Below are 56,312 nucleotides of genomic sequence, written 5' to 3' on the forward strand. Positions count from 1 at the left end.
GGGCAGACCACACCCGCATCCGCCTGCGTCATCAGGTAGAGCCGGGCCAGATGCCCTGCCCGCCCCTCGCCGTCCCAGGCGGCCGACGCGACGCGCCCTTCCAGCCCTAGGCGCATCAGGTCGTGATAGGCCGGATGGAACTCCACCTCGTCGATGCGGTGGCCATAGCGGTCGTGGCTGCGAAGCTTCGGCGGGTTCTCGTTCGCCAGCCGCGCCCGGTCCGCCACCTCCGCCCGCCCGGCCGCGCGTCCCAGATCGACCGGCGGCGCCGTGCCCGCGCGGTCCAGGGCATCGCGTAAAGCGGCATCGCCCGCGCAGAGGTCCAGGTCGGGCAAGGGCGGCGGCTGGTTCGTCACCTCGTGGTTCATGGGGGCAAGTCTGCGCCCCGCATCGCCGTCCGGCAAGCGTTCCGCCGCGTCGCCTGTCAGCGGCCGCGGAACAGCCCGCCCAGGATACCGCGCACCAGCGTGTTGCCCGTCCGCGTGCCCAGCGACCGCGCGAAGGACTTGGCAAAAGCCTCGCCCATGGTATCGCTCCGCCGCGACCGCGCGGGCTGATCGCCCCCGGTGCGGGTGCCGGTGTATCGCCGCCCGGCGGTGTATTCGCGTGAAGGCTCCTTCGCCTCCACCGCTGCCTCCTTCGCCCGTTCGGCCAGGATCTCGAACGCGCTCTCGCGGTCCACGGCCGTGTCGTAGCGCCCCATGACGGGCGAGGCTGCGATGACTTCGGACCGCTCCGCCGCCGTGATCGGCCCCAGCTGCGACGCGGGCGGCCGGATCAGCGTGCGCTCCGCCATGCCGGGGATGCCCTTCCGCTCAAGCAGCGACGTCACCGCCTCGCCCACCCCGACCTCCCGGATCGCGTCCTCGATATCGAGGCGCGGGTTCTCGCGGTAGTTCTGCGCCGCCTGCCGCAGCGCCTTCTGGTCCTTGGCGGTAAAGGCGCGCAGCGCATGCTGGATGCGGTTGCCCAACTGGCTCAGGATGTCCTCTGGAATATCCTCCGGGTTCTGGGTCACGAAATAGACCCCCACGCCCTTGGACCGGATCAGCCGGGCCACCTGCTCCACCTTGTCGACCAGGACCTTCGGCGCGTCGTCGAACAGCAGATGCGCCTCGTCGAAGAAGAAGACGAGCTTCGGCTTTTCGGGGTCGCCCACCTCGGGCAACTGCTCGAAAAGCTCCGACAGAAGCCACAGCAGGAACGTCGCATAGAGGCGCGGCGAGGCCATCAGGCGGTCGGCGGCCAGGATGTTCACCACCCCCCGCCCGTCCGGCGCCGTCAGCATCAGGTCCGGCAGCGCCAGCGCCGGCTCTCCGAACAGAAGCGCGCCGCCCTGATTCTCCAGCGTGAGCAGCGACCGCTGGATCGCGCCGACCGAGGCCGTGGCCACGTTGCCGTAGCGCGCCGAGAGGTCGCCACGGTTCTCGGACACCCAGACCAGCAGCGCCTGCAGGTCCTTCAGGTCGAGCAGCGCCAGCCCCTCCTCGTCGGCCACGCGGAAGGCGATGTTCAGCACGCCTTCCTGCACGTCCGTCAGGTCCATCAGCCGCGCCAGCAGAAGCGGCCCCATCTCGGACACCGTGGTGCGGACGGGATGGCCCGCCTCGCCCCACAGGTCCCAAAAGATGACAGGCGCGGCCGCATAGATCAGGTCCAGCCCGATGGTCTCCGCCCTCGCGACGAAGGCTTCGTGCAGTTTCGCCGTCTCGGACCCGGGCCGCGCCATGCCCGACAGGTCGCCCTTGACGTCCGACAGGAAGACCGGAACCCCGGCGTCCGAAAACCCCTGCGCCAATATCTGCAACGTGACCGTCTTGCCCGTGCCGGTGGCCCCCGCGATCAGCCCGTGCCGGTTCGCATGGTCCAGCCGCAAGCTTTGCGGCGTCGCGTGCCCCTCGCCGCCGCCGCCCACGAAGATCGTTCCGGCACCGTCATCCATGGCATCCCCCGTTCACCTGTTCTTAACATCCGCCTGCCATAACAGCGGGGAACCGGGTCGCATACTCTCTGCGGGTCAGGTTTGCCTTCCTGTCGACCTGGCCGCGCGGGTTTCCCTCCCCGCGCGGCCTTCTTCGTCGCCCCCCGCCGGGCCACGACAGCGGATATCCGCAACGGCGGAAGTTGAAAAAACGCAAACCGGCGGAAACAAGCCGGTTGACGGGTTATCCCCCACTGCATAAGGTTCGCCTCATCAAGTCGGCCAGTCCGACGGGGAGAGAAAAAAGTCACGGAAAAAGGGCCTTTCATCAGGCCCTTTTTCATTGCCCGGCCCCCGGCACGACCCGCATCGGGCGACGGCTTCTTCCCCCTGCACCTTCCCATCGTCACGTGATAAACCCCGCCCCGACAGATCATCTGAGGAGAGATACCTTGATCACAGCACCGACCCTCCGCGCTTCCGCGATCGCGCTCGCGATGGTTCTGGCCGCCCCCGCATGGGCGCAGGATGCGGGGACGAATACGCCGGCCGAGACCCCCGCCGAAACGCCGGCGGAGCCTGCGGCCGATGCTCCGGCGCCCGCCGAGGGGACCGAGACCGGGACAGAGACGGACACCGCCGAGGAACCCGGATCGCCCGGTGACGGCCTGATGCAGGGTGAATCGGTCGGTCAGGCCCTAGGCGGCGGCCCCGAGATCTACATGCGCGAGGAGCACGGCGACTGGGAAGTCCGCTGCCTCAAGGCGCCCGAGGGGCAGACCGACCCTTGCCAGCTCTATCAGCGCCTGTCCGACCAGCAGGGCAACCCGACGGCCGACGTCAACTTCTTCGACCTGCCCGACGGCAACGAGATCGTGGCCGGCGCGACCGTCCTGACCCCCCTTCAGACGCTGCTGACCGCGCAGGTCACGATGCAGATCGATTCCGGCGAACCCCGCCGCTATCCCTTCAGCTTCTGCGACCAGTCGGGCTGCTACGCCCGCATGGGCTTCACTGCCGCCGATGTCGCCGCGCTCAAGCGGGGCGCCAAGGCCACGCTGACGCTGGTGCCGGCCCTCGCCCCCGACCAGAAGGCGGAGCTTGCCATGTCGCTCTCGGGGTTCACCGCCGGCCTTTCGGCGGTCGAGGTCAAGGCACCCGAGTGACCTCGTCATCCTGACCGACCGGGGCGCCTTCGGGCGCCCCTTTTCGTTCGCGGTCCGCGTCTTTGTGCTCACGGCACCCTTGCAACTGGCCAATCGCCCGCTCTTGCGGTTTTCTGGCGGCCGGACCCACAGGGCGGAGCGCGGCCGATGATCACCCTGGATTTCACCACCGAAATCACGCCGGAACGGCGGGACGCCTTCACCCGTGCCGCCGCGCGATGGGACGCCGTCATCGAGACCCGCTTCGACCCGCAGGACGTCGAGGGCCAGCTTCTGACCGGCCCGCGCATCACGGTCGCCATCGCACCCATCGACGGAGCGCAGGGCATCCTGGGCCAGGCGGGGCCGACCCTCCTGCGCCCGGGGTCGGAACTTCCGGTGGCGGGCGTGATGCAGTTCGACACCGCCGACGTCGAAGTGCTGGAAGCCGGCGCCCGGTTCGAGGATGTCGTCCTGCACGAGATGGCGCATGTGCTGGGCTTCGGCACCCTCTGGCAACGGGCGGGCCTCATCGCAGGATCTGGCACCAACGACCCCCGCTTCACCGGCGCCGCCGCCGCGCGGGAGTTCGCGGTCCTCGATCCCGCCGCCGGGCCCGGTGTGCCCATCGCCAACACCGGCGGCCCCGGCACACGCGAAGGCCACTGGCGGGAGCTGATCTTCGGGGACGAGCTTCTGACCGGGTTCCTGTCGGGCACGTCCCGCCCGCTCAGCCGCATGTCCGTCGCCTCGTTCGAGGATCTGGGCTACCGCGTCGACTACTCCCGCGCCGATCCCTTTTCGCTGCCCACCTTCCGCGAACTGGCCCTCATGGGCATCACCGAGGCCGTCCGCATCTGCGACCTCTGCCGCATGGGCCGCACCGAACCCGTCGTGCTGGGCGACTGACGCTCAGACCGCGCGCAGGGCCAGCACCGCGTTCATGCCCCCGAAGGCAAAGGCGTTCGAAAGGCACGCCGTCACGCGCGCCTGCCGCGCCTTGTTCGGCACGACGTCGAGCGGGCATTCGGGGTCGGGCGCGACGAAGTTCGCGGTGGGCGCCACCACGCCGTCGCGCAGGGCCATGATGCAGGCCAGCAGTTCGATGGCCCCGGTCGCGCCGATGCAATGGCCGTGCATCGACTTCGTGGACGACACCATCAGGCCGTCGGTCCGCGCCCCGAACACGCGGCCGATGGCGGCGCTCTCGATGCGGTCGTTCGCCGCCGTCGCCGTGCCGTGCGCGTTGACATAGGCCACGTCGCCCGCGTCCAGCCCGGCGTCCGCCAGTGCCCGGGCCATTGCCCGTTCGGCCCCCCGCTGCGACGGCATCACGATGTCGAAGGCATCCGACGTCATGGCGACGCCCGCGATCTCGGCCAGGATCTCCGCCCCCCGCGCGCGGGCGTGGTCGCGCTCTTCCAGCACGAAAACCCCCGCGCCCTCTCCCTGCACCATCCCCGACCGCGTGGCGCAGAACGGGCGGCAGGTGTCGTTCGACATGACGCGCAGCCCCTCCCATGCCTTGACGCCGCCGAAGCACAGCATCGCCTCCGCCCCGCCGGTCAGCATCACGGGGGCCATGCCGGTGCGGATCATCTGAACCGCCTGCGCGATGGCATGGTTCGACGACGCGCAGGCGCTCGACACGGTGAAGGACGGCCCCATCAGGTTGTGCGCCATGGCGATCTGCGCGGCAGCGGCGCTGTTCATCAGGCGCGGCACGACGAAGGGATGCACGCGGTTCTTTCCGTGGGCATAGACCTCGCGGTAGCTGTCGTCCTGCGTGATGAGCCCGCCGCCCGACGTCCCCAGGATCACGCCGGAGCGGTCGGCCAGCGCGCCGTCGAACGTCAGTCCCGCCTGCGCAACGGCCTGACCCGCGGCCATCAGCGCGAACTGCGCATAGCGGTCCAGCATCGCGATCCGCTGCCGGTCGAAATGGGCAGCCGGGTCGTGGCCCCGCACCTGCGCGCCGATGCGGATGGTCAGGCGGTCCGCGTCCGGCAGGTCGAGCGGTCCGATCCCCGAGCGCCCTTCCCGCATCGCCTCCATCGTCGCTGCCACGTCCGTACCCAGAGCGTTGACCGTGCCCGCCCCGGTGATGACGACCCGCCGCATCAGCCCTTCTGCTCTGCCACCAGCCGCTCGACCGCGGCGACGATGGCGCCGACCGACGAGATGTCGAAACCGGATTTCGTCGGCTCGTTGGCGTTGAACGGCACGCGGATGTCGAATTCCTCCTCGATGGCGAAGATCGCCTCGACAAGCCCCATGGAATCGACGCCCAGATCCGCCGGCGTCTGGTCTTCGGTCACGTCCGAGGGGTCCACCATGGCCTGTTCGGCCACGATGGCGCGGACGCGGGCGCGGATGTCAGTCGTCATCCCGCTTGCCTCCCGTCATCCCGGCCACCGCCCGGCGCAGCTCCGACAACTGCTCCAGCGCGCGCGGCAGGCGGCGCAGGGCGCGGTACATGGCCATGTTGGTTTCCATCTTCACCGCGGGGCTGCCCATGATGACCTCTCCGTCGCGCACGCGGCTGTAGATTTCGGTCCCGCCCCCGGCGACCACGTCGTTGCCGATGGTGATGTTGTCGCTGACCCCGACCTTGCCCGCCAGCACGACACGGTCCCCGATGGTGCTGCCCCCGGCCAGCCCGACCTGACCGCAAAGCAGGCAATCTTCGCCCACGCGGTTGTTGTGGCCGATCATGACCAGGTTGTCGATCTTGGTGCCCCGCCCGATCACCGTGTCGGCCACGGTCCCACGGTCGATGGTCGAATTGGCCCCGACCTCCACATCGTCGCCGATCCTGACGGAGCCGAGCGAATGGATGCGCGTCCATTTCTGCTGCGTGATCTCGCCCTGATCGCCCAGCGTGCGGCGCGCCTTCTCCACCCCCGACTCCTCGGGCGTGACGAAGCTGAAGCCGTCGCCGCCGATCACGACGCCGGGTTGTGCGATGAACCGGTCCCCGATCCGCACCCGCGCGCCGATCCGCACGCCCTGCATCAGCAGCGCATCGTCGCCGATCACCGCCTCCTCGGCCACCGTCACATGCCCCGCGATCCGCGCGCGCGCGCCGATGCGCGCTCCGGCCGCGATCACGACAAAGGGGCCGATGGCAGCCCCCTCCCCGATCTGCGCACCATCTTCAACGATTGCAGTGGGATGCAGGCCGACGTTCATGCGCGGCCCCGGGTCCAGCGCCGCCGTGATGCCTGCCATCGCCAGCCGGGCCCGCGGCACCAGAATCGCCCCCTCCAACCCCATCGCACGCCAGTCCGCCCCTTCCCATAGAACCGCGACGCGGGCCTGCCCAGCATGCAGCGCCTCGGCATAGGCGGGCGACATCGCCAGCGCCAGATCGCCCGGACCGGCGGCGGCGGGTTCGGCCACGCGGGCAAAGCGGATCGTGCCGTCGCCCTCCACCGGACGGCCAAGGGTCTGGGCGATCTGCGAAAGGGTGTACATCATCCGGGCCTCCGGGCGTCGGTCCTGCGCCCCGATGCCGATCTAGCTGCGCGTCGCGGCCAGTTCCACCCCGGCGGCGCGCAGTGCGTCGATGACCCGGGCGTCCCGTCCGTAGGGATCGCCACGATAGTTCGCCCGCCCCGTGGGCGTCACCCAGGCCGACCAATAGACGAGATGCACCCCCACGGGCGTGTCGAGGTTCACCCGCCGCTCCTGCCCCGTGTTCAGGATGCGCGTGAAATCCGCCTCCGGCGTCGCGGTCTGGGGCGTGAGCAGATGATAGGCCAGGTCGAGCGGGCGTTCGACGCGGACGCATCCGTGGCTGAAGGCGCGCACATCCCTCTCGAACAGGCTGCGCGAGGGCGTGTCGTGAAGGTAGATGTTCCAGCGGTTCGGGAACATGAACTTCACCCGGCCGAGCGCGTTCTGCGGGCCGGGTGCCTGCTTCAGGCTGAACGGAAAGGTCGACGCGGTATAGCGGCTGAAGTCGATCGCGTCGTGGTTCACCCGGCCGCTGCGCGAATGAACCTGGAGATGCCGCGCGCCGCCCCGCCGCAGCGCGGGCAGGTATTCCTTGACCGCGATCGACCGGGGCACGTTCCACGTCGGATTGATGACCATGTGGGTCATCATGTGGCTGAATTCGGGCGTGCGTCGGTCGGGCGTGTCGGCCCCCACGACCACCACCGTGTCGAATGTCACCTTTCCGTCGTCTACGACATAGGCGTGCTGTTCGGCCAGGTTCACCAGGACATGCCGCGGCTCCAGCGGCTTGTTCATCCAGCGCTGCCGCTCCAGCCCGACGACGACCTGCGCCAGCCGGTCCTCGACCGGGACGTTGATCGCGGCGAGCGTCGCCGGCCCGGCCTCGCCATCCGGCGACAGGCCGTGGTCGATCTGGAACGCGCGGACCGCCGATTCGAGGTCGGCGTCATAGGTCGCGGCCACCGACCGGCGCAGGTATCCCATGCGGATCAACCGGTTGCGAAGCTCGACGACCCCGGCTCCTTCCGCCCCCGGCTTGAGTGCGGGCGACGACACGGGCGCGCCCCAGCCGCCCGCGGCCGCCAACTCTTCCAACCGCAGCTTCTCGCGCAGCAGGCGCGTATAGGCAGGCGACGACGGCGCCAGCGCCTGGACCGCGTCGAAGGGATCGCCCTCTGCAAAGGCGGTGATCTGCGCCAGCCGCTCGGGCCGCGGCACCTCCAGCACGATGGTGCGGTCGACGTCCCGCGGGTTCAGGACGCCGAAGCCGATATCCTGCGCGAAGCTCAGGAACCGCCGCGTCATCGCCACCTCCAGCGCGCCCAGGCCGGCAGGGTCGCGGACCGCGGCGAACTCCGCGCGAATCGTGGCCGCGTCGTAACGCCCGGCCGGCAAGCCGTGCTCCCGCGCCCGGTCGAGCGCACCCAGAAACGCCGCGCGACGGTCGGCAGCCCCTTCGCCCATCCAGATCGGCGCGAAGGCGCGCGCGCGATAGAAGGCGGCGATATCCTCATCCGCCGACGCGGCCTGCGCGACCGCCTGCTGCAACGGCGTGACCAGTGGGGCCGACATCGCCGGCGCCCCCCAGGACATCAGCGCCGCAAGGGCAAGGGATGACAGGCGCGGAAACATCTGGCGGAAACCTCGTGAAAAATCGTCCGGCGCGACGGTAACCGACGGTTAGCGACTGTCCATTAACAATTTGCAAAGAAATGGCTCGTAGGCAGGACGGCAACAGGAGGACGTCGATTTCATTCCGCTACGGAAACCGGCGAAATTCTGCCCATGTGGACGACCCGCGGAACAGAAGTCGAGAAATCGCCAAACTTATGGCAAACGGAAAAGGTCACATGGGGATGAGACACCTGAGGCCGCAAAGACGGTCCAAAGACAGTGAACGGGACAACTTCGTGACTCAACACATCTCTGCAGGCACGTCGCTCACGCGGCGGGGACTTCTTGGTGCATTCGCGGCGACCGCCGTGGCAGCCGCCCCCACATATTCGAACGCGGCGGGCTTTCTGCGCGGAGGCGGCGATGTCCGCCGCATCAAGATGCACAATGCGCGCACCGGCGAATCGATGGACACGATCTACTGGATCGAAGGTCAGTACATCGGCGACGCCCTGAACGAGATCAATTTCTTCTTCCGGGACTGGCGGCGCAACGAACTCAAGCAGATCGACAACCGGACCGTGGACATCATAGCCGCGACGCACCGATTGGTCGAGACGCGGGAACCCTTCCTGCTCCTCTCCGGCTACCGCTCGCCCGCGACCAACGCGATGCTGCGGTCGCGTGGCGGTGGCGTGGCGCGCAACTCGCTCCACCTCCAGGGTCAGGCCGCCGATATCCGGCTGTCGTCCCGCTCGGTCAGCCAGGTGGCGCGTGCGGCGGCATCCTGCTCCGCCGGCGGCGTGGGTCGCTATTCCGGGTCCGGCTTCACCCATGTCGATTGCGGCAACGTCCGCAGTTGGGGCGGCTGACGCTCTTTCGACTGCCTTTCGATGCTGCGATGGCCGCCCCGTTGTCCGGGCGGCCTTTCGCGCGTCAAGACGTCCTTTCGTCTCAGGCCGCCAGTTCCGTGGATTTGCGCGGAAACACGAAGCACCGTTCCCGCCGGATCGACAGCCACATCACCGTTCCCGGATGCGGCAGGAAGACGGCCGGCACCGTCGCCGTCACCAGCGACACGCCATCGTCCATAAGGAACTCGACCAAGCTTTCCTTGCCCATGAACCGTGCCCGCTGAACCGTGCCGCGCGCGGGCGTGCCCTCCAGGGGTGTCGGGGCCGGCCCCTTTCCCCCGCGGTCGAAGTCGATGCGCACATGCTGCGGCCGAAAGACGATATCCACCTCGGTCCCGTCGGGCAGGCCGGGGGCAAGGAACTGCCCGAAGGGCGTCTGCGTCAGCGCGCCGCGCACCGTCCCCGTCAGGGTGTTGATGTCACTGAAGAAAGCCGCGGCCGCGCGATCGACTGGCGCATTATAGATGTTGTAGGGCGCGGCCTTCTGAACGATTCGGCCCGCCCGCATCAGCGCGATCTCGTCCGCCATCCGCATCGCCTCGTCGGGCTCATGCGTCACCAGAAGGACGGCCGTGCCCTCCTCCTTCAGCACGCTCAGGGTCGCGTCACGGATCTCGTCGCGCAGCCGGTTGTCGAGGCCCGAAAAGGGCTCATCCATCAGCATGATGCCCGGCCGGGGCGCCAGGGCGCGGGCGAGGGCCACGCGCTGCTGCTCGCCCCCCGACAGCTCGTGCGGATGCTTGGCGCCGTAGCCGACCAGATCGACCCGCTTCAACAACTCCTCCACCCGCGCCGTCGAGACCCCGTCGCGCGGCAGGCCGAAGCCGATGTTCTGCGCCACGGTGAGGTGGGGAAACAGGGCGAAATCCTGGAACATGAGGCCGACGCCCCGGCGCTCCGGCGGCAGGTGGCGCGCATCGTCCGAGACCACCCGCCCGTTGAGCGAAACGCTGCCCGCGTCCTGCCGGTCGACGCCGGCAATGATCCGCAGCGTCGTGGACTTGCCGCAGCCGGACGGTCCCAGAAGACAGGTCACCTGCCCCGCCGGTACCGACAGCGAGATGCCGTCGACGACCGGCCGTCCGCCAAGGTGTCGCACCAATCCGTCGGTCTGCAGGCGTGGCGTCATCGAGTACCCGAGCGTTATCGTCGGGTTGGCCTATCAGCCACGCAGGACAGGGTAAAGGCGATCAGAGAACCTCGCCGGTCCGCTTCTCCTGCCGCGCATAGAGGTAGAGAAGGAAGCTGAGCAGCAGGACCAGCGCCATCGCAAGCCAGACCGTTCCCCCGCCCCCCGCAATGGCGATCAGCGTCGGCTGCGCCGCGAATATCCCCCAGCCCAGGATCACCACGAGCGTGATGAAGGCGAAGGCCAGCATCCACACCGATGCGCGCACGTGGGCGAGCAGGCAGAGCGCGCCCACCAGCGCAAGCACCACATGCGCTCCCCAGACCGCCTGAACCCAGGTCGGAAGCGAGGCCAGCCAGTCGAGCTGTTCCAGCGAGTACATGTCGAGCCACGCGAGCCGCAGGCGATAGGAGATCAGGACGTATTCGACGAGAGCAAGCACCCCGTAAGCAAGCGAAATCAGACCCATGACGTAGAAATGCAAGCGCCGCATGTGCCCTCCGCGCGTTGTTCAGATCGCGGCTTAGCACGAAACCCCGCCGCCACAAACGGTAACGGGGCGCGGCTGGATGTCCGCGCCCCGTCTTTCACCTGGCCAACCCGGGATCAGCGGGCCAGCAATTCCGCTTCCTGCCGCCGCAGCATCCGGCGCGCGGCAGTATAGGCCTGGCGACCGGCCGCGTCGCGCAGGTCGGGGAAGATGGCGAATATCTCCTCTCGCTGGGCCTGCCCCAGACCCTTCAGCGAGTGGTCGCCCGGCTGAAAGCTTTCGGTCCAGGCACCGTCGGACAGAATCACCTCGTGATTGTCGAACATCACGTGAACATAGGTGACGTCCGCCGCCTCCGCCCGCTCGATGCCGGGGCGGCCGACCAGGTGCTTGGCGGCCACCAGCACCTCGCGCTCGTCGAAATAGAGCATGGTCTCGTCGTTGGCGATCAGGACGCGGTGCTGCGGCGACACCACCATGTCCCGCTCCGGCAGGCCGCGACCCAGCGCGCCCCGGCGGATCGTCACGGGCCGCAGGGCCGGGTTCTCCTCCAGCTCCGCCGCGGTCATGTCGCGCGATCCGGCCCAGCGGATCGCCTGGATGCCGTTGTCGCGCGTGATGACCCGGTCGCCCACGGCCAGCGTCTCGACCGCGATCTCGCCCCGGGGCGTGGCGATCAGGGTGCCCGGCGTGAAGCAGGGAATCACCGTCTCGATATCCTCGAAGGTCGCGGTCTCGTCGGTGTCGCGGAAATGGATGATGCCGTCTTCGCGGTCGTCGGAGGTGTATTCGATGAAGGACACGTCCGATCCGGACAGGTCCAGAACGTCGTTGTCGTCGCCGCCCGATCCGCCGTCGATCCGGTCGCCCGGGTTCGCGCCCAGGATCACGTCGGCACCGTCGCCCCCGTCGATCAGGTCGGTGCCGTCACCGCCCGTCAGCGTATCCTCGCCCGCGCCGCCCAGCAGGGTATCGTCGCCGGCGCCGCCCAGCAGGGCGTCGTCGCCCTCCCCGCCGTCGATCAGGTCGTCGCCGTTGCCGCCTTCGACCGAATCGTCGCCCGCGCCGGCGTCCACCTTGTCGTCGCCCTCGCCCGCCAGGACGGTGTCGTTGCCGTCGCCCGCGAGGATGATGTCGTCGTCGCCTTCCTCGCCCGGCAGCAGCGCGTCATCGTTGTCGACGAAATCGCCGTTCGGATCGCCGTCGTAATCCGCATCGATCAGGTCGTCGCCCGGCGTGCCCTCGACGATGCCGTCCCGGTCGTCGGTCACGGCGCCGATGACGTTCTCGACGTTGATGAACTTCGCGATGTCGCCGGTGCGCTCGCCGTCGTCGTTCAGGAAGAAGACCGTGCCGTTCTCGGCATTGTCCTCGTCGAACTCCACCTCCGCGTTCGCACCCGTCAGGTCAAGCGTATCGAAATCCTCGCCGCCCTCGCCGCCGTCGATCAGGTCGCCCGCGGTGATGTTGAGGAAGGTATCCTTGTCGTCGCGACCGTAGAGCCAGTCCGCCCCCGCGCCGCCGTCGATCACGTCCTTCCCGTCCCCGCCGCTGAGGTAATCGCGACCGTCACCCCCCTCCAGCGTGTCGTCGCCGTCGCCGCCGAGGAGGAGATCGCTCCCCGTGCCGCCCGACAGAAGGTCGTCGCCGTCGCCACCGATCAGCTTGTCGTGGCCTTCGCCGCCCCTCAGGGTGTCGTCCCCCGATCCGCCGTTCAGATAATCGTTTCCGCTGCCGCCGTCGGCCCGGTCGTCGCCGTCGCCCCCAAGGATCACGTCGGAGCCCGCGTCGCCCAGCAGGAAATCGTTGCCGGAGCCGCCGTCGATCCAGTCGTTGCCGTTTCCACCCGAAATGCTGTCGTCGCCCTCTGCCCCGAACAGCCTGTCGTGCCCGTCCTCGCCGAAGACGATGTCGTTGCCCTTGCCGGCATAGACCCTGTCGTTGCCCGCGCCCGCCGCGACGACGTCATCGTCGCCCCGCGTGCCCAGGACGCCCTTCGCGTCGTTCCCGTCGATCCGGTCGCCCTGCGCGTCGACATAGCCGAGGCCGATGTGGTCATCGCCCGACGTTCCGTTGACCACGCCGTCCCCCTGGACCGACGCGGGGATGAAGCTGAGGTTGTCGACCGCGCCCGACCCGGACAGATGCACCTCCATCCGCGCGACGCCCTGGGTGTCGATATCCACCGTCTTCTGACCGTTGTCCGAGGTCTTGACCCGGATGTTGTCGATCAGCTTTCCGTCCTCGCCGTAGAGCTTGATCGTCGCGCCCTTCTCGACGTCGAGAAGGGTCAGCGAGTTGACCGTCGCCGGCTTGTCGAACGCGAACTTCAGGATGCCGCCCTTCGCGCTGTCGTCGGGGTCGCACGAATCGCCGTCCTCCGACAGGATCAGGACCTTGCCCAGGTTCGACGTCTTCAGGTCCCAGTCGCCGCCGGTGGGCCGCGCGGTGTCGAAGATCATGGGGGGGTTCTGGCTCGACCCGCTCGAAATGGTGACCCCCTGCGCGGAATACTGACCCTTCACGATCGAGCCGGTTCCGAGGTTGTTGAAGTCGATCAAGGTACGGTTCGTCATGACTGGTTGCTCCTGAAGCCACTCGGCAAATCGGCATCGGTGAATGGAAGAAGGATCGAGGCTGTCGCCGAATAGGCGCCCGAATGGCGCATGTCACTGCAATTCGTCGTCACGCGGTGTCTCCGCTCTATCCTGTTATGGTCTATCCGCCGCAGGTGACGTCATCCGGCGGGCGAATGCACGTTCGGAATGTTGACCCGGCGGAACCTTGCCGGACAATGCCCGATCGTGCGGCCGATCCATGGCCTTGGTACGTCATCCGTTCCCGGACGGGTTTCTCGGCTCCACTACTCCATCGACCCCTGACTGCAAGGTATATTATAGCGAATTCCGGTCGGACCTGCCCTGATGCTGACGCGATCGGGAAGGCCCGCGCGCAATTGCGGTCCGGTATACCGGACAAAGGTTTCCAAAAGTGAAACGTAACCGAAAGTTTACCAATACCAGGACTTCCATCCGATCCGCTTTTCATATCGGCATGCGGCGTCGATCATCGCCCACCTCGACGATCTTCCCGGCCGGAAAGGCAAATCGGATTGTTGCATTCAAGGAACCAGGCGAAGGGAAAGCCGGACTTCATCTAAAATGCTCAGTCTCGCATCGGGAAACTGGTTACCGGACTCGCCTATGGGAAGGCCGCCGGAAAGGACACTGCACCGGCGATGGCGCCGAATCGCGCGGCATCATTCCGAACTGACGGAGCTGCCCCCTGGTACCCGTGGCCGGACTCGAACCGGCAAGCCTTGCGGCGGCGGATTTTGAATCCGCTGCGTCTACCGATTCCGCCACACGGGCCCGAAGGTCGGGCGGCGAAGCCCTAGCTCCGCGCCGCGCCTGCGTCAACGCCGGAACGATCAGAGACTCGGGGCCGAAAACGTGTCGCAGGCAGCGATCCGCCCTTCCTCGAACCCGGTGGCAAACCAACGGGCGCGTTGGCGCGACGTGCCGTGGGTGAAGGTGTGCGGCATCGGCACCCGCCCCGCGCTGCGTTGCAGGGTATCGTCGCCAATGCGCCGGGCGGCGTCGATGGCCTCGTCGACGTCGCCGGGGTCGAGGGTGCCGAAGCGGTCCTGTGCGGCGCGCGCCCAGATCCCCGCCAGGCAATCGGCCTGCAATTCGACGCGCACCGAGACGGCGTTCGACTGCTCCGGCGTGGCCTGCGCGCGGATGCGGTTGGCCTGGCCCAGGATGCCCAGCTCGTCCTGCACGTGGTGCGCGACCTCATGCGCGACGACATAGGCGGCGGCAAAGTCGCCCTGCGCGCCCAACTGCTGCTCCATCGTGGTGAAGAAGGCCGTGTCGAGGTATATCTTGCCGTCCGCCGGGCAATAGAACGGCCCCGTCGCGCCCGAGGCGCCGCCACAGGGACTGCCGGTCACGCCGGAATAAAGGACCAGCACCGGCGGGCGATATTCGGCGTCCACCTGCTCTCGGAACAGGTCGGCCCAGACCTCCTCCGTATCGGCCAGCACGACCGAGACGAACTGCGCCTCGCGCTGCTCGGCCTCCGTCACCGGGCGGGAGGGGCCGGAGGTGTATCCGCCGCCGCCGCCGGTCAGAAAGGGCGACACGTCCACGCCGAAGAACCAGCCGATCAGCAGGACGGCGATGATGCCCATGCCGCCGATCCCGCCGGCCATGCCCGCGCCCCCGCGCCTGCCGCGCCGGTCCTCGATGTTGCGGCTGCCGCGTCGTCCCTGCCAGCGCATCCCGTCCCCCCATTCCGTCCAATCGCGCTTGACCCTGCGCCGGTTCCGTGGGACCGGCAAGCCCATGATCCGCGGCCTCTATAACTGGACGTTGTCTCTGGCCGCCCATCCGCGCGCGCTCTGGGCGCTGGCAGCCGTCAGCTTCGTCGAAAGCTCGGTCTTTCCCATCCCGCCCGACGTCATGCTGATCCCCATGATCCTCGCCACCCCGCACCGCGCCTGGCTGATCGCGACGGTCTGCACGGTGGCAAGCGTAGCGGGCGCGCTTCTGGGCTATGCCATCGGCGCCTATGCCTTTGCCGCTCTGGGCGAGCCGATCCTGGAGGCTCTGGGCAAGGCCGACCGCATCCCTGCCTTTCAGGCCTATTTTACGGAATGGGGATCCTGGGCCGTGCTGATCGCGGGGCTGACGCCGTTCCCGTTCAAGGTCATGACCATCCTTTCGGGCGCCGCGGGCCTGTCGCTGCCGGTCTTCGTGGTGTCGAGCATCGTGGCTCGGGGCCTGCGGTTCTTTTTCGTGGCGGCGTTGCTGCGACGCTTCGGCGACCCGATCCGCGACTTCATCGAGCGGCGCCTTGGCTTTCTGTCCATCGCCTTCGTGGCGACGCTTCTGGGCGGCTTCCTTCTGCTGAGGTACCTGTGACGCACCGCTCCCGTCTCATCGCCCTCGCCACGCTGGGCAGCGTCGCGCTGCTCGGGGGGGCCTACCTGTTCCAGCTGCGGGGCTTCGCGCCCTGCCCCATGTGCCTGTGGCAACGATGGCCGCATGCGTTCGGCATCGTCCTGGGCGTCGTGGCCCTTGCAGGCGTCCGGCCCCGGCTCGCGGCAGCGCTGGCGGGGGTGTCGCTGCTCGTCACCTCGGGGATCGGGTTCTTCCACGCGGGGGTCGAGCAGAAATGGTGGCCCGGCCCGTCGACCTGCTCCGGCGGCGGCACGCTGGGCGGGCTATCGGGCGCGGATCTTCTGTCGACCGACGTCGCGGATACGGTCGTGATGTGCGACGACATCGTCTGGCAGTTCGGCCTGACCATGGCGGGCTGGAACGGGGTGCTGTCGCTGGCGCTGGCGGTGCTGTGGTTCCATGCAGCCACGCGGCGGAGTTGACGGCAGTCAACTTTTCCGTTCATTTTCCGTTAGTTAAACTGACCAGACGGTTAATCCCCGCCCGATCCGCCCGAGGGCGTTGAGCCCAGATGCGGGGGATGATAGACCCTTGAACAACCAGATATAGCCCCGCGAAGGGGCGGAGATTCACATGAACGACGATCCGCAAACCCCTGAAAACGAAGAAGACGAGCCGGGCCGCACGGTCATGTTCCACGACGGCCCGCAGATCAGCATCACCGACGAGATGCGGACCTCGTTCCTCGACTACGCCATGTCGGTCATCATCAGCCGCGCGATCCCCGACCTGCGCGACGGGCTGAAGCCGGTGCACCGCCGCATCCTCTATGCGATGCACGAGACGGGGAACACCTACGACAAATCCTATCGCAAGTCCGCACGGCCCGTGGGCGATGTCATGGGCAAATACCACCCGCACGGCGACTCGGCCATCTACGAGGCGCTGGTGCGGATGGCGCAGGATTTCTCGATGTCGCTGCCGCTCCTCGACGGGCAGGGCAACTTCGGGTCGATGGACGGCGACAACGCCGCGGCCATGCGGTACACCGAAGTGCGGATGGACAAGCCCGCCGCCTTCCTGCTGGCCGACATCGAAAAGGACACGGTCGATTTCCAGCCGAACTACGACGGCAAGGATCTGGAGCCCACGGTCCTGCCTGCGCGGTTCCCGAACATGCTGGTCAACGGCGCGGGCGGCATCGCGGTGGGCATGGCGACGAACATCCCGCCCCACAACCTGGGCGAAGTGGTGGACGCCTGCCTTGCGCTGATCGACAATCCGGACCTGTCGGTCGAGGAGCTGATCGAATACATCCCCGGCCCCGACTTCCCCACCGGCGCGACGATCCTGGGCCGCAGCGGCATCCGTAAGGCATATCTCGAAGGACGCGGCAGCGTCCTGATGCGCGCCAAGACGCGGGTGGAGGAGATCCGCAAGGATCGTTGGGCAATCGTCGTGGACGAGATCCCGTATCAGGTGAACAAGGCGGTGATGATCGAGAAGATCGCCGATGCCGCCAAGGAAAAGCGGATCGAGGGCATCGCCCACGTGCAGGACGAATCCGACCGTCACGGCGTGCGGGTGGTGGTCGAGCTGAAGCGCGACGCGACGGCCGAGGTCGTGCTGAACCAGTTGTTCCGCTTTACCCCGATGCAGACCAGTTTTGCCTGCAACATGCTGGCGCTGAATGGCGGGCGGCCGGAGCAACTGACGCTGCGCGACTTCCTGACCGCCTTTCTGTCCTTCCGCGAGGAGGTGATCGCCCGTCGCACGGCGTTCGAGCTTCGCAAGGCGCGCGAACGCAGCCACATCCTCTGCGGCCTGGCCGTCGCGGTCAGCAACGTGGACGAGGTGGTCCGGACCATCCGCGCCAGCGCCGACGCCGCCGAGGCGCGCGAGAAGCTGATGACCCGCCGCTGGCCCGCCGAGGAGATCGCGCCCTTCATCCGCCTGATCGACGATCCGTCGCATACGATGAATGACGACGGCACCTACAACCTGTCGGAAACGCAGGCCCGCGCCATCCTCGAGCTGCGCCTGCAACGCCTGACGCAACTGGGCGTCAAGGAAGTGACGGACGAGCTCGAGGAGCTGGCGGGCAAGATCAAGGAATACCTGGAGATCCTGGGGTCGCGCGCGCGCATCCTGGGCATCATCTCGGACGAGCTGCGCGACGTGCGCCAGCAGTTCGCCGTGCCCCGCCGGACCGAGATCACCGACTGGTCCGGCGACATGGACGACGAGGACCTGATCGAGCGCGAGGAGATGGTCGTGACCATCACCGAATCCGGCTATGCCAAGCGCACGCCCCTGGCCGAGTTCCGCGCGCAGAAGCGCGGCGGCAAGGGCACCGCCGGCATGGCCACCAAGGAGGAGGACGTCGTCACCACCCTGTTCGTGGCCAACACGCATACGCCGCTCCTGTTCTTCACGACCGACGGGATGGTCTACAAGCTCAAGACCTGGCGGCTGCCGCAGGGGGGACGCACGGCGCGGGGCAAGGCACTGGTCAACCTGCTGCCGATCCAGACGGGCACCGGCATCGCCGCCATCCTGCCCGTGGACCGCGATGAGGAGGACTGGGGCGACCTGCAGATCGTCTTCGCCACCGACCACGGCACGGTGCGGCGCAACCGCCTGTCGGACTTCGCCAACGTGATGCGGAACGGCAAGATCGCCATGAAGTTCGAGGGCGAGACCGAGGGTTGGACCCTCATCAACGCGCGGATCGCGTCGAACGACGACGACGTCATGCTGGTCACGCGCTCGGGTCGGGCGATCCGGTTCCCGGCTACCGACGTGCGCGTCTTCAACAGCCGTGCGTCCACGGGCGTGCGGGGCATCCGGCTGGGCGCGGACGATGCGGTGGTCTCCATGGCCGTCATCCGCCACTTCGACGCGACGGCGGACGAGCGGACGGCTTACCTCAAGATGCGGCGCGCGGTGGCGGGGCTGGCAGACGACGCCGAACTGCCCGACGATGAGGAGGCGAACGCCCACGCCACCATCGACCCGGAGCGCTATGCCGAGATGTCGGCGCATGAGGACCTGATCCTGACCATCACCGAAGGCGGGGCGGGCAAGCTGTCGTCGTCGCACGACTACCCGGTGCGGGGTCGCGGCGGCATGGGCGTCGGCGCGCAGGACAGGGTCGCGCGCGGCGGCCCCATCGTCGCCGCCTTCCCGGTGGAGCCGGACGACCAGATCATGCTGGCCACCAGCACCGGCCAGTCGATCCGCTGCCCGGTGGAGGGCATCAGCTTCCGTTCGCGCAGCGCGGGCGGGGTCAAGGTGTTCAACACCCGGGGGGGCGAGAAGGTCGTGTCGGTGGCCCGCGTCGCGGACCGGTCCGAGGATGTGGACGACCTGCCGACCGCGTCGGACATGACGCCGGACTGAGGACGGGTTTGCAATCCTGCAGCGGCGACTTACTCTTGGGCTGATGACCCGGCATCGGGCCATCGAATTGCCGGGGGGAACGGTATGAGGCTCGATAACTGGGACGACCTGAAGTTCGTCCTTGCCATGACGCGGCACGGCACGATGTCGGCCGCGGCACGGTTCCTGAACACCAACGTCGCCACGGTGTCCCGTCGGATCGACCGGTTGAGCCACGATCTCGGTATCCCCCTCTTCGAGAAGCGCGGACAGGGGTTCGTTGCCACCGCCGCCGCCGAACGGCTGGCCGCGATCGCGGAGGACCTGGACCAGAGGCTGCGGGCCGAGGTGTCGGCCATCCGGACCGACCGGACCGATGCCGCCGTGACGATCGAGGTCTCGGCCCCGCCTGCCTTCCACCGGCAGTTCGTGTTGGCGCGCACCGCGGACCTGGCCAAGCGGCTGCCGCAGGTTAGGCTGACGCTGACGGACAAGGTCTTTGCCCAAGGTCTGGGCGAGGCCGACATTCAGGTGCGGATCGGCCGGCCGGAGGGTGGGCGGCTCAAGGCGCGCAAGCTCTGCGATTATTCGATGCGGGTCTATCATCGCAAAGGTCACAAGCTGGATGGCGACTGGATCGGGCTGTCGCACCGCTATCCCGACGCGGACCTTTTGCGGAGCATTTACCCCGAGGCCCGGCCCGAGCCGCGCTACCGGATCGAGGAGATGCCGATGGCGCTCGACATGGTGATGGCGACCGGCCTGCCCGCGCTGCTGCCCGACTTCATGGTGCAGCCGCGGCACGGGCTGGTGGCAGCCGACCTGCCGGAGAACGACCTGAGAAACGAGCTCTGGATCACCTATCACGAGACGCGCCACAGCGACGCGACCCTGCGGGCGGTGGTGGACTGGTTCTGTTCGGCCGGGTCCGCAGGCGGGCTGCGGATGGCGGGCGAATAGGCGCGGGGCTTCCCCCCCGGCGGCGCGCAGCCTATGTGACGCGCATGACGGAGACATTGCACATCATCGGCGGCGGCATGGCCGGGTCGGAGGCCGCCTGGCAGGCGGCGAACGCGGGCGTGCCCGTGATCATCCACGAGATGCGGCCGAAGGTCGGCACCTTCGCGCACCGCACCGGGTCGCTGGCAGAGATGGTCTGTTCCAACTCGTTCCGGTCGGACGACGACGAGCAGAACGCCGTGGGCCTGCTGCATTGGGAGATGCGCGCGGCGGACGGGATTATCATGCGCATGGCCGACGCCCATGCCCTGCCCGCCGGCGGGGCGCTGGCGGTGGACCGCGACGCCTTCGCCGCCGCCGTGACCGATGCCGTGCGCGCCCATCCCCTGATCTCGGTGGCGGAGGAAGAAGTGACGGACCTGCCCCGCGACGGCCAGTGGATCGTCGCCACCGGGCCGCTGACCGGCTCGGCGCTGGCCGCCGCCATCGCGGCCGAAGCGGGGCAGGACGCGCTGGCCTTCTTCGACGCCATCGCCCCCATCGTCCACGCCGACACCATCGACATGTCGCGCGCCTGGCGCCAGTCGCGCTACGACAAGGGCGAGACGGAGGAGGAGCGGACCGCCTATATCAACTGCCCCATGGACCGGGAGCAGTACGAGGCGTTCATCGACGCGCTGCTCGCCGCCGAGAAGACCGAGTTCAAGCCGGGCGAGACGGCGGGCTATTTCGACGGCTGCCTGCCCATCGAGGTGATGGCCGAACGGGGACGCGAGACGCTGCGTCACGGGCCGATGAAGCCCGTGGGCCTGACCAACCCGCACCAGCCCGACGTGAAGGCCCATGCGGTGGTGCAGTTGCGGCGCGACAATGCGCTCGGCACGCTCTACAACATCGTAGGTTTCCAGACCAAGATGAAGTACGGCGCGCAAAAGGCTGTTTTCGCGATGATTCCCGGGCTGGAGAACGCGTCCTTCGCGCGGCTGGGCGGCATCCATCGCAACACCTTCATCAACTCGCCCACGCTGCTCGACCATCGGATGCGCCTGAAGTCGCGGCCGAACATCCGGTTCGCGGGGCAGATCACGGGGGTCGAGGGCTATGTCGAATCGGCCGCCATGGGCCTGCTGGCCGGACGGATGGCGGCGGCCGAGATGCTGGGCCACGACCTGCCCCCGGTGCCGCAGACGACGGCCATGGGCGCGCTGGTCAACCACATCACCGGCGGGGCGGATGCCAAGACGTTCCAGCCGATGAACGTGAACTTCGGCCTGTTCCCCCCGGTCGACGCGCGCGGCGGGCGGCGGGGGCGGATGGTCCGCTACAAGATGTACACCGACCGGGCCAAGGCCGATTGGACCGACTGGCTGGGGGTGCGGCAGGCGGCCGAATGATCACCCGCTTCGCGCCGTCGCCGACGGGGCCGCTGCATCTGGGCCATGCCTGGGCCGCGATGGTGGCGGACGACCTGGGGCGGATGCACCTGCGGATCGAGGATATCGACCGGCAGCGGTCGAAGCCGGAATGGGAAGCGGCGATCTTCGATGACTTGCGGTGGCTGGGGCTGGACTGGTCCGGGCCGGTCATGCGGCAGTCGGAGCGGATGGCGGCCTATGGTGCGGCGCTGGATCGGCTCTGGGCGGCGGGGCTGCTGTTTCCCTGCACCTGCAACCGGCGCGACATTTTGGCCGCCGCCAGCGCGCCGCAGGAAGGCGCGCCGCTGCTGGGCCCCGACGGCGTCGTCTATCCGGGCACCTGCCGCGGCGCCCCGCGCGGTGGCGCGCGCCCGAATGGCGTGGCGCTGCGGCTGGACGCGCGGGTGGTGGGCGACCTGCATTGGGTGGAACGGGACAAGCCGAGGACGATGGATGCCGCCACCTTTCGCGATACCATCGGCGACGTGGTGCTGGCCCGGCGCGACTTCGGCACCTCCTATCATCTGGCGGTCACGGTGGACGACGCGGCGCAGGGCATCACGCTCGTCACCCGCGGACACGATCTGGAAGAGGCGACGCCAATCCACGTCGCGTTGCAGCGCTTGCTGGACCTGCCCCGGCCGACCTATCACCACCACGACCTTGTCCGCGACGCCGAAGGAAGACGCCTGGCCAAGCGCGACGATGCCCGGTCCATCGCCAGCTACCGCGCCGCGGGCTGGACGGCGCAGGCACTCAAGGACCGCCTGCGCCAAAGCCGGATCGCGCCCTAGCCGCGCAGGAACCTGAGCATGTCGTCGGTGAGCTGCTCCGCATGCGTCGCGGTCAGACCGTGGGGCGCGCCGTCGTATTCGCGCAACTCCGCCCCCGCGATCCCCTGCGCCGCCGCGCGGCCGGACGGGTCGATGGGCACCGTCTGGTCCCCCGTGCCGTGCACGACCAGCGTGGGCACGTCGAAGGCGGCGAGGTCGGGGCGGAATTCGGTGGTGCCGAATGCGTCGACGCAGTCGATGGTGGCCTTGGGGCTGGCCATCATCGCCATCATCCAGGACCACTTCAGGATGCCGTCGGACACGCCGCCCGCGTCGGTCCCCATGCCGTAGAAACCCTTGAAGAAGTCCTGAAGGAAGCCGGGCCGGTCCTTTTGCAGCCCCTCCTTCATCTGCTCGAACACCGAGGGATCGACGCCATCGGGATTGTCATGCGATTTCTTCATGTAGGGCACGACGGAGGAGATCAGCCCGGCCTGCCGCACCCCCTTGCCATCGTGGCGCGACATGTAGCGGGCGACCTCGCCCCCGCCCATGGAGAACCCGAAGATCGCGGCGTCGCGGAGCGACAGGCCATCGATCACCGCGGCCAGATCGTCGGCCATCGTGTCGTAGTCGTAGCCGGTGAAGGGCTGCTCCGACCGCCCGAAGCCGCGCCGGTCATAGGCGACGACGCGGAACCCCGCGCGGGCCAGGGGGAGGGCCTGATATTCCCACGAATCGGCATTGAGCGGCCAGCCGTGGATCAGGACGACCGGGCGACCCTCGCCCCAGTCCTTGACGTGAAGGCGGGTGCCGTCGGCGGCTTCGATCATCGGCATAACGCGGTCCTTTCGCTCGGGAGTCGTCCCGCAACGAAAGGCCCGCGCCGCCGGTTCCTCAGAGCGGCTGCGCCGTCTCGACCAGACGCGCGAAGAAGCTGGCGCCGACGGGAGCGATGGCGTCGTTGAAGTCGTACTCGGGATGGTGCAGCACCGGCCCCGGCCCCGCGCCGAGGAACAGGTAGGCGCCGGGGCGGGCGTTGAGCATATAGCTGAAATCCTCGCCCCCCATCTCCTTCGCCGCCTGGGCGTCGACCTTGCCCTGCCCCGCCACGTCGGCGGCGACGCGGGTGGCGAAATCGGTGCGGTCCGGGTCGTTGACGGTGGAGGGATAGCCCCGTTCGTACCGGCAGGTCGCGGTGACGCCATAGGACGCCGCCTGCCCCGCGACGATCGTGGCCATGCGCTGTTCGACCATGTCCTGCACCGCGGGGTCGAAGGTCCGCACGGTGCCGCCGAGGAACGCCGTCTCGGGCACGATGTTGTCGGCCGACCCGGTGTGGATCTGCGTGATCGACACCACCAGTTCGTCCATTGCGTAGTGGTTGCGGCTGACGATGGTCTGGATCGCCTGCCCGATGCCGAGCGCGGCGACGACTGGATCGCAGGTGTCGTGGGGCATCGCCCCATGGCCGCCCTTGCCGGTGATGTCGATGTGGAACATGTCGACCGCCGCCATGAGCGGGCCGGGACGGGTGAAGAACTCGCCTTCGGCGAAGTTGGGCGAATTGTGGATGCCGTAGACCTGTTCGATGTCGAAGCGGTCCATGATCCCCTCCTGCACCATGACGTCGCCGCCGCCGCCGTGTTCCTCGGCCGGCTGGAAGATCAGCGCGACACGGCCGCGGAAGTTGCGCGTCTGCGCCAGGTATTTCGCGGCGCCGAGCAGCATCGTGGTGTGCCCGTCGTGGCCGCAGGCGTGCATCCGGCCGGGGGTTTCGCTGGCATGGTCGGCGCCCGTCGCTTCGGTGATGGGCAGGGCGTCCATATCGGCGCGCAGGCCGATGGTGGGGCCGTCGCCCTGCCCTTCGACGATGGCGACGATGCCGGAGGTGGCGATGCCCTCGTGGATGTCGGTGATGCCGAAGGAGCGCAGCTTTTCGGCGACGAAGGCGGAAGTCTTCGGCAGGTCGAAGCTGAGCTCCGGGTGGCGGTGCAGCCAATGGCGCCATTCCTGCATCTCGGGTTGCATCGCGGCGATGGAATTGATGACTGGCATGGCGCGGCTCCTGTTCGATCCGCGGCAGACAACACCGATCACGGGGGAAAGCCAATGGCCGACGATCCTTGCACCACGCGCGGCGGCGGCCTGCCCCGGCTTCTGGCGATCATGGACCGGCTGCGCGACCCAGACACCGGCTGCCCCTGGGACATAGAGCAGGATTTCGCGTCCATCGCCCCCTATACCATCGAGGAGGCGCATGAGGTCGCCGACGCCATCGAACGGGAGGCCTGGGACGAGCTGGAGGGGGAGCTGGGCGACCTGCTCCTGCAGGTGGTCTATCACGCGCGGATGGGAGCGGAGGCGGGGCGCTTCGACTTCCATTCCATCGCGGAGCGTGTCGCGCAGAAGATGGTGGACCGTCACCCGCACATCTGGGGCGACGGCGACCGCGACAAGAGCGCGGCGCAGCAGGTCGCCGATTGGGAAGCGGTGAAGGCGCAGGAACGGCGGGGGCGCACGCTGGACGGGGTGGCGCTCGGGCTGCCGGCGCTGATGCGGGCGGTGAAGTTGCAGAACCGGGCGGCGCGCGTGGGCTTTGACTGGCCCGCGACGGTGGCGGTGCTCGACAAGCTGCGCGAGGAGGCGGCGGAGCTGGTCGAGGCGCGCCATACGCTGTCGCCCGCCGAGGTGCAGGAGGAGATGGGCGATCTGCTGTTCGTCATGGCGAACCTGTCGCGGCACCTGGGCGTCGACCCGGAGGTCGCGCTGCGCGGTGCCAACGCCAAGTTCACCCGTCGGTTCGAGACCATCGAGGATGCGCTGGCCCGCGACGGGCGGACCCCGATGCAGTCGGACCTGGCCGAGATGGACGCGCTGTGGGATGCGGCGAAGGCGGGAGAAAAATCGTCTTAGTGTTTCTGTCGGGATTGACCCGAGCGATTTTGTCGGGAATAGCTGTGCCATCTTTCACAAGGAGGCCCCGATGCTTCGAACCGCCATTCTCGCCACCACCGCGCTCGCCGCATTGCCCGCCATCGCGGACGAGGTGAACGTCTATTCCTATCGCCAGCCCGAGTTGATGCAGCCGCTGGTCGATGGGTTCGAGGAAGCCACGGGCCATACGGCCAACGTCGTCTACATCGACAAGGGCATCACCGAGCGTCTGGTGGCCGAAGGCGAACGCAGCCCCGCCGACCTGATTTTCACCGTCGACATCTCGCGCCTTGCGGAGGCCAAGGAGGCGGGCGTCACGCAGCCGGTCGAGAGCGAGACGCTGAACGCGAACATCCCCGACGCCATGCGCGACGACGAGGGCCACTGGTACGGGGTCACAACCCGCGCGCGCATCATCTATGCCAGCAAGGACCGCGTGGCCGAAGGCGAGGTCACGACCTACGAAGACCTGGCCGACCCGAAGTGGAAGGGCCGCATCTGCACCCGGTCGGGCACGCACGTCTACACCATCGGCCTCGTGTCCGCCATGATCGAGCACAACGGCATCGAGGAGACGAAGGAGTGGCTGGAGGGCCTGAAGGCGAACCTGGCCAAGGCTCCCTCCGGCGGCGACCGTGAGCAGGTCAAGGCGATCTGGGCCGGTGAATGCGACATCAGCCTGGGCAACACCTATTACATGGGTGCGATGCTGAAGGACCCGGAGCAGCAGGAGTGGGCCGATTCGGTCCGCATCGAGTTCCCCACCTTCGCGGACGGATCGGGAACTCACGTCAACATCTCGGGCGTGGCCATGGTCAAGGGTGCCGCGAACGAAGGCCCGGCGCTGGAATTCATGGAGTACCTGTCGTCGCCCGAGGCGCAGTCGATCTATGCCGACGTGGTGAACGAATATCCCGTCGCGCCGGGGTCGGAGCCGTCCGAACTGGTCGCCGGCTGGGGTGATCTGACGCCCGACGACACCGACCTGACGGCGGTCGCCAGCCACCGCGCCGAAGCGTTGAAGCTGGTCGAGCAGGTGGACTTCGACGGCTGAGCCACAAGGCATGACCGTGCTGGCGGGCGATGCCTGCGAACGGGCGGTTGATGCGGCGCGCTCTGGACATTCCGGGGCGCGCCGCTTTGATGAGGGGCATGACACAGAAGATCATCATCGACACCGACCCCGGCCAGGACGACGCCGTCGCCATCCTGCTGGCCTTCGCCTCGCCCGAACTCAAGGTGCTGGGTCTGACCGCCGTGGCCGGCAACGTCCCGCTGGAGCTGACGGCGCGCAATGCGCGCATCGTCTGCGAACTGGCCGGGCGGACGGATATCCCCGTGTACGCAGGCTGCGACCGGCCGATCGCGCGCGACCTGGTCACGGCGGAGCATGTCCACGGCAAGACCGGATTGGACGGGCCGCAGATGGACGATCCCGCCATGCCCCTGGCCGAGGGGCATGCCGTGGATTTCATCATCGACACGCTGCGCGCCCAGGATCCGGGCACCGTGGTCCTGTGCCCGCTGGGGCCGCTCACGAACATCGCCACCGCGTTCCGGCGCGCGCCGGACATCGTGGAACGGGTGCAGCGCATCGTCCTGATGGGCGGCGCCTATTTCGAGGTGGGCAACATCACCCCCGCCGCGGAGTTCAACATCTATGTAGACCCTGAGGCCGCGCGCGACGTCTTTGCCGCCGGCGTGCCGCTGACCGTCCTGCCGCTCGACGTCACGCACAAGGCGCTGACCAATGCGGCGCGCGTGCAGGCGTTCCGCGACATGGGCACCCGCGTCGGCACCATGGTGGCCGCCTGGACCGATTTCTTCGAGCGTTACGACAAGGAGAAATACGGCTCGGCCGGCGCGCCCCTGCACGACCCCTGCGTGATCGCCTGGCTTCTGAAGCCCGAGCTGTTCTCCGGCCGCGAGGTCAATGTGGAGATCGAGGTGGACAGCCCCCTGACCCGCGGGATGACCGTGGCCGACTGGTGGGGCGTGACCGACCGGGCGCCCAATGCGTTGTTCATCGGGGACGTGGATGCCGACGGGTTCTTCGCCCTGCTGACGGAACGGCTGGCCCGGCTGCACGACTGACACGGCCGGGGCGGCGGAGGAGAGACCATGTTCACCTTCGACAACACCTATGCCCGCCTGCCCGACCGGTTCTTCACCCGGATGGCCCCGACGCCCGTGGCCGACCCCGGCTGGGTGGCGCTGAACGACGGGCTGGCGCGCGATCTGGGGCTGGACCCGGACCAATTGCGCGGCGCGCTCGACGTCTTCGCGGGCAACCGCGTGCCGGAGGGGGCCGAACCGCTGGCGCAGCTTTACGCGGGCCACCAGTTCGGCGGGTGGTCCCCGCAACTGGGCGACGGTCGCGCGATCCTGCTGGGCGAACACGTCGGACCCCACGGGCGGGTGGACGTGCAACTCAAGGGTTCCGGCCCCACGCCCTATTCGCGCATGGGCGACGGACGCTCGGCGCTCGGGCCCGTCATCCGCGAATACATCGTGTCCGAGGCGATGCACGCGCTCGGCGTGCCGACGACCCGCGCGCTGGCCGCCGTGACGACGGGCGAGACGGTGCTGCGGCAGGAGGGTCAGATGCCCGGTGGCATCCTGACCCGCATCGCCGCGTCGCACATCCGCGTCGGCACCTTTCAGGTCTTCGCCGCCCGTGGCGATGAGGAGGCGCTGCATCTGCTGCTCGACCACGCCATCGCCCGCCACGCTTCGGATGCGGAGGGGCCGATGGGCCTGCTGCGGCACGTGATGGCCGCGCAGGCGCGGCTGGTAGCAGCATGGCTGGGGCTGGGGTTCGTCCACGGCGTGATGAACACCGACAACATGACGATCTCGGGGCAGACCATCGACTACGGGCCCTGCGCCTTTCTGGAGACCTGGCACCCCGATACCGTGTTCAGCAGCATCGACCAGATGGGCCGCTATGCCTGGTCGCGCCAGCCCGACATCGCGCTCTGGAACCTGGCGCAGCTTGCGACGGCGCTGCTCCCCCTGATGGGGGACCGCGACGCCGCGGTGGTCGAGGCGACTGCCGTGCTGGAGGAGTTCCATGGGTTCTACGACCGCGCTTGGCACGACGTGATGGCGGCCAAGATCGGGCTGGACGACATGAAGATCGGATTGGAACTGCTTGATATCATGAGGGAAGGCGAAGGCGACTTTACCAACACCTTCCGCGCGCTGACGGTGGCGCCCGAGACGGCGCGCGATCAGGTGATGTGCCGAGACCGTTTCGACGACTGGTTCGCGCGGTGGCAGGCCATGGATCCCGACCGCGCCGCCATGGCGCGTGCCAACCCGGCCGTGATTCCCCGGAACCACCGTGTCGAACAGGCCATCGCGGCCGCCTACAAGGGCGACTTCGGCCCGTTCCACGCCCTGAACGCCGTGCTGGCGGACCCATGGACGGAAACGGAGGAGAACGCGCCCTACCGCACGCCCGCGGCGGCGCACGAACGGGTGACGCGCACCTTCTGCGGCACATGATTGCGCGGGTTTGCCCGCGCGGCTAAGGGGGCGGGCATGAGTGTTCCGTCCCTTCTCGGCCGCTGCGAGGCGCATGGGCTGCGCCTGACCGGCCAGCGCCGCACCATCGCGCAGGTGCTGGAGGAGGCGTCCGACCACCCGGACGTCGAGACGATCCACGCCCGCGCCAGCGCCATCGACGCCAACATCTCGGTCGCCACCGTCTATCGCACCGTCAAGCTGTTCGAGGAACAGGGCCTGCTGGAGCGGCGGGAGTTCGGCGACGGCCGCGCTCGGTATGAGGATGCGGAGCGCGAGCATCATGACCACCTCATCGACCTTCAGACCGGCGAGGTGATCGAATTCGTGGACCCCGAGATCGAAGCCCTGCAGGAGAAGATCGCCCGCCGCCTGGGTTATGATCTGAAGGGGCACCGGATGGAGTTGTTCGCCGTGAAGCGGAAGCCCCATGTCTGACGTCCGGCGCGCGGAATGAACGACACGCTGCGCGGCGCGGCTCTGATGGTCGGCTCGATGGCCTGTTTCGCGGTGGAGGACGGGCTCATCAAAGGGCTTTCGGGGGCGTTTCCACCCGCGCAGATCATCTGGATGCTGGGCCTGGGCGGGGCGCTGGCCTTCGCCCTCTGGCTGGTGCTCAGCCGGCAGCGGGTCTGGTCGGCGCACTACCTGCGCCCGCAGGTCCTGCTGCGGACAGGGTTCGAGGTTCTGGGCACCTGCTGCTTCGTGTCGTCGCTGGCGCTGCTACCGCTGGCGCTCGCCTCGGCCATCATCCAGGCCACGCCGCTGGTCGTGGCGATGGGCGCGGCGCTGTTTCTGGGGGCGACGGTCGGCTGGCGCCGGTGGCTGGCAATCCTTGTGGGATTCGCGGGCGTTCTCATCATCATCCGGCCCGGCGGCGCGGGTTTCGACCCGGCCACGCTGCTCGCGGTGGCGGGGATGCTTGGGCTGGCGGGCCGCGACCTTGTGACGCGGACGATGCCCGGCGCGGTGTCGGGCGCGCGGCTGTCGCTGCATGCCTTCGCGGCGCTGGTTCCCGGCGGCCTCCTGCTGCAATGGGCCTTGGGGGCGCCGCCGGTCATGCCGGACGCAGGGCAGTTCGGCCTGCTTGCCGTCTGCGTCTGCATCGGAATGGCGGGCTATCTGACCATCGTGGCGGCCACGCGGCTGGGCGACATCTCGGTCGTGTCGTCGTTCCGGTATTCGCGGATGCTGTTCGCGCTGGTCGTGGGCGGCATCGCCTTCGGCGAGCGGCCGGACATCGCCACCATTCTGGGCGTCATCATCGTGATCGGCTCCGGAGTCTTTACCCTGCTGCGCGAGGCGCGGTTGCGCACCGCTTCCCAAGCGTAGCTGCAGCGGTTAGACGGGATGCACCAAACCGGAGATCCGCCCATGTTCACCATCGAAGACGTCCACGCCCGCGAGATCCTCGACAGCCGTGGGAACCCCACGGTCGAAGTGGACGTCACGCTGGAGGACGGCACCATGGGCCGTGCCGCCGTGCCCTCGGGTGCGTCGACCGGCGCCTATGAGGCGGTGGAGAAGCGCGACGGCGACAAGGCGCGCTACAAGGGCAAGGGCGTCCTGCAGGCTGTCGAGGCCGTGAACGGGGAACTGGCCGAGCTGATCTGTGGCTTCGACGGCACGGATCAGGAAGGCATCGACGCCGCGATGATCGAACTCGACGGCACCGAGAACAAGGCGCGGCTGGGGGCGAACGCAATCCTGGGCGTATCGCTCGCGGTGGCCAAGGCGGCGGCGGATGCCAGCGCCCTGCCCCTGTTCCGCTATGTCGGCGGCACCGCGGCGCGCGTCCTGCCGGTGCCGATGATGAACATCATCAACGGCGGCGAACACGCCGACAACCCGATCGACATCCAGGAATTCATGATCATGCCGATCGCGGCCGACACCATGGCCGACGCGGTGCGCATGGGGTCGGAGGTGTTCCACACGCTGAAGTCAGAACTCTCGGCCGCCGGCCTGTCGACCGGCATCGGGGACGAGGGCGGATTCGCTCCGAACCTCAGCAGCACGCGCGATGCGCTCGACTTCATCCTGAAGGCCATCGAGAAAGCGGGCTATGCCCCCGGCGACGACATCATGCTGGCGCTGGATTGCGCGGCGACCGAGTATTTCCGCGACGGCGCCTATCACCTGTCGGGCGAAGGCAAGACGCTGTCGCCGGATGAAAACGCCGACTATCTGGCCGCGCTGGTGCGCGACTATCCCATCATGTCGATCGAAGACGGCATGTCCGAGGACGACTGGGACGGCTGGGTCGCGCTGACGCAGGCCTTGGGCGACAAGGTGCAGCTCGTGGGCGACGACCTGTTCGTGACCAACCCCGCGCGCCTGGCGCAGGGAATCGACCGGGGGGCGGCGAATTCGCTGCTGGTCAAGGTGAACCAGATCGGCACCCTGTCCGAGACGCTGGAGGCGGTGTCCCTCGCCCATCGCAACCGCATGACCTGCGTGATGTCCCACCGCTCCGGCGAGACCGAGGACGCGACCATCGCGGACCTGGCCGTCGCCACGAACTGCGGACAGATCAAGACCGGGTCGCTGGCGCGATCCGACCGGCTCGCGAAATACAACCAGTTGATCCGGATCGAGGAAATGCTGGGCGAGACCGCGGTCTATGCCGGACGAAGCATCTTGCGCGGATAATGGCGGGCGTGGACGACAGCATCACCCTGGAGAGACCGGCGCGCCGCGGGCTGTCCACCGGGTCCGGCTCCGCCGCGTTCGACCGCACCGAACTGCTGCGGCGGCGATTGTCGGACTTCATATCGGTCGAGAAGGGGCAGAAGACGGCGCATGTCACGCGTCGCGTCCTGGTCGTCGTCGCCGCGGTGACGATGACCGTCTTCGGCGCCTCGCCCCTGATGCTGCCGATCGCGGCGGTGTTCCTCGTGATCGACATGATCTACGGCCGGCAGGTCGCGCAGGTCTCCGTCCGGCCCGCGCCCGAGGTCGGCGACCTGACCAGATTGCGCGTCCTGCACGCGATGACGATGCTCTGTCTCGCGGCGATGATCGTGGTCAACGCCTTCCACGGCACGAACGTGTCACAGAACGCCGCGGCGCTTCTGCTGTTCGCGTTCTCCATGAACTGCATCGGGCATGACAGCCGTTCCGCCGACGCAAGCGTCGTGACGCTGGCGATCATCACGGTGACGATGCAGTTGATGGCTGTGGGCATCGCCCTGCAGGAAGGCCATGAGACGACCGACCAGGTGTTCCTGCACCTCGGGATGGCGATGGCCACGCTCTATCTGATCCACGTCACGCTGGAGGCGGTGGCGACGCGCACCCATCTGATCGACCGGACGGATGAGCTGTCGCACGCCCGCACGGCCGAGACCGTCGGACGCCTTACCAGCGGAATCGCCCATGATTTCAATAATCTGCTGACTGTGATGCGGGGCAACATCGACCTGTTGGCCGAGGTTCCCGATGCCGACCGCGCCGCACTGCTCAAGGAGATCGGCGCCGCGACCGACCGCGGTGGACGCCTGGTGCGGCAGCTTCTGGACAAGGGGCGACGTCGACCGGACCGGTCCGAGACCATCGTGCTCGACCGCTTCATGGACGATTTCGCCACCTTCGCGCGCCGCGTCCTGCCCGCGAACGTGCGGCTGGAGGTCGATGCCTCCGCCTCGCTCAGGCTCGAGACCGACCCCGCCCGGTTCGAAGCGGCGCTGCTGAACCTGGTCGTCAACTCCCGCGATGCGCTGACCGAGGGGGGGACGATCACCGTCTCGGCCCGTCGCGCCTCCGCTCCGGGCACCGACGCCAGCTTGTCGAACTGGATCGCCGTGACGGTGGCGGACGACGGCAGCGGCATGTCGCCCGAGGTTCTGGCCCGCGCGACCGAGGCCTTCCTGACGACCAAGCCGCCGGGCAAGGGCACCGGCATGGGCCTTGCGATGGTGCGCGATTTCGCGGAACGCTCGGGTGGGCGGCTGGATCTGGAAAGCGTCCCGTCGGAGGGGACGAAGGCGCGGCTTCTGCTGCCTGCCTGACCGGGCGTCCTGAAATCAATGGTGGGCAATGCATGACGGCGGACGATATCATCGCGGCCCTGCGGCTGGAGCCCCACCCCGAAGGCGGCTGGTATCGCCAGACCTTCGTGGCCGACACGGCCCCCGGAACGCGCCCCGCGGGGACGGCCATCCTGTTCCTGCTGCGCCGGGACGAGCCGAGCCACTGGCACCGGATCGACGCGGACGAGTTGTGGTTCTTCCATGCGGGCGCGCCGCTGGTTCTGTCGGTCGCCGCGACGGCGGAGGGGCCGGCGCGCGAGGTGACGCTGGGTCCGGACCTTGCAAAGATGGCGTGGCAAGGCATCGTGCCGCGCACCCACTGGCAGGCTGCGGCGACAACGGGCGACTGGTCGCTGGTCAGTTGCACCGTCAGCCCCGGTTTCCGGTTCGAAGGGTTCGAGCTCGCCCCGCCCGATTTCGATATTCCAAGATGAAGAACGGATCGTAACCCGATGGATTTCCTGCAGATCGCGTCCCTTCTGATCGTTCTTGCCGCGGCCTTCGGGGTGGTGAACTATCTGTTCCTCCGCCTGCCTTCGACCATCGGCATCCTGATCGTGGCGCTGGCCAGCAGCCTCGTCATCATCGGGCTGGAGTGGGTGTTCCCCGTCCTAACGGTCGAGGAAACGATGCGCGCCTTCGTTCTCAACATCGAATTCTCGGACGCGCTGCTCGAAGGGATGCTGGGCCTTCTGCTGTTCGCCGGGGCGCTGCACGTCAAGGTGGTGGACCTGCGGCGCGAGTGGCTGCTGGTGCTGCTGATGGCGACGCTGGGGGTGGGACTGTCGACGATCATCGCGGGCGTGGGGTTCAGCTGGATCACCGGCGCGCCGCTGCTGGTCGCGCTGGTCTTCGGGGCGCTGATCTCGCCCACCGATCCGGTTGCCGTGCTGGGCGTGCTACGCGAGGCGAACCTTCCCAAGACGCTGGAAACCAAGATCGCGGGCGAATCGCTGTTCAACGACGGCGTTGGATACGTCGTCTTCCTGGTGCTCGTCGGCATCGCCTTCCCTTCGGGCGAGTCGCATGGGTCCGACCTGTCCTGGGCCGCGACCCTGTTCGTGCAGGAGGCGTTCGGCGGCGCGGCCCTGGGCGCCGCACTGGGCTGGCTGACGTTCCGCCTGATGCGGCGGATCGACGACCCGCCGCTGGAGGTCATCATCACGATCGCGCTGGCCTTCGGCGGCTATCAACTGGCGGTCTGGCTGCATGTCTCGGCTCCCATCATGGCCGTGGTCGCGGGCCTTCTGATCGGCGATGTGGGCAGCAAATACGGCATGTCCGAGGACACCCGCGCCCATGTCGACACCTTCTGGACGCTGGTGGACGAGATCCTGAACGCCATCCTGTTCCTGCTCATCGGGATCGAGGTCTTCGCCGTGGCCTTCGACGCGAGCTTCCTCATGGCGGGCCTCGCCTCCATCGGTCTGCACCTGCTGGCGCGTTTCGCGGCGGTCTTCGTTCCAGTGCAACTGCTCAAGCCGTTCGGCCCCGATTTCGAGGACGGGATCACCAGGATCATGACTTGGGGCGGGCTCAAGGGCGGCATCTCGGTCGCGCTGGTTCTTGCCCTGCCCGACAACGAATGGAAGCCGCTGATGCTGACCTGCACCTATATGGTGGTGCTGTTTTCGATCATCGTGCAGGGGCTGACGGTCAGCAGGCTCGCGGCCCGCGTGGGGACGACGCCGCCCCTGATCTAAAGCGGGTCACGCCTCCAGCTCGGCATCCCAATAGAGGAAATCCATCCAGGATTCGTGCAGATGACCCGGCGGGAACTTGCGACCCGTGTTCATCAGCTCGGCCGCGCCCGGACGGCGTGGCGCGCGTCGCAAGGTGAACCCCACCTGCCGCAACGACTTCGACCCCTTGCGAAGATTGCAGCGCCCGCAGGCGGCGACGACATTCTCCCACGAGGTGATGCCGCCGCGTGCCCGGGGCACGACATGGTCGAAGGTCAGATCCCCCCGCGATCCGCAGTACTGACAGGCGAATTCGTCGCGCAGGAACAGGTTGAACCGCGTGAAGGCCACCCGCTTCTGGGGGGCCACATAGTCGCGCAGCACGACGACCGACGGGATGCGGATGGTCGTGGTGGGGGAGCGCACGACCTCCTCGTATTCGCTGACGATGGTGACGCGGTCGAGGAACGCCGCCTTCACCGCATCCTGCCATGCCCAGAGCGACAAGGGGTAATAGGACAGCGGGCGGTAGTCCGCATTGAGGACGAGCGCCGGGAAATGCCGCAGCCCCGCCGGATTGCGGATGAATTCGGTTCTGAAGTCCGGGCCGGAACCCGGTGTCGCCGCTTCCAAAAGGGCGGACATCGCGCGCCTCCCACAGGTCGGGGCGGCACGCGCGGTCAGGCGGGCGCGCGGCCCCTGTCGGGGGGACTATATATGGGTGAAGGTCGCTGACAAGGGGCAAGACCGGGCGTCGTCCCCGGTCATTCGATGCCGAAGACGTCGCGCATGAACGCCAGCGCCACCTGCAATCCGTCCGGGGCGATGCCGTGGCCGGTGCCCTTCATTACATGGGCATAGACGCGGTCGAACCCCGCGGCCTCCAGCGCCTCGGCCGCTTCGGGCAGCGACTGGACGGGCACCACCTCGTCCGCGTCGCCGTGGACCAACAGGACGGGCGGGCGGTTCAGCGCCTCCTCGGCCAGGAACTCGGGCTTGAGCAGGCGGCCCGAGAAGGCGACGATTCCGGCGAAGGCGTCCATTCGGCGGGGTGCCACGTGCAGCGCCATCATCGTTCCCTGGCTGAAGCCGAACAGAATGGTCTCGGACGCGGTCACGCCCTCGCGCTTCATGGTCCGGTCCAGCCAGACGTTGAGGTCGTCGACGGCGCGGTCCATGCCGGCCATCGCCTCCTCCTCCGACGAGCCGTCGATCCAGGGAATAGGGAACCACTGAAACCCGAAGGGCGCGCCGGCGCATGCCTCGGGCGCGTCGGGGGCTGCGAAAGCGGTGTCCGGCAGATGCGGCATCAGCGGGTCGGCCAGCCCGATCAGGTCGGCCCCATTGGCGCCATAGCCGTGCAGGAAGATCACCAGCCGTTTCGGCGCCTCCGGCCCCCGGCGTTCGGATTTCAGCGTCATCGGATGCCCTCCCGCGATTTGGCATGGGCGTAGTAGGCCCAGAGCAGCCGCGCCGCAACTGCGCGCCAGGGCGACCACCGTTCGGCGATGGTGCGCATGTCGCGCTCCTTCGGGCGGTCGGGCAGATCAAGGAGCAGGCGCGCGGCTTCCTGCAACGCAAGGTCGTTGGGGGCGAAGACGTCGGCGTGGCCCAGGCTGAACATGGCGTAGATCTCGGCGGTCCAGCGGCCGATGCCGGGAACCTGCGTCAGGGTGGCGACCACCTCGTCCGTGGGCGCATGGCGCAGGGCGTCGAAGTCGATGCCGGCTTCGGCCAGTGCCCGGGCATAGCGGATCTTCTGCCGCGACAGGCCGCAGGCGCGCATGGTGTCGTCGTCCGCGGCGGCGATGGCGTGAGGGTCGTGCAGGCCCGCCGCCTCGACCCGGCCGAGGATGGCGCTGGCCGAGGCGACGGAGACCTGCTGACTGACGATGGCGCCGAGCAGCGCACGAAACCCGTCGTCGCGACGGCGCAGCGGCGGCGGCCCCGTCAGGTCGAGAGCGGCGGCCATCCGCACGTCGGCGGCGGCGAGCCACGCGGCCCCTTCGGCCACATCATCCGCGGTCGCGATGATCCGGCAGGGGTGCGGCGTGGGTGCGGACGAAGGCGATGGCCCGGTCGATGTCATGGGTCTCCTTTCCCGGCTGCAGGGGCGGCCGGTCGATGATGTGGGTCGTCAACCCGAGGTCGTCGGCGGCATCGAGCTTGGGCGCCACCCCGCCGGCGTTCTTGGCCACGAGGTCCGTGATGCCGAGCAGGGTGAACAGCGCGCGCTCCCCTTCGCGTTCGAACGGGGGGCGGCCGGTGATCCAGGTCACGTCATCGCGATCGGGGGCGGGGTCGATGCGGCGGCAGAAGAGGGTCAGGCCGCGGTCGAGGAAAGCGTCCAGCGACCCCGGTCCGGTGGAGAGGAACACCCGCGCGCCGGGGGCCAAGGCTCTGGCAGCCGCGTCGGCGTCGGGTGCGTGATGCCAAAGCGGCCGCTTGGGCCAGGGCGGGCGGGTCAGGCGCAGATAGGGCAGGCCGAGGTCGGCGCAGACGCGGGCCGTGCGCGCGGTGATGGCGGTGGCGAAGGGATGCGTCGCGTCCAGCACCGCCGAAATGCCGGAAAGCGCCGCGCGGAACCCCGTCTCTCCGCCGAAACCACCCGTCCGCATTGGCACCTTCAGGTCCGCCGGCGCCCGCGTCGCCCCGGCGAAGGAGGCCAGCACGTCGCGGCCCGCGACCGCTGCGCAGACCCGCCGCGCCTCGGCCGTGCCGGCGAGGATCAGCACTTTAGCCATCCTGCGCCAGCACCCTGCCCGCGCGGTCGATGACCACGATGTCGACCTGCGCCTCGATCATGTCGGACACCCGCGCGCGCGCCTTCCGCGCAACGATGGCGGCCAGGTCGGGCATACGGGTCGCGGCCTCCAGCGCGGTGTTGCAGTCGGTCAGGTCCTGCCCCGTCCAGTCCGAAAGCTGCGCGAAGTCGACCTGGCTGCGGCCGGAATGAAGGTCCATCGCCCCCTGCGCCAGCTTCGACAGCTTGCCGATGCCGCCGCCCACGGTCAGCCGCGGCACGGGGTGGCGGCGCAGGTACTTCAGCATCCCCCCCGCGAAATCCCCCATGTCCAGCATCGCGTGGTCGGGCAGACCGTGCAGCGCCTGCACCACCCGTTCGCTGGTGGCCCCGGTGCAGCCCGCCACATGCGGCGTGCCGGAGGCGACGGCCACGTCGATGCCCCGGTGGATCGATGCGATCCAGGCAGCACAACTGAACGGCCGCACGATGCCCGTGGTGCCCAGAATCGACAGCCCCCCCGCGATGCCCAGCCGGGGGTTCCAGGTTTTCGCCGCAAGCGCCTCGCCGCCGGGAACCGAAACAGTGACGTCAACGTCAGGCGCGCGGGCGTGGTCGGCGGCCAGCACGGCCACCACCTCGTCCATCATGGCGCGGGGGACGGGGTTGATCGCCGCCTCGCCCACGGCGATGGGCAGCCCGGGGCGCGTCACGGTGCCGACCCCCGGACCCGCGCGAAACCGCAGGCCGCCGGGCGAGGGGGCCACGCGCACCCGGATCTCCGCGCCGTGGGTCACGTCGGGGTCGTCACCCGCGTCCTTTATGACGCCCGCCTCGACCCAGTCCGGTCCGGTCAGGACGTTGACGATGTCGAAGGTCGGCGTCTCGCCCCGCGGCAGGTGGATCGTCACGCGGGCCGGCACCGCACCCGCCCACAGCCCCGTCAGCGCCGCCTTGCAGGCGGCCGTCGCGCAGGCGCCCGTGGTCCAGCCACGGCGGAGGGTGGGTCCGGTCGTCACCCCCCATATGTCGCATGGCGCCCGCGCGCCGCCAATGGTCGCCAGACGGCTTTCCTTGGACCGGCGGCCGCGTCATAACCGGGGCATGACGCCCATGCTCCCCTCCCACGACTGGCCGACGCTCGATGCGGGGTGGGTGTGGCTCTGCGGCGCGGGGCCGGGCGATCCGGGGCTTCTGACGCTGCATGCGCTGAACGCGCTGCGACAGGCCGAGGTGATCGTCTATGACGCGCTCGTGCACGAAGGCATCCTCGACTGGGCGCCGCAGGCGGAACGGATCTATGCGGGCAAGCGGGGCGGCAAGCCGTCGCACAACCAGCGCGACATCTCGCTGCGGCTGGTCGATCTGGCGCGGGCGGGGCGGCGCGTCCTGCGCCTCAAGGGGGGCGACCCCTTCGTCTTCGGCCGCGGCGGGGAGGAGGCGCAGACGCTGGTTCAGCACGGCATACCCATCCGCATCGTGCCGGGCATCACCGCCGGGATCGCGGGGCTGGCCTATGCCGGCATCCCCGTCACGCACCGCGACGTGAACCAGTCCGTCACCTTCGTCACCGGCCACGACCGGGCGGGGCTGGCGCCCACCGCGCTCGACTGGGCCGGGATCGCGCGCGGCAGCCAGGTCATCGTGATGTACATGGGCATGAAGCACATCGGCGAGATTTCCGCTCGCCTGATCGCCGCCGGGCGCGACCCGGCGGAGCCTGTCGCCGTCACCACCACCGCGACGCTGGACGACCAGCGGACCATCGAGACGAACCTGAAGAACGTCGCACAGGACATTGAAAACGCAGGCTTGGAGCCGCCGGCCATCATCTGCATCGGCATGGCCGTCGCGCTGCGGCAGGCGCTCGACTGGCAGGCCCACGCGCGGGGCGAGGCGCCGCGCGATCTGGACCCGCTGGGGCTCCGGCGGCCGGCCGAGACGGGGTGACGGGCCTGATCCTCGCCGCGCCGTGGTCGGGCAGCGGCAAGACGACGGTGACGCTGGGGCTCCTGCGCGCGTTGCGCGACCGGGGGGTGGCGGTGCGGGGCGCCAAGTCCGGCCCCGACTACATCGACCCCCGGTTTCACGAGGCGGCGAGCGGTGCGCCCTGCCCCAACCTCGACGCCTGGGCCATGTCGCCTGCGATGATCGCGGGACTTGCCGCCGGGCCGGGCCTTTTGCTGGTCGAAGGCGCCATGGGCCTGTTCGACGGGGCGCCGCCGGACGGGCGCGGGTCGGTCGCGGACTTGGCACGGCAGTTGCGCCTGCCGGTGGTGCTGGTGGTGGACGCGGCGCGGATGGCGCAGTCGGTCGGGCCCATCGTCGCCGGTTTCGCGGCGCACGACCCGGAGGTGCAGGTCGCGGGCGTGATTCTGAACCGCGTCGGATCGCCCCGGCACGAGACGATGCTGCGCCGCGCCTGCCCCCTGCCGGTGCTGGGAGGCATTGCGCGCGATGCGGCGCTGGCCCTGCCGTCGCGGCATCTGGGGTTGGTTCAGGCGGTCGAGCGGCCCGATCTGGAGGGCTTCCTGGCCCACGCGGGCGCGAGCGTCGGGCGGCAGGTCGACCTCGACGCGCTCGCGGCTTTGGCCACGCCCCTGCCCGATGCTAGACCCGTGCCGCTGCGACCGCCGGCTCAGCGGATCGCGGTGGCACGCGATGCGGCCTTCGCCTTCGCCTATCCGCACCTGCTGGACGGCTGGCACGCGGCGGGGGCCGAAATCCTGCCGTTCTCGCCCCTCGCCGATGAGGCCGCGCCGCCCGCCGACCTGGTCTATCTGCCCGGCGGCTATCCGGAGCTTCACGCCGGACGGCTGGCCGGGAACCTGCGGTTCATGGCGTCGCTGCGGGACAGGCCGGTGTTCGGCGAATGCGGCGGCTACATGGCGATGGGCGACGCGCTGACCGATGCGGAGGGACGCGTGCATCCGATGGCCGGCCTGTTGCGGCTGGAGACGTCGTTTGCCGAGCGGCGCCTGCACCTCGGCTATCGTGACCTCACCTGCCATTCGGGGCCGTTCGCCGGCGGGTGGGCCGGGCATGAGTTCCACTATGCCACCACGCTCCGGGCCGAGGGACGGCCGCTGTTTTCCGCCACCGATGCCGAAGGCACGCCCCTGCCGCCGATGGGCCTGACCGATGGGATGGCGGGCGGATCCTTCGCGCATCTGATCGGGCCTTCCTGACGCCGCGCCCGCGCGTCCGCGCACCGTCAGGGTACAATCCCGAACTGGACCCGTGGAGGACGGCGGCGTAGGTCGGGAGCATGGCAGAGATCGCGACCGACATCCCGGCGGACGACACCCGCGCGAAACGCAACGTCATCATCCTGGTGGCGGCGCAGGCGTTGCTGGGCGCGCAGATGCCGATGAACTTCATCGCGGGCGGCCTCGCCGGCATGATGCTGGCGCCGACGCCGTTGCTCGCCACCCTGCCGATCAGCCTGATCGTCTTCGGGTCGATGACGACGGCGCCCTGGATCAGCCCGCTGATGCAGGCACGAGGGCGGCGGTTCGGCTTCATGCTGGGCGCGTTGGCGGGGGCCACGGGCGCCGGGCTGGCGGTCACGGGCCTTCTGACCGGCAGCTTCGCCATCTTCCTGATCGGCGCATATCTGACCGGCATCTACATGTCGGCGCAGGGGTTCTACCGTTTCGCCGCGACCGATACCGCGTCGGACGCCTATCGCCCCAAGGCGATCAGCTACGTCATGGCGGGCGGGCTGCTATCGGCGCTGATCGGGCCGCAACTGGTGAAGGTCACGGCCGAGGCGACGTTCATTCCCTTCGTGGCGACCTATGGCGCGGTCGCGGCGCTGAACCTGGCGGGGATGTGGATGTTCCTTCTGCTGGACATCCCGCGCCCGGCCAAGCCCGCCGCCGATGCCCCCACCGGGCGAAGCTGGGGCGAACTTCTGCGATCGCCGGCCATCGTCGTGGCGATCCTGTGCGGGATGGTGACATATGCGCTGATGAACCTGGTGATGACCTCGGCGCCGCTGGCGGTCGTGGGCTGCGGGTTCAGCACCGGCAACGCGGCCGACATCGTGTCGGCGCATGTGATCGCCATGTACGCGCCCAGCTTCTTCACCGGCCACCTGATCGCCCGCTTCGGCAGCGCACGCATCATCGCGGCGGGGCTCGTCCTGCTGGCGGCATCGGGGCTGGTGGGCCTGGGCGGGGTCGAGCTGTCGAATTTCTACGGCTCGCTCATCCTGCTGGGGCTGGGGTGGAACTTCGGCTTCATCGGCGCGACGTCGATGCTGACGCGGCATCACAGTCCACAGGAACGCGGGTCGGTGCAGGGGCTGAACGACCTTCTGGTCTTCGGTATGGTCTTCGTCGCCTCGCTGTCGTCGGGGGGCCTGATGGGCGCGGCCGTCGATGCCGCACACGGCTGGACGGCGGTGAACTATGCGATGGTGCCGTTCCTGACGCTGGCGGGCGGCGCGCTGATCTGGTTCCGCGTGACGCGCAACAGATCGGCCTAGCGCGCGCCGCTCAGCTTCGGCCCTTCCACGGGACCAGCCAGTTTTCCGCCTTGCGCATCAGGATGTCGATGCCGAAGCCGATCAGCCCGATCAGGATGATCCCCATCAGCACGATATGCGTCAGCTGGGACTCGGACGCGGCGATGATCATCATTCCCGCCCCCTTCTGCGCGGCGACAAGCTCCGCCGCGACGACGGTGCCCCAGCAGACGCCCATCGCCACCCGCGCGCCAGTGAAGATCTCGGGCAGGGAGTTGGGAATGATGACGTGGCGCAGGATCTGCGCCTTGCTCGCGCCCAGCGAATAGGCGGCGTGGACCTTGGTGATGTTCACGCCCGTGACTCCGGCCCGCGCGGCGATCGCCATGATCCAGAGCGCGGCGAGGAACAGCAGGACGAACTTGCCGGACTCCCCGATGCCGAACCAGATGAGGACCAGCGGGATCAGGGCGAGCGGCGGGACCGGGCGCATGAACTCCACGATGGGGTCGAACCAGCCGCGGAACCAGCCCGAGAGACCCATGGCATAGCCGAGCGGAATACCCACGACCGCGCCGAGGGAGAAGCCCACCAGCACCCGGATCAGCGACCAGCCCAGATGTTCGATCAGGGTGAAGTCGCGGAACCCGTTCTGCGCAGTGTCGATCAGCGCGGCGACGACGGCTTCCGGCGGGGGAAGCCAGATGTCCTCAATCCGATAGCCCTTGCGCGGTTCGATTTCGAGCGATCCGCGCGGGGTCATGGTAACGGTGGCATCGTCGATCCTGACGGTCTCGCCGGGGGCGATGGGCATGCCGTTGACCGCGACGACCGTGACCCCTTCTCCGTCGTTGCGGGTGACGTCGACGAGTTCGGTGCGGTAGGCGTCGATGCTGGTCGCGTCGTCCTGAGCGAAGCCTTCGCGTTCCGCGACAGCGGGCGGGTCCACATCGTCGCCGACCTCATGGACGATGAACCGAACCCGGGCGTCTTCCGTCCGGCCGGAGGCGTCCTGCGCGGTATAGGTAAAGCCGCCCTCGCCCAGAAAGGGGCCCGGCGCATGGAAAGGCACGTATTTCGACCCGGTGAACGCGCCCCACAGCAGGAAGATCACCACGACCGAGATGATCGAGGCGGCACGGTTCGGACGCACGGCGCTTTCATCCCCGAAGGTGACGGTCTTGAGCGAGGTGAAATCCTTGCGCCGGGTACGGCGGGCCAAAGCTCCAACGAGGACCATCGCCACCCCGAAGATGGCGATGTAGAGGGCGAGGAGGACGAGTCCGGTCATGTCACGCCTTCTCCGTCCGGCCCATGATTTCTTCCTCCATCTCCCAGATCATCGACAGGATCTCGTCTCGGGTGCGCCCGAACTCCGGGTCTTTCTTCACTGCGCGCAGGTCCTGGCTCACCCCGGCCTTCGCGAAAGGCAGACGGTATTCGCGATGGATGCGGCCGGGGCGCGGCGCCATGACCAGCAGACGCTCGCCCAGAAGTAGCGCCTCCTCCACCGAGCGGGTGATGAGGATGACGGTCTTGCCCGTCTCCTTCCACAGCTTCAGCACAAGGCCCTGCATCTTTTCCCGCGTCAGCGCGTCGAGCGCGCCCAGCGGCTCATCCATCAGGATGATGTCGGGGTCGTTGGCCAGGCATCGCGCCAACGCCACGCGCTGCTGCATTCCGCCCGAAAGCTCGTAGATGGCCTTGTCCTTGAAGTTTCGCAGGCCGGTGATCTCCAGCAGATGATCGGCCTTCTCGGCGCGCTCGGCCTTGGGCGTGCCTTTCATCCTCGGGCCGAACTCCACGTTCTCGCGCACAGACATCCATTCGAACAGGGCGCCCTGCTGGAACATCATGGCCCGGTCGGCGGACGGGCCGGTGACGGTCTTGCCGTGCAGGACGACCCGCCCGCCAGTGGGCGCGAGGAAGCCCGCGACGATGTTGAGAAGCGTGGTCTTCCCGCAGCCCGAAGGCCCCAGGACGGACAGAAGCCCTCCGTCGTCCACGGCAAGGGAGACGTCTTGCAGCGCCTGAACATAGCTGCCGTTGGGCAGATCGAAACGCATCGAGACGTTCTCGATGGACAGTCCGTTCATCCGAGGTTTCCCCATGATTTGCTGTTCGGTGCGGACGGCCGGACCCCCGCCCGGCCGCCCCGAAGTGTCGTCGCGCGTCAGTCGGCGCTGGCCGGGCCGGATTCGGTGGCCATGATCGGCAGCATCTCTGCCTGCGCCTCCGGGCCGGAATTCCAGCGCGCGGTGGCGTCGGTCGGCACCGACAGGAACTCCGCCAGAAGATCGGGCCGCTCCGCGACGAAGGATGCAGGCGCGGAGGTGCCGTCGAACACGAGGACGCCAAGGTCGTCCGTCTCGTCGCCGATGAGCAGGACGTTGCCGTGCTCCTTCATCCGGCCGAGCGATCCGCCGTAGCCGCGGACCATGTCGAGCGCACCCCGTACGAAGGCCGACGCACCATCGGGCGGGGTCATGCCGACAACTTCCATGACGGAAACCTCCACGCCGAAATGCGCCATCTGCGCAAAAAAGCCGTAATGCGCGGCGGTGACGATTGGCACGCTGACCTTGTTGCCGTCGAGGTCCTTGGCAGTCTCCTCGTCGATCTCCAACTTCGAAGCCACGACGCAGTTGTCGTTGTCGGAATAGCTGACCGCGACGTCGAGCTTCTTGATGTCCTGCCCGGCGCTGGTCGCCACGCCGAAGGGCGGCACATCCTGGCTGACCGAGATCTGCACGTCGCCCGAGGCCATCCCGGCCGACATGGCGGTGCCGGTGTCGAAGGCGACCCGGTTGACGTCGACGCCCAGCTCATCCTCGGAGGGGCCGGCGTTCTTGGCCACGGGGAAGGGCAGCGGCCAATCCTTGAAATAGGCCACGGTGATTTCCCTGGACTTGGCCAGCGCACCCTGCGCTCCGGTCAACAGCGCCACCGCCGCCGCCGCACCCATGAGCTTGGATGTCAGGGACATAGGGTTCTCTCTCTCCCGATTGTCTGCCGGTTGCCGGGGGGCATCTGAAGGCCCCTTGTCACCCCGCCGGAACAGTCCCGACCCAGAGGGGCAAGATCGAAGCCTAGAGGCGGCGCGGCGCACCGGGCAACAGCTCCCGTAAGCTGGACCTAGCGCCCCATGGCCACTGGCCCTATCGAATGGCGCCGATCCATGCGCTTGTTCCATAATCGCGCGGGCCGCGCCGCCCCCCGCGCCCGTTCCGCCGAGGAGTAGATTCCATGGACACCCTGACCCCCAATGACATGTCCGCCATCGTCGAGGCCGACCGCGCCCACGTCTGGCACCATCTTCTGCCCCACAAGCCGCTGGAGACGAACGACCCGCGAATCATCGTCGAGGGCAAGGGGATGCGCGTCTGGGACCAGCGCGGGAAGGAGCATCTGGACGCCGTTTCGGGCGGCGTCTGGACGGTGAACGTGGGCTATGGCCGGACCGAGATCGCCGATGCCGTGCGCGACCAGCTAGTCAAGATGAACTATTTCGCCCAGTCCGCCGGGTCGATCCCCGGCGCCCGCTTTGCCGAACGGTTGACCGAAAAGATGCCGGGGCTGACGCGGCTCTACTATGCCAACTCGGGGTCGGAGGCGAACGAGAAGGCGTTCAAGATGGTCCGGCAGATCAGCCACCGCCATCACGGCGGCCGCAAGTCCAAGATCCTCTACCGCGACCGCGACTATCACGGAACGACCATCGCCTGCCTCTCGGCGGGCGGCCAGCAGGAGCGGAACGCGCAATATGGCCCCTATACGCCGGGCTTCGTCGAGGTGCCGCACTGCCTTGAGTACCGCAAGGCCGACCAGGGCTGGGGCGACGTCGAGGATTACGGCCGCCGCGCCGCCGACGCCATCGAGGAGGTCATCCTGCGCGAGGGCCCCGACACCGTAGGCGCGCTGTGCCTGGAGCCGATCACCGCGGGCGGCGGCGTCATCGTGCCCCCCGAAGGATACTGGGCCCGCGTGCAGGAGATCTGCGAGACATACGACATCCTGCTGCACATCGACGAGGTCGTCTGCGGCGTGGGCCGCACCGGCACCTGGTTCGGGTATCAGCATTACGGCGTGAAGCCCGATTTCGTCACCATGGCCAAGGGGGTGGCCTCGGGCTACGCCGCCATCTCCTGCTGCGCCACGTCGGAGCGGGTGTTCGAGATGTTCAAGGACGCGCCGGACGATCCGATGCACTACTTCCGCGACATCTCGACCTTCGGCGGCTGCACCGCCGGGCCCGCCGCCGCGCTGGCCAACATGGACATCATCGAGCGTGAGGATCTGCTGGCGAACTGCACCGCCATGGGCGACTACATGCTTGACGGGCTGCATGCGCTGGCCGACCGGCACCGCGTCATCGGACAAGCACGCGGTAAGGGGCTGTTCCTCGGCGCGGAACTGGTCGCAGACCGCGACACCCGGGAGCCTGCGGCGGAAAAGAAGGTGCAGGCCGTGGTGGCAGATTGCATGGAGCAGGGCGTCATCATCGGCGCGACCAACCGCTCGGTGCCGGGCCACAACAACACCCTGTGCTTCAGCCCCGCCCTGATCGCCAAAAAGGACGACATCGACGCGATCCTGTCGGCGGTCGACGGCGCCCTGGGCCGCGTCTTCACCTAGGGTCTTGCCCGCACGGCGCGCGCGTCTATCTGTCCCGGATGGATCCGCGCCCCGCCATCTTCTGGCTGTCGGCCATCGCCTGCGGCATCACCTGCGCCACGCTTCTGACGGCGGCGCTCGTCTGGCTCGACGTGGGCGGGCTGGGGCATCTGGTCGAGACGGTGTCGGGCGGGACCATCGCGCTCTGGGTGCTGTGGTTGGCGCTCGTGTCGCTGTTCGTCCCGGCCTGCGCCGCGATGGCGCTGTGGCAGGGGCGGGAGTGAGGGCTTCCTGAGTCCAGCCGGGTTGGCGTATAAGTCCAATCCATGCCTATCGCCGTCGAACAGTTCATCCTCGACCCCGCGTACCGCGGCACCCTTCAACGCCAGTTGCAGGAGATCGTGACCGCCGGCATCCTGGCGGGCCGCTTCCGCGCGGGGGAGCGGATGCCCTCGTCCCGGGGTCTGGCCCGGCACCTCGGCATCAGTCGGATCACCGTGACGCTGGCCTACACCGACCTCGTGTCGAACGATTACCTGTCGTCGCGCGGCCGCTCCGGATTCTTCGTCAGCGAAAGCGCCCCCCGTCCGCTCAGTTTCACGCCCCCTGCCCCGGCGGAATCGCGTGTGGACTGGTCGCGCGCCATCGGCCAGCGGTTTCCGCCCGCCGAGATCATGCTGCGGCCCGAGGATTGGCGCAGCTATCGCTATCCGTTCATCTACGGGCAGACCGATCCGCGCCTGTTCGACCATCAGAACTGGCGCAAATGCGCGTTGCAGGCCTTGGGCGCGCGCGATTTCGCGGCGCTGACCGAAGACAGCTATGGCCGCGACGACCCCTTGCTGGTCGATCAGATCATCCGCCACATCCTGCCTCGACGCGGCATCGTGGCGGAGCCTTGGGAAGTTCTGGTAACGCTGGGCGCGCAGAACGCGCTCTGGATGCTGGCGCAGGTCCTGCTGACGCAACGGCGGACGGCGGCGATGGAATACCCCTGCTACCCCGCCCTGCGCGAGATCCTGACCCAGTCGCGCTGCATCGCGACCGAGGTGCCGGTCGATGTCCATGGCCTGCCCCCCGCCGACGTCCCCGCGGCGACCGACGTGGTCTTCGTCACCCCCTCGCACCAGTGTCCGACATCGGCCACCATGCCCGTCGCGCGGCGGCGGGAGTTGCTGGCGCGGGCCGAAACGCATGACTTCTTGATCGTCGAGGACGACTACGAGTTCGAACTGGCCTTCACGTCCTCACCCACACCCGCGCTGAAATCGCTCGATCGCGGCGGCCGCGTCGCCTATCTGGGCAGCTTCGCCAAGTCGCTGTTTCCGGGGCTGCGGCTGGGCTATGTCGTGGCGCCCGAGCCGCTGATCCGTGAGCTTCGCGCCCTGCGGTCGCTGATCGTGCGCCATGTCCCCGGCCACATCCAGCGCGCCACGGCCTACTTCCTGGCGCAGGGGCACTACGACGCGCAGGTGCACCGTATGGCCCGCGCCTACCGCGAACGCCGCGCGGTGACCGAAGTAGCGATCCAGACCCACGGCCTGACCGTCGCGGGGGCGAGCGGCTTCGGCGGCTCGTCCTTCTGGATGCGCGCGCCGCCGGGGGTCGAGGCGGCCGAACTGGCCCGGCGCCTGCGCGCGCGGCAGGTGCTGATCGAACCGGCGGGCGTGTTCTTCGGAGCGGGGCGCGACCCCGGCACGCACTACCGTCTGGCCTATTCGTCGATCCCGGTGGACGACATCCCCGAAGGCATCCGCCGCATCGCGCAGGAAGGCGTGGCCATGGCCTTCGGCGCCTGATCTGGCCTTAGGGCGGGTCATGTGCTGGACCTAACGCCGTCTGGACCGACCCCCTAGTGTCGCGCCAGACCATCGACCGGGGCGGACTGCCCCATGTCCGACAGATCGGGAGGAGCCCCCAATGAAGATGACGACCGAGGAAGCCTTCGTCAAAACCCTTCAGGCGCATGGAATCCGCCATGCCTTCGGCATCATCGGGTCGGCCATGATGCCGATTTCAGACATTTTTCCCAGTGCCGGCATCACCTTCTGGGACTGCGCGCACGAAGGGTCGGCGGGAATGATGGCAGACGGATACACGCGCGCCACCGGCGAGATGTCGATGATGATCGCCCAGAACGGACCGGGCATCACCAATTTCGTCACCGCCGTGAAGACTGCCTACTGGAACCACACGCCGCTTCTGCTGGTCACGCCGCAGGCTGCCAACAAGACCATCGGCCAGGGCGGATTCCAGGAAGTCGAGCAGATGAAGCTGTTCGAGGACATGGTCGCCTATCAGGAGGAGGTCCGCGACCCGACCCGCGTGGCCGAGGTTCTGACCCGCGTGATCGCCAAGGCCAAGCGCCTGTCGGGCCCCGCGCAGATCAACATTCCCCGCGACTTCTGGACCCAGGTCATCGACATCGAGATCCCTGACCCGGTCGAGTTCGAGGTCTCGCCCGGCGGCGAGAACTCCATCGCCCGCGCGGCGGAAATCCTGTCGAAGGCCAAGAACCCCGTCATCCTGAACGGCGCCGGAGTCGTGCTGTCGGACGGCGGAATCGCCGCGTCGATGCAACTGGCCGAGCGTCTGGATGCGCCGGTCTGCGTCGGATACCAGCACAACGACGCCTTTCCCGGCGGCCACCCCCTGTTCGCCGGCCCGTTGGGCTACAACGGCAGCAAGGCGGGCATGGAGCTGATCCGGGACGCGGACGTGGTGCTGTGCCTCGGCACGAGGCTCAACCCCTTCTCGACCCTGCCCGGATACGGCATGGACTACTGGCCGCAGGACGCGAAGATCGTGCAGGTGGACATCAATCCCGACCGCATCGGCCTGACGAAGAAGGTGACCGTCGGCATCGTGGGCGACGCGGCCAAGGTGGCGACGGGCATCCTCAACCGGCTGTCCGACGACGCGGGCGACGCCGGGCGCGAGGACCGCAAGGCCCGCATCGCCCAGACGAAATCGGCCTGGAAGCAGGAGCTTTCGTCGCTGGACCATGAGGAGGACGATCCCGGCACCACCTGGAACGAGCGTGCCCGCGCCGCGCGCCCCGACTGGATGTCGCCGCGTCAGGCATGGCGCGCGATCCAGTCCGCCCTGCCCCGCGAGGCGATCATCAGCAGCGACATCGGCAACAACTGTGCCATCGGCAACGCCTATCCCGACTTCGACGAGGGGCGGAAATACCTGGCACCCGGCCTGTTCGGCCCTTGCGGTTACGGCCTGCCCGCCATCGTGGGCGCCAAGATAGGTCGGCCGGACGTGCCGGTCGTGGGCTTTGCGGGCGACGGGGCCTTCGGCATCGCGGTCAACGAACTTACCGCCATCGGCCGCGACGAGTGGCCCGCGATCACGCAGATCGTCTTCCGCAACTACCAGTGGGGCGCCGAAAAGCGGAACTCGACCCTGTGGTTCGACGACAATTTCGTGGGCACCGAACTGGACATGAAGGTCAGCTATGCGGGCATCGCGCAGGCCTGCGGGTTGAAGGGCGTGCAGGTCCGCACGATGGATGAGTTGACCGAGGCGCTGAACACGGCGATCAAGGAGCAGATGGAAAACGACATTACCACCCTGATCGAGGTCATCCTGAACCAGGAACTGGGCGACCCGTTCCGCCGGGACGCCATGAAGAAGCCCGTGCGCGTGGCCGGGGTCAACCGGAACGACATGAACGTCGCCGCGGAATGACCTGTCCCTGCCCGATAAAGGCGGCGCCATGACCTCGCCGCTCGCCACCCTGCGCGACCGCGCCCGCGCCACCCCGCGCCACATCGTCCTGGCCGAGGGCACGGATCCGCGCGTGCGCGAAGCGGCGCGGCGCGCGGTGGCCGAAGGGCTGGCGCGCGTGACCATTCTTGCGCCCGAGGGGACCGAAGCACCGGAGGGCGTGACCCTGCGCGACCCGGCGACTGCCGATACCGAGGCGCTGATCGACGTCTGGATGACCGCCCGCGCCCGCCGCCACCCCACCCGCGACGACGCGGTGGTCGCCGTGCGTGATCCGCTGACCCATGCGGCGCTGATGGTGCGCGCGGGGCTGGCCTGCGGCACCATCGCGGGCGCCGTCGCCACGACTTCCGAAACGGTCCGCACGGCGTTGCAGGTGATCGGCACCGCGCCCGGCGCGCCGCTGGTCAGCAGCTTCTTCCTCATGGTGCTGCCCGACAGCCATCCGAAGCGCCCGGGCGCGCCGATGATCTTCGCGGATTGCGGACTGGTCATCGACCCCGACCCGGAGCAACTTGCCGCCATCGCACGGCAGTCGGCGGCCTCGGCCCGCGCGCTTCTGGGGGTGGAGCCGAAGGTGGCGATGCTGAGCTTCTCCACCAAGGGCAGCGCGCACCACATGGCGGTCAACAAGGTGGTCCAAGCCCTCGACCTTCTGTCCGACGCGCCCTTCGACGTGGACGGAGAGCTTCAGTTCGACGCCGCCTTCGATGCCGGCGTGGGGGCGTCCAAGGCGCCGGGCAGCCCCGTGGCGGGGCAGGCCAACGTGCTGATCTTTCCGGACCTCGACGCGGGCAACATCGGCTACAAGATCGCGCAGCGCATCGGGGGCGCGACGGCCATCGGCCCTGTCCTGCAAGGGCTGGCGAAACCCGCGAACGACCTGAGCCGGGGCTGCACGGCGGACGACATCATCGACATGATCGCCGTCACCTCGGCCCAGGTGGAGGCGCGCGAATGAACCAGCCGGTCCTGGACCTGTCGCCCCAAGTCTCGGACGAGATCCGCAAGACGACCTGCTACATGTGCGCCTGCCGCTGCGGCATCGACGTGCACATCAAGGACGGCAAGGTCGCCTATATCCAGGGCAACCGCGACCATCCGGTCAACCGCGGCGTCCTCTGCGCCAAGGGCAGCGCCGGGATCATGCAGCACAACGCGCCGTCCCGCCTGCGCGCGCCGATGAAGCGGACGGGTCCGCGCGGGTCGGGTCAGTTCGAGGAGATCGGCTGGGACGAAGCCTATGCCATCGCAGAAGGCTGGCTGCGCCCGATCCGCGAGACGGCGCCGGAAAAGCTCGCCTTCTTCACCGGCCGCGACCAGTCGCAGAGCTTCACGTCCTGGTGGGCGCAGGCCTTCGGTACGCCCAACTATGCCGCCCACGGTGGGTTCTGCTCGGTCAACATGGCGGCAGGCGGCATCTACACCATGGGCGGCGCCTTTTGGGAGTTCGGGCAGCCCGACTGGGACCGGACCAGGCTGTTCATCCTGTTCGGCGTGGCCGAGGATCACGACAGCAACCCGATCAAGATGGGGCTGGGCAAGATCAAGAAGAACGGCGCCCGCGTGGTCGGCGTGAACCCGGTCAGGTCGGGCTACAACGCCATCGCCGACGACTGGTTCGGGATCACGCCGGGCACCGACGGCCTGCTGATCCTGTCGCTGGTGCATTGCCTGATGAAGGCCGGCAAGATCGATCTTGAATACCTGCGCGACTTCACCGACGCGCCGGTTCTGATCGACGCGGACCCGGCGTCGCCCAAGCACGGCCTCGCCCTGCTGGACGACGACGGGCACAAGCTGGTCTGGGACCGCACCGAGAAGCGCGCCCGCTGCTACGACGCGCCGGACGTGAACCCCGATCTGGCCGGCGTGTGGGTGGTCGACGGCATCCGCCACCGCACCGTGTTCCAGCACATGGCAGAAAAGTACCTGTCGCCCGAATACGCGCCCGAAGCCGTGGCCGCACGCACCGGCATCGCCGCCCCGCGAATTCGCGCGCTTGCCGCCGAGATCGCGCGCGTGGCCTTCGACGAGGCGATCGAGCTTCCGATCCCCTGGACCGATTTCCGCGGCCGACGACACGAGACGATGAAGGGCCGCCCCGTGGCGATGCACGCCATGCGCGGCATCAGCGCCCACGCCAACGGGTTCCAGACCTGCCGCGCGCTCCACCTGCTCCAGATCATCATCGGCAGCGTGGAGACCCCCGGCGGCTTCCGGTTCAAGCCGCCCTACCCCAAGCCTGCCACCGCGCACCCCAAGCCCCACCGCCGCCACGCGCCGAACGCGCCGCTCGACGGTCCGCACCTGGGTTTTGTTCACGGGCCGGAGGATCTGGCGCTTCGCGACGACGGAACGCCCGCGCGCATCGACAAGGCCTTCACCTGGGAAAACCCCATGTCGGCGCACGGGATGATGCACATGGTCATCTCGAACGCGCACGCGGGCGACCCCTACAGGATCGACACGCTGTTCATGTACATGGCGAACATGGCGTGGAATTCGTCGATGAATACCTCCGGCACCATGGCGATGCTGTCCGACACGGATGAGAACGGCGACTACGTCATCCCGCACATCATCTATTCCGACGCCTATTCGTCCGAAATGGTGGCTTATGCCGACCTCATCCTGCCCGATACGACCTATCTGGAACGCCATGACTGCATCAGCCTGCTGGACCGCCCCATCTGCGAGGCGGAGGCGGCTGCCGATGCGATCCGCTGGCCGGTGGTGGAGCCGGACCGCAACGTGCGCGGGTTCCAGTCGGCGCTGATCGACCTGGGCGCGCGGCTGGGCCTGCCGGGTTTCGTGAACGACGACGGCAGCCAGAAGTTCGCGGATTACGCCGACTACATGGTGCGCCACGAACGCCGACCCGGCATCGGCCCGCTGATGGGTTGGCGCGGCAACGGTGAGGAGACGGGGCGCGGTGCGCCGAACCCGCAGCAACTTGACCGCTATATCGACAACGGGGGCTTCTGCGTCGCGCACATCCCCGAGGCGGCGCAGTTCTACAAGCCGTGGAACATGGCGTATCAGGAATGGGCGGTCGAAATCGGTCTGTTCGACAAGGCGTCCCCCTATCTGTTCACCCTCTGGTGCGAACCTCTGCGCCGGTTCCAGCTGGCGGCGGAGGGGCATGGGTCCATCCAGCCCCCCGACCATCTGCGCGACCGCATCCGCGCCACGATGGACCCGCTGCCCATCTGGTATCCACCCGGCGGCGCGGAGGATGGCGAATACACCGTCCATGCGCTGACACAGCGGCCGATGGCGATGTATCATTCCTGGGGCGGCCAGAACGCCTGGCTGCGGCAGATCCATGGGCACAACCCGATGTACCTGCCCACCGACCTGTGGGAGCGGCACGGATTTGCGCAGGGCGACTGGGCGCGCATCGCCTCGCCGCACGGGAACATCACCGTTCCGGTGGCGCATATGCCCGCACTCAACGGCAACACGATCTGGACCTGGAACGCCATCGGCAAGCGGCGCGGGGCCTGGGGCCTGCATGACAATGCGCCCGAGTCGAACGAGGGGTTCCTTCTCAACCATCTGATCCACGAGCTGATGCCCCCGCGCGGCGACGGAATGCGCTGGTCGAACTCCGATCCGATCACGGGTCAGGCGGCCTGGTTCGACCTGAAGGTGAAGGTCGAGAGGGTCGTGGCCCCCGCCGACCGCGTGACCCGCCCCGACACCGGCGCGCAGGCAAGCCCCGTGGGCAAGGGGCCGGACGAACTGGCATGGGTGGTGAAGTGACCGCCCCGGAAGGAAACGCCGCATGACCGCCCTGCCGGAGGCCACCACGAAAAAGCTGGGCCTGGTCATCGACCTCGATACCTGCGTCGGCTGTCATGCCTGCGTCATCGCCTGCAAGGGGTGGAACACGCAGAACTACGGCGTGCCGCTGTCGGATCAGGACCCCTACGGTCAGGCCAGCGGAACCTTCCTGAACCGCATCCACAGCTATCAGGTTCAGCCCGCGACGGGCGCGGCGCAGACGACGCATTTCCCGAAGTCCTGCCTGCATTGCGAGGATGCGCCCTGCGTCACGGTCTGCCCCACCGGCGCCAGCTACAAGCGGGCCGAGGACGGGATCGTGCTGGTGAACGAGGATGCCTGCATGGGCTGCGGCCTCTGCGCCTGGGCCTGCCCCTACGGCGCGCGGGAGGTGGACGAGGCGGCGGGCGTGATGAAGAAATGCACGCTCTGCGTCGACCGCATCTATAACGAGACGCTGCCCGAGATCGACCGGCAACCCGCCTGCGTGCGGACCTGCCCCGCGGGCGCGCGCCACTTCGGCGACCTGGGCGACCCCGACAGCGACGTGTCGCGCCTGGTGGCGGACCGGGGCGGCCTGGACCTGATGCCGGAACAGGGCACGAAGCCCGTCAACCAGTATCTTCCGCCGCGCCCCCGCGACACGCTGGACGACGTGCCGGAGGACGTGCTGGCCCCCTTCCTCGCCCCCGTGGACGAGACGCCGCAGGGGTTCCTGGGCTGGCTCGACCGCGCGCTGGAAAAGCTCTGATGCAGCCCGCGCCCTCCGTCATCATCTTCTCGACGCTGTCAGGCGCGGGCTTCGGCCTGCTGTTCTTCCTCGGGCTGGGCTTGCCCGTCGTCACCGGGGGCATCGCCTTCGGCTTCTACCTGATCGCCTATGTGCTGGCGGTCGGCGGGTTGCTCGCCTCGGTGTTCCATCTGAAGAACCCCAAGAACGCCTGGCTCAGCTACAGCCAATGGCGCACGTCATGGCTGTCGCGCGAGGGGTGGGCGGCGGTTCTGGCGTTGCTCGTCATGGGCGTCTTCGCTCTGTTTCAGGTGTTCTTCGGCGTCACCCTCGCGCCGCTCGGATGGCTCGGCGCGGCGCTGTCGCTGACGACCGTCTTCACCACGGCGATGATCTACACCCAACTGCGGACGGTGCCGCGCTGGAACCAGCCCGCGACGCCCGTCGTGTTCCTGACCGCATCGCTGGCCGGGGGCGCGCTTCTGTCGAACAACCCGATGCTCGCCGTGATCCTGTTGATCCTGCTGGGCGCGGCGGTCCTGTTCCACTGGTGGAAGGGCGATCGCCGCTTCGCCGAGGCTGGATCGACCATCGGCACCGCCACGCAACTGCGCGGCCGCGTCAGCCTCTGGGAAAAGCCGCACACGGGCGAAAACTACCTGACGCGTGAGATGGTGTTCCGCGTCGCGCGCAAGCACGCCGTCAAGCTGCGCGTGATCGCGCTGGTCCTGATGACGCCGGTGCCGGTCGCGCTGATCCTGCTGTTCGGGGCGCATCACCTGCCGGTGGCGCTCGCCGTCCTGTCCTATGTGGCGGGCGTCTTCGCGCAGCGTTGGCTGTTCTTCGCGGAGGCCGAACACGTCGTCGGCCTCTACTACGGCGCCCACACCGGCCGGCAGGTCGCCTGAGCGGTCAGGGATAGAGGTCCGCGAACTTCGTCTCCAGATAGGCCAGCAACGGCTCGGGCGATGGCGCGTGCCCCGTGGCATGTTCAATCGTCTCGGCGGGCCCGCGCAATGCCCCGAAGCGTTGCAGCCGGTCGCGCAACCAATCCGTCGCGGGCGATGGATTGCCCCGTCGCAGTGCGGCGTCGAGGTCGGGCACATCCCGCCGCACCGCCTGCATCAGGCCGCCCGCGAACAGGTTGCCCAGCGAATAGGTCGGGAAATATCCCATCAGCCCCACCGACCAGTGCACGTCCTGAAGAAATCCATTGGACGGTCTGTCGACGGCGACGCCGAAGTCGGCGGCAAAACGGTCGCTCCAGGCAGCTTCCAGATCGGCCACCTGCAGGTCGCCCAGGATCATCGCACGCTCCAGATCGAAGCGCAGCATGATGTGCAGGTTGTACTGCACCTCGTCCGCCTCGGTCCGGATATACCCGGGGCGCACGGCGTTGGCCGCGCGATAGAACTCCCGCTCCGACGCGACGCCGATGTCGCCGAAAGTGTCGCGCATCCGCCCGAACAGCCAGCCGCAGAACGCCTCGGACCGGCCCATCTGGTTCTCATAGCTGCGCGACTGACTTTCGTGCACGCCCATGGACACGCCTTGTCCGATCGGCGTCAGCAGATGCTCCGCCGCGACGTTCTGTTCATAGGCGGCGTGGCCGACCTCGTGGATCGTCGAATAGAGGCAATTGAACGGATCTTCCTCGTCCACCCGCGTCGTGATCCGCGCATCCAGCCCGCTGCCCGAGCTGAAGGGATGCACCGCCAGGTCCAGCCGCCCCCGCTGCATGTCATAGCCGAAGGCGCGCGCGACCTCGGCCGCCAGCGCCATCTGCCCGGCGGCCGGAAAGCGGCCCGACAGCGCGGGCGCGGGGCCGCCCGACAGCGCGCGTTCGCGCAGGGCGACCAGGCGGGGGCGCATGGCGTCGAACATCGCGGCCATGTCGGCGGCGCTGCCCCCCGGCTCATAATCCTGCATCAGCGCGTC

The 56,312-nt window shown here is 68.4% G+C and carries 51 protein-coding genes and 1 tRNA gene (2 of these 52 only partly in view); 30 read left to right on the forward strand and 22 right to left on the reverse strand.

What is annotated here, in order from left to right; genetic code table 11:
- Positions 1–368: the start of an acyl-CoA dehydrogenase family protein gene (locus JAN5088_RS14340; RefSeq protein WP_055683509.1), read on the reverse strand. The gene continues 1,192 nt to the left of window position 1, outside the view; only the first 368 of its 1,560 coding nucleotides appear in the window; its start codon is at positions 366–368; its stop codon lies off the left edge, out of view.
- Positions 369–424: 56 nt separating this feature from the next.
- Positions 425–1,942, reverse strand: a complete 1,518-nt coding sequence (locus JAN5088_RS14345; RefSeq protein WP_055683510.1) for a helicase HerA-like domain-containing protein — start codon at positions 1,940–1,942, stop codon at positions 425–427.
- A 476-nt stretch (positions 1,943–2,418) separates the two neighbouring features.
- Between JAN5088_RS14345 and JAN5088_RS14350 the strand changes: the two genes are divergently transcribed.
- Complete coding sequence (locus JAN5088_RS14350) at positions 2,419–3,087, forward strand: invasion associated locus B family protein (protein WP_055683799.1); 669 nt, start codon at positions 2,419–2,421, stop codon at positions 3,085–3,087.
- A gap of 147 nt (positions 3,088–3,234) precedes the next feature.
- Positions 3,235–3,975, forward strand: coding sequence for a leishmanolysin-related zinc metalloendopeptidase (locus JAN5088_RS14355; protein WP_055683511.1), 741 nt, complete (start codon positions 3,235–3,237; stop codon positions 3,973–3,975).
- A gap of 3 nt (positions 3,976–3,978) precedes the next feature.
- Here JAN5088_RS14355 and JAN5088_RS14360 read toward each other — a convergent pair whose 3' ends face one another.
- From JAN5088_RS14360 to JAN5088_RS14375, 4 genes are read right to left on the reverse strand one after another with little or no spacing between them, the layout of a single operon-like run.
- A complete protein-coding gene (locus JAN5088_RS14360) occupies positions 3,979–5,187 on the reverse strand; it encodes a beta-ketoacyl-[acyl-carrier-protein] synthase family protein (RefSeq protein ID WP_055683512.1) in 1,209 nt (402 codons plus the stop codon).
- A complete protein-coding gene (locus JAN5088_RS14365; protein WP_055683513.1) occupies positions 5,187–5,453 on the reverse strand; it encodes an acyl carrier protein in 267 nt (88 codons plus the stop codon). The genes JAN5088_RS14360 and JAN5088_RS14365 overlap by 1 nt, the downstream gene beginning before the upstream one ends.
- The gene (lpxD, locus tag JAN5088_RS14370; protein WP_143114693.1) at positions 5,443–6,546 is read right to left on the reverse strand and encodes a UDP-3-O-(3-hydroxymyristoyl)glucosamine N-acyltransferase; all 1,104 of its coding nucleotides are present in this window, start codon (positions 6,544–6,546) and stop codon (positions 5,443–5,445) included. Before lpxD ends, JAN5088_RS14365 begins: the two co-directional genes overlap by 11 nt.
- A 39-nt stretch (positions 6,547–6,585) precedes the next feature.
- Positions 6,586–8,100: a L,D-transpeptidase family protein gene (locus JAN5088_RS14375; RefSeq protein WP_233489802.1), complete on the reverse strand. Its 1,515-nt coding sequence runs from the start codon at positions 8,098–8,100 to the stop codon at positions 6,586–6,588.
- Positions 8,101–8,438: 338 nt separating this feature from the next.
- Here JAN5088_RS14375 and mepK point away from each other — a divergent pair, with 338 nt between their 5' ends.
- Positions 8,439–9,014: a peptidoglycan L,D-endopeptidase MepK gene (mepK, locus tag JAN5088_RS14380; RefSeq protein WP_055683800.1), complete on the forward strand. Its 576-nt coding sequence runs from the start codon at positions 8,439–8,441 to the stop codon at positions 9,012–9,014.
- Between the two features lie 82 nt (positions 9,015–9,096).
- Here the strand turns inward: mepK and JAN5088_RS14385 are convergent, their stop codons facing one another.
- The 5 genes from JAN5088_RS14385 to ypfJ all read right to left on the reverse strand — a co-directional run bounded on the left by JAN5088_RS14385 (position 9,097) and on the right by ypfJ (position 14,960).
- Complete coding sequence (locus JAN5088_RS14385; RefSeq protein WP_055683516.1) at positions 9,097–10,185, reverse strand: ABC transporter ATP-binding protein; 1,089 nt, start codon at positions 10,183–10,185, stop codon at positions 9,097–9,099.
- A 61-nt stretch (positions 10,186–10,246) separates the two neighbouring features.
- A complete protein-coding gene (locus tag JAN5088_RS14390; RefSeq protein WP_055683517.1) occupies positions 10,247–10,678 on the reverse strand; it encodes a hypothetical protein in 432 nt (143 codons plus the stop codon).
- A 113-nt stretch (positions 10,679–10,791) separates the two neighbouring features.
- Complete coding sequence (locus tag JAN5088_RS14395) at positions 10,792–13,251, reverse strand: Hint domain-containing protein (protein ID WP_055683518.1); 2,460 nt, start codon at positions 13,249–13,251, stop codon at positions 10,792–10,794.
- 710 nt (positions 13,252–13,961) lie between these two features.
- A tRNA-Leu gene (locus JAN5088_RS14400) sits at positions 13,962–14,046 on the reverse strand.
- A gap of 59 nt (positions 14,047–14,105) precedes the next feature.
- Entirely contained in the window at positions 14,106–14,960 is an 855-nt protein-coding gene (gene ypfJ, locus JAN5088_RS14405; protein ID WP_055683519.1) for a KPN_02809 family neutral zinc metallopeptidase, read from the reverse strand.
- 64 nt (positions 14,961–15,024) lie between these two features.
- Here ypfJ and JAN5088_RS14410 point away from each other — a divergent pair, with 64 nt between their 5' ends.
- The 6 genes from JAN5088_RS14410 to gluQRS all read left to right on the forward strand — a co-directional run bounded on the left by JAN5088_RS14410 (position 15,025) and on the right by gluQRS (position 22,132).
- Positions 15,025–15,603, forward strand: a complete 579-nt coding sequence (locus tag JAN5088_RS14410; protein WP_055683520.1) for a YqaA family protein — start codon at positions 15,025–15,027, stop codon at positions 15,601–15,603.
- Positions 15,600–16,064 (forward strand): disulfide bond formation protein B, encoded by a 465-nt coding sequence (locus tag JAN5088_RS18710; protein ID WP_055683521.1) that lies wholly within the window; start codon positions 15,600–15,602, stop codon positions 16,062–16,064. The genes JAN5088_RS14410 and JAN5088_RS18710 overlap by 4 nt, the downstream gene beginning before the upstream one ends.
- A 151-nt stretch (positions 16,065–16,215) precedes the next feature.
- Positions 16,216–18,984: a DNA gyrase subunit A gene (gene gyrA, locus JAN5088_RS14420; RefSeq protein WP_055683522.1), complete on the forward strand. Its 2,769-nt coding sequence runs from the start codon at positions 16,216–16,218 to the stop codon at positions 18,982–18,984.
- Positions 18,985–19,068: 84 nt separating this feature from the next.
- On the forward strand, positions 19,069–19,923 hold the full coding sequence (locus JAN5088_RS14425) for a LysR family transcriptional regulator (protein ID WP_055683523.1): 855 nt from the start codon (positions 19,069–19,071) through the stop codon (positions 19,921–19,923).
- A 44-nt stretch (positions 19,924–19,967) separates the two neighbouring features.
- Positions 19,968–21,317 (forward strand): methylenetetrahydrofolate--tRNA-(uracil(54)-C(5))-methyltransferase (FADH(2)-oxidizing) TrmFO, encoded by a 1,350-nt coding sequence (gene trmFO / locus JAN5088_RS14430; RefSeq protein WP_055683524.1) that lies wholly within the window; start codon positions 19,968–19,970, stop codon positions 21,315–21,317.
- Positions 21,314–22,132: a tRNA glutamyl-Q(34) synthetase GluQRS gene (gluQRS, locus tag JAN5088_RS14435; protein WP_055683525.1), complete on the forward strand. Its 819-nt coding sequence runs from the start codon at positions 21,314–21,316 to the stop codon at positions 22,130–22,132. The genes trmFO and gluQRS overlap by 4 nt, the downstream gene beginning before the upstream one ends.
- Here the strand turns inward: gluQRS and JAN5088_RS14440 are convergent.
- On the reverse strand, positions 22,129–22,950 hold the full coding sequence (locus JAN5088_RS14440; protein ID WP_055683526.1) for an alpha/beta fold hydrolase: 822 nt from the start codon (positions 22,948–22,950) through the stop codon (positions 22,129–22,131). The genes gluQRS and JAN5088_RS14440 overlap by 4 nt on opposite strands.
- 58 nt (positions 22,951–23,008) lie before the next feature.
- Positions 23,009–24,169 (reverse strand): M20 aminoacylase family protein, encoded by a 1,161-nt coding sequence (locus JAN5088_RS14445; RefSeq protein ID WP_055683527.1) that lies wholly within the window; start codon positions 24,167–24,169, stop codon positions 23,009–23,011.
- A gap of 54 nt (positions 24,170–24,223) precedes the next feature.
- On the opposite strand from JAN5088_RS14445, the gene mazG reads away from it, so the two are divergent.
- The 10 genes from mazG to JAN5088_RS14495 all read left to right on the forward strand — a co-directional run bounded on the left by mazG (position 24,224) and on the right by JAN5088_RS14495 (position 34,310).
- Positions 24,224–25,027, forward strand: a complete 804-nt coding sequence (gene mazG / locus JAN5088_RS14450) for a nucleoside triphosphate pyrophosphohydrolase (protein WP_055683528.1) — start codon at positions 24,224–24,226, stop codon at positions 25,025–25,027.
- Between the two features lie 70 nt (positions 25,028–25,097).
- Positions 25,098–26,102, forward strand: a complete 1,005-nt coding sequence (locus JAN5088_RS14455; RefSeq protein WP_055683529.1) for a Fe(3+) ABC transporter substrate-binding protein — start codon at positions 25,098–25,100, stop codon at positions 26,100–26,102.
- A 98-nt stretch (positions 26,103–26,200) separates the two neighbouring features.
- Positions 26,201–27,142: a nucleoside hydrolase gene (locus tag JAN5088_RS14460; protein WP_055683530.1), complete on the forward strand. Its 942-nt coding sequence runs from the start codon at positions 26,201–26,203 to the stop codon at positions 27,140–27,142.
- Positions 27,143–27,169: 27 nt separating this feature from the next.
- A complete protein-coding gene (locus JAN5088_RS14465) occupies positions 27,170–28,558 on the forward strand; it encodes a protein adenylyltransferase SelO (RefSeq protein ID WP_055683531.1) in 1,389 nt (462 codons plus the stop codon).
- A 36-nt stretch (positions 28,559–28,594) separates the two neighbouring features.
- Positions 28,595–29,014 carry a Fur family transcriptional regulator gene (locus JAN5088_RS14470; protein WP_055683532.1) on the forward strand — a complete coding sequence of 140 codons (420 nt, stop codon included), beginning with the start codon at positions 28,595–28,597 and terminating at the stop codon, positions 29,012–29,014.
- Positions 29,015–29,029: 15 nt separating this feature from the next.
- Positions 29,030–29,908: a DMT family transporter gene (locus JAN5088_RS14475; protein ID WP_055683533.1), complete on the forward strand. Its 879-nt coding sequence runs from the start codon at positions 29,030–29,032 to the stop codon at positions 29,906–29,908.
- 42 nt (positions 29,909–29,950) lie between these two features.
- On the forward strand, positions 29,951–31,228 hold the full coding sequence (eno, locus tag JAN5088_RS14480; protein ID WP_055683534.1) for a phosphopyruvate hydratase: 1,278 nt from the start codon (positions 29,951–29,953) through the stop codon (positions 31,226–31,228).
- A gap of 8 nt (positions 31,229–31,236) precedes the next feature.
- Positions 31,237–32,586: a sensor histidine kinase gene (locus tag JAN5088_RS14485; protein ID WP_158448493.1), complete on the forward strand. Its 1,350-nt coding sequence runs from the start codon at positions 31,237–31,239 to the stop codon at positions 32,584–32,586.
- A 32-nt stretch (positions 32,587–32,618) separates the two neighbouring features.
- Positions 32,619–33,041 (forward strand): cupin domain-containing protein, encoded by a 423-nt coding sequence (locus JAN5088_RS14490; protein ID WP_055683536.1) that lies wholly within the window; start codon positions 32,619–32,621, stop codon positions 33,039–33,041.
- Between the two features lie 18 nt (positions 33,042–33,059).
- Positions 33,060–34,310: a cation:proton antiporter gene (locus JAN5088_RS14495; RefSeq protein WP_055683537.1), complete on the forward strand. Its 1,251-nt coding sequence runs from the start codon at positions 33,060–33,062 to the stop codon at positions 34,308–34,310.
- Between the two features lie 6 nt (positions 34,311–34,316).
- Here the strand turns inward: JAN5088_RS14495 and JAN5088_RS14500 are convergent, their stop codons facing one another.
- From JAN5088_RS14500 to JAN5088_RS14520, 5 genes are all read right to left on the reverse strand, one after another.
- Positions 34,317–34,934: an HNH endonuclease gene (locus JAN5088_RS14500; protein ID WP_055683538.1), complete on the reverse strand. Its 618-nt coding sequence runs from the start codon at positions 34,932–34,934 to the stop codon at positions 34,317–34,319.
- Positions 34,935–35,053: 119 nt separating this feature from the next.
- Positions 35,054–35,710 carry an alpha/beta hydrolase gene (locus JAN5088_RS14505; protein ID WP_055683539.1) on the reverse strand — a complete coding sequence of 219 codons (657 nt, stop codon included), beginning with the start codon at positions 35,708–35,710 and terminating at the stop codon, positions 35,054–35,056.
- Positions 35,707–36,378: a DNA-3-methyladenine glycosylase family protein gene (locus JAN5088_RS14510; protein WP_055683540.1), complete on the reverse strand. Its 672-nt coding sequence runs from the start codon at positions 36,376–36,378 to the stop codon at positions 35,707–35,709. Before JAN5088_RS14510 ends, JAN5088_RS14505 begins: the two co-directional genes overlap by 4 nt.
- A complete protein-coding gene (locus JAN5088_RS14515; protein WP_074962538.1) occupies positions 36,305–37,033 on the reverse strand; it encodes a precorrin-6A/cobalt-precorrin-6A reductase in 729 nt (242 codons plus the stop codon). Before JAN5088_RS14515 ends, JAN5088_RS14510 begins: the two co-directional genes overlap by 74 nt.
- Complete coding sequence (locus JAN5088_RS14520; protein ID WP_055683541.1) at positions 37,026–38,051, reverse strand: cobalt-precorrin-5B (C(1))-methyltransferase; 1,026 nt, start codon at positions 38,049–38,051, stop codon at positions 37,026–37,028. The genes JAN5088_RS14515 and JAN5088_RS14520 overlap by 8 nt, the downstream gene beginning before the upstream one ends.
- Positions 38,052–38,136: 85 nt before the next feature.
- On the opposite strand from JAN5088_RS14520, the gene cobA reads away from it, so the two are divergent.
- The 3 genes from cobA to JAN5088_RS14535 all read left to right on the forward strand — a co-directional run bounded on the left by cobA (position 38,137) and on the right by JAN5088_RS14535 (position 41,524).
- A complete protein-coding gene (cobA, locus tag JAN5088_RS14525) occupies positions 38,137–38,982 on the forward strand; it encodes a uroporphyrinogen-III C-methyltransferase (RefSeq protein WP_055683542.1) in 846 nt (281 codons plus the stop codon).
- Positions 38,979–40,220: a cobyrinic acid a,c-diamide synthase CobB gene (locus tag JAN5088_RS14530; RefSeq protein WP_055683543.1), complete on the forward strand. Its 1,242-nt coding sequence runs from the start codon at positions 38,979–38,981 to the stop codon at positions 40,218–40,220. Before cobA ends, JAN5088_RS14530 begins: the two co-directional genes overlap by 4 nt.
- A gap of 80 nt (positions 40,221–40,300) precedes the next feature.
- Complete coding sequence (locus tag JAN5088_RS14535) at positions 40,301–41,524, forward strand: MFS transporter (RefSeq protein WP_055683544.1); 1,224 nt, start codon at positions 40,301–40,303, stop codon at positions 41,522–41,524.
- 10 nt (positions 41,525–41,534) lie between these two features.
- On the opposite strand, the gene JAN5088_RS14540 is transcribed toward JAN5088_RS14535, so the two are convergent.
- From JAN5088_RS14540 to JAN5088_RS14550, 3 genes are all read right to left on the reverse strand, one after another.
- Positions 41,535–42,794, reverse strand: coding sequence for an ABC transporter permease (locus JAN5088_RS14540; protein WP_055683545.1), 1,260 nt, complete (start codon positions 42,792–42,794; stop codon positions 41,535–41,537).
- Position 42,795: 1 nt separating this feature from the next.
- Positions 42,796–43,599: a taurine ABC transporter ATP-binding protein gene (locus tag JAN5088_RS14545; protein ID WP_055683546.1), complete on the reverse strand. Its 804-nt coding sequence runs from the start codon at positions 43,597–43,599 to the stop codon at positions 42,796–42,798.
- Positions 43,600–43,676: 77 nt separating this feature from the next.
- The gene (locus JAN5088_RS14550; protein ID WP_055683547.1) at positions 43,677–44,489 is read right to left on the reverse strand and encodes a taurine ABC transporter substrate-binding protein; all 813 of its coding nucleotides are present in this window, start codon (positions 44,487–44,489) and stop codon (positions 43,677–43,679) included.
- Between the two features lie 260 nt (positions 44,490–44,749).
- Between JAN5088_RS14550 and JAN5088_RS14555 the strand changes: the two genes are divergently transcribed.
- From JAN5088_RS14555 to JAN5088_RS14590, 8 genes are all read left to right on the forward strand, one after another.
- Positions 44,750–46,138, forward strand: a complete 1,389-nt coding sequence (locus JAN5088_RS14555) for an aminotransferase family protein (protein WP_055683548.1) — start codon at positions 44,750–44,752, stop codon at positions 46,136–46,138.
- Positions 46,139–46,176: 38 nt separating this feature from the next.
- On the forward strand, positions 46,177–46,401 hold the full coding sequence (locus tag JAN5088_RS14560; protein ID WP_055683549.1) for a hypothetical protein: 225 nt from the start codon (positions 46,177–46,179) through the stop codon (positions 46,399–46,401).
- 42 nt (positions 46,402–46,443) lie between these two features.
- Positions 46,444–47,916 carry a MocR-like pyridoxine biosynthesis transcription factor PdxR gene (pdxR, locus tag JAN5088_RS14565; RefSeq protein WP_055683550.1) on the forward strand — a complete coding sequence of 491 codons (1,473 nt, stop codon included), beginning with the start codon at positions 46,444–46,446 and terminating at the stop codon, positions 47,914–47,916.
- Between the two features lie 121 nt (positions 47,917–48,037).
- Positions 48,038–49,816 (forward strand): sulfoacetaldehyde acetyltransferase, encoded by a 1,779-nt coding sequence (gene xsc / locus JAN5088_RS14570; protein WP_055683551.1) that lies wholly within the window; start codon positions 48,038–48,040, stop codon positions 49,814–49,816.
- A gap of 28 nt (positions 49,817–49,844) precedes the next feature.
- Positions 49,845–50,816: a phosphate acyltransferase gene (locus JAN5088_RS14575; protein ID WP_055683552.1), complete on the forward strand. Its 972-nt coding sequence runs from the start codon at positions 49,845–49,847 to the stop codon at positions 50,814–50,816.
- On the forward strand, positions 50,813–53,623 hold the full coding sequence (locus tag JAN5088_RS14580) for a molybdopterin oxidoreductase family protein (protein ID WP_055683553.1): 2,811 nt from the start codon (positions 50,813–50,815) through the stop codon (positions 53,621–53,623). Before JAN5088_RS14575 ends, JAN5088_RS14580 begins: the two co-directional genes overlap by 4 nt.
- A 22-nt stretch (positions 53,624–53,645) precedes the next feature.
- Positions 53,646–54,395, forward strand: coding sequence for a 4Fe-4S dicluster domain-containing protein (locus tag JAN5088_RS14585; protein WP_055683554.1), 750 nt, complete (start codon positions 53,646–53,648; stop codon positions 54,393–54,395).
- A complete protein-coding gene (locus JAN5088_RS14590; RefSeq protein ID WP_055683555.1) occupies positions 54,395–55,282 on the forward strand; it encodes a dimethyl sulfoxide reductase anchor subunit family protein in 888 nt (295 codons plus the stop codon). Before JAN5088_RS14585 ends, JAN5088_RS14590 begins: the two co-directional genes overlap by 1 nt.
- A 4-nt stretch (positions 55,283–55,286) precedes the next feature.
- Here the strand turns inward: JAN5088_RS14590 and JAN5088_RS14595 are convergent, their stop codons facing one another.
- A protein-coding gene (locus tag JAN5088_RS14595) for a carboxypeptidase M32 (protein ID WP_055683556.1) crosses the window boundary here: on the reverse strand, positions 55,287–56,312 show its 3' portion. 441 nt of this gene lie beyond the right edge of the window; the window shows 1,026 of its 1,467 coding nt (coding positions 442–1,467); its start codon lies off the right edge, out of view — the gene reads right to left on this strand; it ends in the stop codon at positions 55,287–55,289.

Source organism: Jannaschia rubra, from assembly GCF_001403735.1.
Taxonomy (GTDB): Bacteria; Pseudomonadota; Alphaproteobacteria; order Rhodobacterales; family Rhodobacteraceae; genus Jannaschia; species Jannaschia rubra.

Bases quoted from the DNA above. Each gene is read 5' to 3' on its own strand.
- JAN5088_RS14345 (WP_055683510.1), bottom strand. From the start codon at position 1,942: ATGGATGACGGTGCCGGAACGATCTTCGTGGGCGGCGGCGGCGAGGGG.
- JAN5088_RS14350 (WP_055683799.1), top strand. From the start codon at position 2,419: ATGGTTCTGGCCGCCCCCGCATGGGCGCAGGATGCGGGGACGAATACG.
- JAN5088_RS14355 (WP_055683511.1), top strand. From the start codon at position 3,235: ATGATCACCCTGGATTTCACCACCGAAATCACGCCGGAACGGCGGGAC.
- JAN5088_RS14360 (WP_055683512.1), bottom strand. From the start codon at position 5,187: ATGCGGCGGGTCGTCATCACCGGGGCGGGCACGGTCAACGCTCTGGGT.
- JAN5088_RS14365 (WP_055683513.1), bottom strand. From the start codon at position 5,453: ATGACGACTGACATCCGCGCCCGCGTCCGCGCCATCGTGGCCGAACAG.
- lpxD (WP_143114693.1), bottom strand. From the start codon at position 6,546: ATGATGTACACCCTTTCGCAGATCGCCCAGACCCTTGGCCGTCCGGTG.
- JAN5088_RS14375 (WP_233489802.1), bottom strand. From the start codon at position 8,100: ATGTCGGCCCCACTGGTCACGCCGTTGCAGCAGGCGGTCGCGCAGGCC.
- JAN5088_RS14385 (WP_055683516.1), bottom strand. From the start codon at position 10,185: ATGACGCCACGCCTGCAGACCGACGGATTGGTGCGACACCTTGGCGGA.
- JAN5088_RS14390 (WP_055683517.1), bottom strand. From the start codon at position 10,678: ATGCGGCGCTTGCATTTCTACGTCATGGGTCTGATTTCGCTTGCTTAC.
- JAN5088_RS14395 (WP_055683518.1), bottom strand. From the start codon at position 13,251: ATGACGAACCGTACCTTGATCGACTTCAACAACCTCGGAACCGGCTCG.
- ypfJ (WP_055683519.1), bottom strand. From the start codon at position 14,960: ATGCGCTGGCAGGGACGACGCGGCAGCCGCAACATCGAGGACCGGCGC.
- JAN5088_RS14410 (WP_055683520.1), top strand. From the start codon at position 15,025: ATGATCCGCGGCCTCTATAACTGGACGTTGTCTCTGGCCGCCCATCCG.
- gyrA (WP_055683522.1), top strand. From the start codon at position 16,216: ATGAACGACGATCCGCAAACCCCTGAAAACGAAGAAGACGAGCCGGGC.
- JAN5088_RS14425 (WP_055683523.1), top strand. From the start codon at position 19,069: ATGAGGCTCGATAACTGGGACGACCTGAAGTTCGTCCTTGCCATGACG.
- trmFO (WP_055683524.1), top strand. From the start codon at position 19,968: ATGACGGAGACATTGCACATCATCGGCGGCGGCATGGCCGGGTCGGAG.
- gluQRS (WP_055683525.1), top strand. From the start codon at position 21,314: ATGATCACCCGCTTCGCGCCGTCGCCGACGGGGCCGCTGCATCTGGGC.
- JAN5088_RS14440 (WP_055683526.1), bottom strand. From the start codon at position 22,950: ATGCCGATGATCGAAGCCGCCGACGGCACCCGCCTTCACGTCAAGGAC.
- JAN5088_RS14445 (WP_055683527.1), bottom strand. From the start codon at position 24,169: ATGCCAGTCATCAATTCCATCGCCGCGATGCAACCCGAGATGCAGGAA.
- mazG (WP_055683528.1), top strand. From the start codon at position 24,224: ATGGCCGACGATCCTTGCACCACGCGCGGCGGCGGCCTGCCCCGGCTT.
- JAN5088_RS14455 (WP_055683529.1), top strand. From the start codon at position 25,098: ATGCTTCGAACCGCCATTCTCGCCACCACCGCGCTCGCCGCATTGCCC.
- JAN5088_RS14460 (WP_055683530.1), top strand. From the start codon at position 26,201: ATGACACAGAAGATCATCATCGACACCGACCCCGGCCAGGACGACGCC.
- JAN5088_RS14465 (WP_055683531.1), top strand. From the start codon at position 27,170: ATGTTCACCTTCGACAACACCTATGCCCGCCTGCCCGACCGGTTCTTC.
- JAN5088_RS14470 (WP_055683532.1), top strand. From the start codon at position 28,595: ATGAGTGTTCCGTCCCTTCTCGGCCGCTGCGAGGCGCATGGGCTGCGC.
- JAN5088_RS14475 (WP_055683533.1), top strand. From the start codon at position 29,030: ATGAACGACACGCTGCGCGGCGCGGCTCTGATGGTCGGCTCGATGGCC.
- eno (WP_055683534.1), top strand. From the start codon at position 29,951: ATGTTCACCATCGAAGACGTCCACGCCCGCGAGATCCTCGACAGCCGT.
- JAN5088_RS14490 (WP_055683536.1), top strand. From the start codon at position 32,619: ATGACGGCGGACGATATCATCGCGGCCCTGCGGCTGGAGCCCCACCCC.
- JAN5088_RS14495 (WP_055683537.1), top strand. From the start codon at position 33,060: ATGGATTTCCTGCAGATCGCGTCCCTTCTGATCGTTCTTGCCGCGGCC.
- JAN5088_RS14500 (WP_055683538.1), bottom strand. From the start codon at position 34,934: ATGTCCGCCCTTTTGGAAGCGGCGACACCGGGTTCCGGCCCGGACTTC.
- JAN5088_RS14505 (WP_055683539.1), bottom strand. From the start codon at position 35,710: ATGACGCTGAAATCCGAACGCCGGGGGCCGGAGGCGCCGAAACGGCTG.
- JAN5088_RS14510 (WP_055683540.1), bottom strand. From the start codon at position 36,378: ATGACATCGACCGGGCCATCGCCTTCGTCCGCACCCACGCCGCACCCC.
- JAN5088_RS14515 (WP_074962538.1), bottom strand. From the start codon at position 37,033: ATGGCTAAAGTGCTGATCCTCGCCGGCACGGCCGAGGCGCGGCGGGTC.
- cobA (WP_055683542.1), top strand. From the start codon at position 38,137: ATGACGCCCATGCTCCCCTCCCACGACTGGCCGACGCTCGATGCGGGG.
- JAN5088_RS14535 (WP_055683544.1), top strand. From the start codon at position 40,301: ATGGCAGAGATCGCGACCGACATCCCGGCGGACGACACCCGCGCGAAA.
- JAN5088_RS14540 (WP_055683545.1), bottom strand. From the start codon at position 42,794: ATGACCGGACTCGTCCTCCTCGCCCTCTACATCGCCATCTTCGGGGTG.
- JAN5088_RS14545 (WP_055683546.1), bottom strand. From the start codon at position 43,599: ATGAACGGACTGTCCATCGAGAACGTCTCGATGCGTTTCGATCTGCCC.
- JAN5088_RS14550 (WP_055683547.1), bottom strand. From the start codon at position 44,489: ATGTCCCTGACATCCAAGCTCATGGGTGCGGCGGCGGCGGTGGCGCTG.
- JAN5088_RS14555 (WP_055683548.1), top strand. From the start codon at position 44,750: ATGGACACCCTGACCCCCAATGACATGTCCGCCATCGTCGAGGCCGAC.
- JAN5088_RS14560 (WP_055683549.1), top strand. From the start codon at position 46,177: ATGGATCCGCGCCCCGCCATCTTCTGGCTGTCGGCCATCGCCTGCGGC.
- pdxR (WP_055683550.1), top strand. From the start codon at position 46,444: ATGCCTATCGCCGTCGAACAGTTCATCCTCGACCCCGCGTACCGCGGC.
- xsc (WP_055683551.1), top strand. From the start codon at position 48,038: ATGAAGATGACGACCGAGGAAGCCTTCGTCAAAACCCTTCAGGCGCAT.
- JAN5088_RS14575 (WP_055683552.1), top strand. From the start codon at position 49,845: ATGACCTCGCCGCTCGCCACCCTGCGCGACCGCGCCCGCGCCACCCCG.
- JAN5088_RS14580 (WP_055683553.1), top strand. From the start codon at position 50,813: ATGAACCAGCCGGTCCTGGACCTGTCGCCCCAAGTCTCGGACGAGATC.
- JAN5088_RS14585 (WP_055683554.1), top strand. From the start codon at position 53,646: ATGACCGCCCTGCCGGAGGCCACCACGAAAAAGCTGGGCCTGGTCATC.
- JAN5088_RS14590 (WP_055683555.1), top strand. From the start codon at position 54,395: ATGCAGCCCGCGCCCTCCGTCATCATCTTCTCGACGCTGTCAGGCGCG.